Source organism: Companilactobacillus sp. FL22-3 (assembly GCF_054881455.1).
Map to the genome: position 1 here is coordinate 57,672 of NZ_JBTYYZ010000010.1, position 56,497 is coordinate 114,168.

Sequence of the window (56,497 nt, forward strand, 5' to 3'; positions counted from 1 at the left end):
CCTACAGTTCGTGGATCAGTTATGAACCCTAACGATCACCCACACGGTGGTGGTGAAGGTAAAGCTCCTATCGGTCATCCATCTCCTATGTCACCATGGGGTAAGAAGACTCTTGGTAAGAAAACTCGTTCAACTCATGCCAAATCTGAAAAGCTTATCGTTCGTCATAGAAAAGGTAAGTAGACTATTCATTAGAATAATATAAGGAGGACATAAGATGAGTCGCAGTTTAAAAAAAGGACCATTCGCAGATGCACACCTTCTAAAGAAGATCGATGCACAAGCAGATTCTGACAAAAAGTCAGTTATCAAGACATGGTCAAGACGTTCAACAATTTTTCCTAGTTTCGTAGGATATACAATCGCAGTTCATGATGGACGTAAGCATGTTCCAGTTTATATCCAAGAAGATATGGTTGGACACAAGTTAGGTGAATTCGTACCTACACGTACATTCCATGGTCACGCAACAGATGACAAGAAGACAAAGAAATAAGAAGGGAGACTTAAATGATGGCAGAACAAGAAATTACATCTGCAACAGCTAGAGTTACAAACGTGCGTATTGCACCTCGTAAGGCTCGCCTTGTTATTGATCTAATCAGAGGCAAGCAAGCTGCTGAGGCACTTGCAATTTTGCAATTCACACCTAGAGCAGGCTCTCCAATTATTGCTAAAGCTCTTAAGTCAGCAATTGCAAACGCAGAACACAACTTTGATTTAGATGCACAAAACCTCTTCGTTAGCGAAGCATTCGTAGACGAAGGACCAACTCTAAAACGTTTCCGTCCTAGAGCAAAGGGTTCAGCATCACCAATTAACAAGAGAACAAGTCACATTACAGTCGTTGTAAGTGAAAAAGAATAGTATAGGAGGTAACTTTTAGTGGGTCAAAAGATTAATCCAGTCGGATTCCGTGTCGGTGTTATCCGTGACTGGGATGCCAAATGGTATGCAAACAATAAAGACTTTTCAACATTTTTACATGAAGACCTTAAGATTCGTAAGTATATTGAAGACAAACTTTCAAATGCTTCTGTCTCAAGAATCGAAATCGAACGTACTGCTAAGAACGTTACTGTTTCAATTCACACTGCTAAACCAGGTATGGTTATCGGTAAAGGTGGTTCTGAAGTTGAAAAATTACGTAATGAACTAAATAACTTAACTAACAGAAACATTCACATCAACATCATCGAAATCAAGAAACCTGATTTAGATGCAAAACTTGTTGGTGAAAGCATCGCCCGTCAACTTGAAGCTCGTATTGCTTTCAGACGTGCACAACGTCAAGCAGTTCAACGCTCAAGACGTGCAGGTGCTAAGGGTATCAAGGTACAAATTTCTGGTCGTTTGAACGGTGCTGATATGGCTCGTCGTGAATGGCATACAGAAGGAACTGTTCCTTTGCACACATTACGTGCTGATATCGATTATGCTTGGGTTGAAGCAAAGACAACATACGGTAATTTAGGTGTTAAAACTTGGATCTATCGTGGTGAAGTTCTTCCTGCTAAACCACAACATAACGACGAAACAAAAAATGAAGGGAAAGGAGAATAATCTATGCTAGTACCAAAACGTGTAAAACACCGTCGTGAATTCCGTGGCAAGATGCGCGGAGAAGCTAAAGGTGGCAAAGAAGTTACATTTGGTGAATATGGTTTGAGAGCACTTGACTCAAGCTGGATCACAAATAGACAAATTGAAGCAGCCCGTGTTGCTATGACTCGTTACATGAAGCGTGGTGGTAAGGTTTGGATTAAAATCTTCCCTCATAAATCATACACTGCTAAGGGTGTAGGTGTTCGTATGGGTAATGGTAAAGGTGCTCCAGCTGGTTGGGTAGCTCCAGTTAAACGTCAAAAGATTTTGTTTGAAATCGGTGGTGTTTCTGAAGAAGTTGCTCGCGAAGCTTTGAGACTTGCATCACACAAACTACCTGTTAGAACTAAGTTTGTAAAACGTGAGGAAGTAGGTGGCGCTGATGAAGGCTAGTGAAATCAAAGAGCTAACTGCTGCTCAATTGCAAGACAAAGTTAAAGAATATAAAGAAGAACTATTCAACTTGCGTTTCCAACAAGCTACAGGCCAATTGGAAAACACAGCTCGTCTAAAGGCTGTAAGAAAGAACATTGCAAGATTAAGAACAGCTCAAAACCAAAAGAATAACGAAAAATAATAAACAGGAAGGGGACATCAAGTTGAGCGAAACACAAGAAACTCGTAACCGTCGTAAGGTATATCAAGGACGCGTTGTTTCAGACAAGATGGATCAAACAATCGTTGTAGTTGTTGAAACTACTAAACAACATCCAGTCTATGGAAAACGTGTAAGATATTCTAAGAAATATTACGTTCAAGATGATAACAACGAAGCAAAAGTTGGCGATATTGTACGTATCATGGAAACTCGACCTTTGTCAAAGACAAAGCGCTTCCGTTTATTAGAAATCGTCGAAAAAGCAGTCAAAATCTAGACCATAACTGATGAGAGGAGGGCCAAAACGTGATTCAACAAGAAAGTCGTCTAAAAGTTGCAGATAATTCTGGAGCTCGTGAAATTCTAACAATTAAAGTTCTTGGTGGTTCAAACCGTAAGACAGCTAATATCGGTGATATTATCGTAGCTACTGTCAAACAAGCAACACCAGGTGGCGTTGTTAAAAAGGGTGACGTCGTTAAAGCTGTTATCGTAAGAACTGTATCAGGTGCTCACCGTACAGATGGTTCTTACATCAGATTTGATGAAAACGCCGCAGTTATTATTAATGCTGATAAAACACCTAGAGGAACACGTATCTTCGGACCCGTTGCTCGTGAACTACGTGATAACGATTTTATGAAGATCGTATCCCTAGCACCAGAAGTGCTATAAAAAGAACAATTAAATTCAGGAGGTGCTGAATAGTGTTTGTAAAAACTGGAGACAATGTCAAAGTTATTGCCGGTGATGCTAAGGGCAAGACAGGCGTAGTTAAAAAAGCTATCCCTGCTGCTAACAAAGTTATCGTCGAAGGCGTTAACGTTGTAAAGAAACACTCTAAGCCAACCAACGCTCAACCCCAAGGTGGAATTGTTGACGTTGAAAGACCTATTAGCGCAACTAACGTTAAAGTTGTAAGTAAGACAACTGATAAAGAAGATAAATAAGAAAGGAGAAAACTAAATGGTTAACGCATTAAAAGAAAAGTACGTTAGCGAAATCACACCATCAATGATGAAGAAGTTCAACTATTCATCAGTCATGGAAACACCTAAAGTTGAAAAGATTGTTTTGAACATGGGTGTTGGTGATGCAATTGCTAACTCAAAGAATCTTGACGAAGCTGTTGAAGAACTAGGTTTGATTGCTGGTCAAAAACCTTTGATCACAAAAGCTAAGAAATCAATCGCTGGTTTCAGACTTCGTGAAGGTATGTCAATCGGTGCTAAGGTTACACTTCGTGGTGACCGTATGTATGACTTCCTTGACAAACTAATCAACATTGCTTTACCACGTGTTCGTGACTTCCGTGGTGTATCAACACGTTCATTCGATGGCCGTGGTAACTACACATTAGGTGTTAAAGAACAATTGGTTTTCCCAGAAATTGACTACGATAAGGTTAACAAAATCCGTGGATTGGACATCGTTATTGTTACAACAGCTAACACAGATGAAGAATCACGTGAATTGTTATCACAAATCGGTATGCCATTCACAAAATAAATTAGGAGGTAAATTCATTGGCTAAGAAATCTCAAATCGTACGTAATCATAGACCCGCAAAGTTCTCATCTCAAGCTTATACACGTTGCGAACGCTGTGGACGTCCACATTCTGTATATCGTAAATTCAAGCTTTGCCGACTTTGCCTTCGTCAATTGGCTCATGAAGGTCAAATCCCTGGTATGAAAAAAGCTAGCTGGTAAGATTTTAATAAAAAAAGGAGGCAAATCAAATGGTCATGACAGATCCTATTGCAGATTACTTAACACGTATTCGTAATGCAAACATGGTTAAACATGAATCTCTAGAAATTCCTGCTTCAAACATCAAGAAGAGCATGACAGAGATTCTTAAGAATGAAGGATTTATCAAGGATTACGAAGTTATCGAAGATAACAAACAAAACGTACTTCGTATTTTCTTAAAATATGGTAAAGATCAACAACGCGTCATTTCAGGCTTGAAACGTATTTCAAGACCAGGTCTACGTAGTTATGTTGATTCAGATAACGTGCCAAAGGTTCTTAATGGATTAGGTATCGCTATTCTTTCAACTTCAAAAGGTGTTATTACTGACAAAGAAGCCCGCGCTCAACACGTTGGTGGAGAAGTAATCGCTTATATTTGGTAATATACTTAAAAAGTAAGGAGGTGCACTAATTTGAGTCGTATCGGTTATAAAGTAATTGAAATTCCAGCCGGAGTTACAGTTACTCAAAAAGATGAAAACATCACTGTTAAAGGCCCTAAGGGTGAATTAACAAGAGAATTCAGTCCAAAGATCAAGTTAACAATCGAAGGTAATGAAGCTAAGTTCACACGTGAAAGTGAAAATGATAAAGCTCTTCACGGAACAATGCGTTCAAACCTTAACAACATGATCATTGGTGTTACAGAAGGTTACGAAAAGAAACTTGAACTACGAGGTGTTGGTTACCGTGCACAAGTTAAAGGTGACACATTGACACTTTCAGTTGGATATTCACATCCAGTTGTTATGGATGCACCAAAAGGTATCAAGATCGAATCTCCTTCAAATACAGAAATCAACGTTTTAGGTATTTCAAAGCAAAAGGTTGGTCAATTTGCTGCTGAAATCCGCGATGTACGTTCTCCAGAACCTTATAAAGGTAAAGGTATTCGTTATGTTGGCGAATATGTACGTCGTAAAGAAGGTAAAACTGGTAAATAGTAAATAAATCTATGAGGTGAAAATTGTGATTACAAAACCAGACAAGAACAAAGCACGTCAAAAACGTCAAAGACGTATCCGTGCCAAAATCTCTGGTACTGCTGAGCGCCCACGCTTAAACGTATTCCGTTCGAATAAAAACATTTACGCTCAAATTATTGATGACGTAAAGGGTGTAACGCTAGCAAGTGCCTCAACTCTTGATAAAGAAATTAAAGACGGTTCAAAAGTTGAACAAGCTGAAGCTGTTGGTGCATTGATTGCACAAAGAGCACAAGAAGCTAAAATTAGCAATGTTATCTTTGATCGTGGCGGTTACCTATATCACGGTCGTGTTCAAAGTCTTGCTGAAGCAGCTCGTGAAAATGGGCTAAAATTCTAGAAGGAGGAAACCAAATTTATGACATATATCGATCCATCTCAATTAGAATTAGAAGATCGCGTTGTCTCAATCAACCGTGTTACTAAGGTTGTTAAAGGTGGACGCCGTCTACGTTTTGCTGCTATCGTAATCGTTGGTGACAAGAATGGTCACGTAGGTTTCGGTACTGGTAAAGCTCAAGAAGTTCCAGAAGCTATTCGTAAAGCTGTTGAAGATGCTAAGAAGAACCTTATTAGTGTTCCTATGGTTGGTTCAACAATTCCTCATGAAGTTATCGGTACTTACGGTGCTGGTAGAATCATGTTGAAGCCTGCTGAAGAAGGTTCTGGTATTGCTGCTGGTGGTGCTGTTCGTGCCGTTATCGAATTATCAGGTGTTGGTGATGTTACAAGTAAGTCACTTGGAAGAAATACACCAATCAACGTAATTCGTGCAACAATCGATGGACTAAAACAACTTAAGACTGCCGAAAGCGTTTCTGAAATGCGCGGAATCTCAGCCCAAGAATTGCTTAACTAGAAGAAAGGTGTGTAATAATGGCTAAACTTAAAATTACTCTAATTAGAAGTGCAGCTCACCGCCTTCCTGCTCAACGTAAAACAGTCAAAGAACTAGGCCTCGGAAGAGTTTCAAGTTCTGTTGTTAAGCCGGATGATGCTGCAATTCGTGGTGCTGTACGTAAAATCGCTCACTTAGTAAGCGTTGAAGAAGTTAAAGATTAATAAATTTATAAGAGATTAGGAGGTGCAATAATGGAACTAAACGAACTTAAGCCAAGTGCAGGCTCAAGACATGCAAGAAAACGTCTAGGTCGTGGTACTTCAAGTGGTACAGGTAAAACTGCTGGTCGTGGTCAAAAAGGTCAATTGGCTAGATCAGGTGGTAAGACACGTATTGGTTTTGAAGGTGGACAAATGCCTTTGTTCCGTCGTATGCCAAAACGTGGATTCAATAACATTAACCGCAAGGAATATGCTATTGTAAACCTAAGTGATTTAAGTAAGTTTAATGATGGTGCTGAAGTTAATGCAGAAACATTAAAAGAAGCTGGTATCATTAAGAAACAATATAATGGTGTTAAGTTGCTTGCTAACGGTGAGGTTAGTGCTAAGTTAACTGTTAAAGTTGCTAAGAGTTCAGCCGCAGCTACTAAAGCAATTGAAGCCGCTGGTGGCACTGTCGAGGTGATCTAATGCTTGGAACTATCAGAGATGCTCTAAAGGTAAAAGAAATTCGTAAGAAGATCCTATTTACCTTGATGTTACTTGTAATATATCGTTTAGGATCACAAATTACCGTTCCCGGAGTTAACGCTGCGGCAATGGAAAAGGTTGGTTCCACTGGACTTGTTCCTCTGTTGGATACCGTTACCGGTGGTGGTCTTTCGAACTATTCCATTTTCTCAATGGGTGTTTCACCATTCATCACGGCTCAAATTGTTGTTCAACTTTTACAAATGGATATTGTTCCTAAGTTTGTTGAGTGGAGTAAACAAGGTGAAGTTGGCCGTAGAAAGTTAAATCAAGTAACGAGATATTTGACGATTGTTTTAGGTTTTGTTCAGTCGATCGGTATTACAGCCGGTTTTAACCAATTAAGTGGTTTGGGATTAGTCAAATCTCCAAATATGTGGGCTTTCGTTTCCATCGGTATCATTTTAACCGGTGGTACGATGCTTCTTACTTGGATCGGTGAGCAGATCACTGAAAATGGTCTCGGTAATGGAGTTTCCGTAATTATTTTTGCTGGTATCATTGCTCGTTTCCCTAATGGGATTCAACAAATTTACCGTGATTATATTACAAATTCCAGTTCAGCAGATCTTGCTAAGAATATTGGCTTCCTAGTTGCCCTTGTGGTAATCATTTTGATTGTTGTTCAGTTTGTAACTTACGTTCAACAAGCAAACAGACGAATTCCAATTCAATATACAAGACGTGCTGCTGGTAGTGGTAGTGAAAGTTTCCTACCATTAAAGGTTAACGTTGCTGGTGTTATTCCCGTTATCTTCGCTAGTTCATTTATTGTTACGCCTCAAACAATTTTGATGGCCTTTCAAGCAAATCACAGTGGAGATCAATGGTATCAAGTATTAACTGAAATATTCAGTATGCAGACTACAACAGGTTCGATTATTTATACATTGTTGATTGTATTATTTACATTCTTCTATGCATTTGTTCAAGTAAATCCTGAGAAGCTTGCAGAGAACCTACAAAAACAAGGGGCTTATATCCCTGGAGTTTGGCCTGGTAATGAAACAATCAAGTTTATGTCAGGCGTTTTGATGAGACTATCAACTGTCGGAGCTGCGTTCCTAGGTTTAGTTTCATTGCTTCCATTATTAGCTGCTAACTTGTTCAACTTACCTCAATCCATCGGATTAGGTGGTACGAGTTTGTTGATCATCGTTGGTGTTGCTTTGGAAATGGATCGTCAATTACGTGGTCTTTTGATGAAACGTGAATACGTTGGATTTATTAGATAATTGGAGATGTGACAATGAATATTGTATTGATGGGATTACCTGGTGCAGGTAAAGGTACTCAAGCAGAAAAGATTGTTGAAGATTTTAAAGTTGTTCATATTTCAACAGGTGACATGTTTAGAGCTGCTATGGCCAACAAGACAGAAGTTGGTTTGAAAGCAAAAGGGTTCATCGACAAAGGTGAACTTGTTCCAGATGATGTTACCGAAGCTATCGTTGAAGAACGTTTAGCTGAAGATGATGTCCAAAAAGATGGATATATGTTAGATGGATTTCCGAGAACTCTTGAACAGGCTAACGCTTTACAGACAATTGCAAAGAATGTAAACAAACCGATAGATGCTGTCATCTATATCGATGTAAAGCCTGAAACATTAGTTGATCGTTTATCTGGAAGATATATTTGTTCTAACTGTGGCGCAACTTATCATAAGATCTACAATCCTACTAAGGTTGAAGGAACATGTGATGTCTGTGGCGGACATGATTTTTATCAACGTGAAGATGATAAGCCTGAGACTGTTAAGAATAGATTGAAAGTTAACATTGAAATGAATACACCATTAATTGATTTTTACGACAAGTTGAACTTGTTGCACAAGATCAATGGTGAACAAGAAATAGATGAAGTTTATAACGAAGTCAAGAAAGTTTTACAAAACTTGTAAAACTTTTTGCTTTGAATGTTTACATGTACGGAAAATTATTGTATAATTCGCCAGTATATGCAGAATAATTTCATCCCGTATGGAGGTTAATATCTTTGGCAAAAGAAGATGTCATTGAAGTAGAAGGTACAATTTCAGAAACATTGCCTAATGCGATGTTTAAGGTAAAACTTGAAAATGGCGCTACAGTTCTAGCCCATGTATCAGGTAAAATCCGCATGCACTACATTAGAATTTTACCCGGTGACAAGGTTACCGTGGAATTATCCCCTTATGATTTAACCAAGGGAAGAATTACATATAGATATAGATAATAAGTTTTTTAATGGAATGGAGGTTCCACAATATGAAAGTAAGACCATCCGTTAAACCTATGTGCGAACACTGTAAAGTAATTAAGAGACGCGGCCGCGTCATGGTTATTTGCTCTGCAGATCCAAAGCACAAACAAAGACAAGGATAATAAAATAGGAGGTGCATTGATTAATGGCTCGTATAGCAGGTGTAGATTTACCTCGTGATAAGAGAATTGTTATTGCTTTAACATACATTTTTGGTATTGGCGAAACAACAGCTCAAAAAGTGCTTAAAGATGCAGGCGTATCAGAGGACGTTCGTACAAGAGACTTAACTCCTGATCAAGAAGATAAAATTCGTGCAGAAGTTGATAAAATTCGTGTCGAAGGTGACTTACGTCGTGAAGTAAGCATGAACATCAAGAGACTACAAGAAATTGGCTCATATCGTGGTATGAGACATCGTCGTGGTTTGCCAGTTCGTGGACAAAACACAAAGAATAATGCAAGAACTCGTAAGGGTAAGAAGATTACCATTGCTGGTAAGAAGAAGTAATAATAAGATAGGAGGTTAATCATGGCACAAAGTAAAGGTCGTAAGCGTCGTACTAAGAAGCATATTGAATCTGGTGTTGCACATATCCACTCCACATTCAACAATACACTTGTTATGATCACTGATGTTAACGGTAATGCCGTTTCATGGTCATCAGCTGGTGCACTAGGATTCAAGGGTAGTCGTAAATCAACACCATTTGCCGCACAAATGGCTGGAGAAGCAGCTGCTAAAGAATCAATGGAACATGGTATGAAAACAGTCGAAGTAGCTGTTAAGGGTCCAGGATCTGGTCGTGAGGCTGCAATCCGTTCACTACAAGCTACTGGTTTGGAAATTACTGCTATTCGTGATGTTACACCAGTTCCTCACAATGGTTCTCGTCCTCCAAAGCGTCGTCGTGTATAGAATGGTTGTATACCCATATGAACTAAGCTACACACATTTCGTTTTGAAAGGGGAACTAACCGAATGATCGAATTTGAAAAGCCATCTATTACTTCTGTTGAAGAAAGTAGTAGTTACGGTAAATATATTATCGAACCGCTTGAAAGAGGTTATGGTACAACTTTAGGTAATTCATTACGTAGAGTTTTATTAGCATCATTACCTGGTACTGCGGTATCTGATATTCAAATAGACGGTGTATTGCATGAATTTTCAGCTGTTGATGGCGTAATTGAAGACGTTACCCAAATCGTGCTTAACGTTAAGAAATTAAAGCTCAAGTCTTATGCTGAAGACAGTTTAAAAGCTGAAATCGACATTGTTGGTCCAGCTACTGTTACAGCTAACGATATCAAAGCTGATGATGACTTGGAAATCCTCGATCCAGAACAATTTATTTGTACTGTTGCTGAGGGTGGACACTTCCACATGCAAATGACAATTAAAAATGGTCGTGGATATACTCCTGCAGAACAAAATAAGACGGACGAAACACCTATTGGTGTTCTTCCAGTTGACTCGATTTTTACACCTGTAGAAAAAGTTAACTATCAAGTTGAAAACACTCGTGTGGGTAAGAGAAACGACTTCGACAAATTAACAATCGATATCTGGACAAATGGTTCAATTGGACCACGCGAAGCTATTAGTTTGTCAGCTAAGATCCTTACAGAACATCTAAACAGTTTTGTAAACCTTACTGAAGAAGCTAAGAGTGCTGACATGATGATCGAAAAAGAGGAAACTCAAAAAGAAAAGAAACTTGAAATGACTATTGAAGAACTTGACTTGTCAGTTCGTTCATATAATTGTTTGAAGCGTGCTGGTATTAATACTGTGCAAGAGCTTACTGAAAAATCCGAAGCTGATATGATGCGTGTTCGTAACTTAGGACGCAAGTCACTAGTTGAGGTTAAAGAAAAGCTTGCTGATCTTGGATTGTCATTGAAGCAAGAAGACTAATAATATCAAATTCAAACAGGAGGTATAGACATGGGCTACCGCAAATTAGGACGTACAAGTTCACAAAGAAAAGCAATGTTGCGCGATTTAACTACTGATTTAATCATTAATGAACACATTGTAACAACTGAAACTCGTGCTAAAGAGATCAGTCGTACAACAGAAAAGATGATAACCTTAGGTAAACGCGGAGATTTGCATGCTCGTCGCCAAGCTGCTGCTTATGTTAGAAACGAAGTTGCTAACATTACAGAAGATGATGACGCAGTTGTTGTTCAATCAGCTCTTCAAAAACTTTTCAGTGATATCGCACCTCGTTACAAAGAACGTAATGGTGGATACACACGTATTTTGAAGACAACTCCACGCCGTGGAGATGCTGCTCCAATGGTTATTATTGAATTAGTTTAATAATAATTGTTTATTAATTATTAAAAAATCAGTCATTCTGATGAATTAGTGAGTGTTAAGATGATGGTCATTTTTGACTAAGTCTATCTCTGAGATCTCCTTAATTGGAGACACTAATTTGTCGAATGATTTTTTTTTGCTCAAATTTGTTATGATAGACGTAAAACATTTCGAGGGAGATAACTTTTGGAAAATATTATTTCTATTAAAGACTTAAACTATACTTATCCAGAAGCTAAGCATCAGGCAATTCGTGATCTCACGCTTGATATTCATAAGAATGAATGGCTATCGATCGTAGGAAAGAATGGTAGTGGCAAATCAACGTTGACCAAATTGATCGATGGATTGATAGAAGCTGACTCAGGTACGATTGCAATCGATGGACAAGTGATTGATGATCAAAATATTTGGGAGGCAAGAACCAAAATTGGGATTATTTTCCAAAACCCTGATCACCAATTTGTTGGTGCTACGGTGGAAGATGATGTAGCATTTGGCCTAGAGAATCAAGGTATGCCTCGTGAGCAGATGGTAAAAGAAGTTGACCAGGCTCTAAAATTAGTCAAGATGGCTGATTTTAAGAAGCGTGATCCCCAATCGTTATCCGGAGGACAAAAACAGCGGGTAGCGATTGCGGGAGTCTTGGCAACTAGACCCCAGATCATAATCATGGACGAATCGACTAGTATGCTGGACCCAGACGGTCGTAAGACGGTCTTGAATTTAGTTCAACAATTACGCAGTCAACAAGACTTGACGATTATTTCAATTACCCACGATATTGAAGAGACAGAACTGTCCCAAAGAATCGTTGTTTTGAATGACGGTCAGATTGTTCGAGATGGGACTCCGGATACGATCTATGAATTAGGCTCGGATTTACAAAAATATGGGCTTGAGGAGCCATTTACAAGTCAATTAATGTCAACACTAGGGGATAAAGTTAACTTGCCTCAAAACTACTTAAATGAAGAGGAGCTAAAGGAAACCTTATGGAAATTGTCTTCGAACATGTAACACATTCATATAATCCAGACAGTCCCACCGCTAGTTTAGGTCTTGACGATGTCTCACTAACAATTCAAGATAAAAAATTTACGGCTATCGTTGGTCAAACAGGTAGTGGGAAGTCAACTCTAGTTCGACATATCAATGCCCTTTTGAAACCAACTTCTGGTACGATAAAAGTCGGAGATCGTTTGATTACGCCTACGACCAATAACAAGAATCTGAAACCACTGCGCAAACAAGTAGGTATGGTCTTTCAATTTCCCGAAAATCAGTTGTTTGAAGAAACTGTGGAAAAAGATATCATGTTTGGACCCATGAACTTTGGGGCTACGGAAGCAGAAGCTAAAGCAAGCGCTCATGCAATGATCCAAAAAGTTGGTTTGGATGAATCCTTGTTGAAACAGTCGCCCTTTGATCTATCTGGTGGACAGATGCGGCGTGTGGCAATCGCGGGGGTGTTGGCTAGTGATCCCGAGACAATCATCTTAGATGAACCGACAGCTGGCCTGGACCCAGTGGGACGGCAAGAAATCATGGACTTATTCAAGGGGTTGCAAGCTCAGGGGAAAACGATCATTTTGATCACGCACAATATGGACGATGTGGCTAATTACGCCGATGAAATGGCAGTTATCCACCGTGGAAAACTTGTGGCTCAAGGTAAACCACCAAAAGTTTTCAACAACCAGGCTTTAATTAAAGATGGACTCTTGACCTTACCAAAGAGTGCTGTCTTTGCTAAAGACTTAATGGAGAGAAACTTTCAATTCACTGAATTACCGATTACAATTGACGAACTAGGAACTAAGATCAAACAACAGATAAATGGTGATTAATTAATGAATAAAATAATATTGGGAAGATATTTACCGGGAGATTCGATTATCTATCGCTTGGACCCTCGTGGTAAATTTCTGGCAACTTTTTTCTTTGTGGGGATTGTATTTCTAGCAAATAATGTGGCTTCTTATGGCTTTATGTTAATTTTCGTATTGTTTGCTGTCTATTTATCAAAAATCAGCTTTAGCTTCTTTTTAAAAGGACTGAGACCAGTCTTTTGGCTGATTCTGTTTACCGTTGCTTTGCAGTTACTATTTACGCCTAGCAGCCATCCAATTTGGCACTGGGGGATCTTTACACTGTCAAAAGAAGGGGCAGTAATTGCTGGCTATATCTTTATTCGCTTTATTTTAATTATTTTTATTTCGACCTTATTAACATTGACCACGACACCGATCGAAATTTCCGATTCAATCGAGAGCATTCTTAAACCGCTGAAAAAAATCAACTTTCCAGTGACTCAAGTAGCTTTAATGCTGTCGATTGCATTGCGATTCGTGCCGCTATTGGTTGATGAAACAACTAAGATCATGGACGCTCAACGGGCTCGTGGAGTTGACTTTGGCGAAGGTGGATTGATCAAGCGGATCAAGTCCTTTGTGCCAATTCTGATTCCTCTGTTCGTCAGCAGTTTTTCAATTGCCTATGATTTAGCGATTGCGATGGAATCACGAGGCTATAAGGATGGAGAAGGCCGTAGTAAATATCGGGTTCTCAATTGGGGACGACAAGACAATCTGATGGTGCTTTCGATGGCAGCTTTAACAGTGATTTTACTTTTATTACGGAGTTATTAATTTATGACAAGATACAAACTAACCATCGCCTATGATGGGACTAAGTTTCATGGCTTTCAACGACAAAATGAGCTGCGGACAGTTCAGGGTGTTTTAGAAAAAGCCTTGACGAAGATGACAAAAGGGCAGCAGATCGACGTTTTCGGTTCTGGTCGGACTGATGCCGGAGTGCATGCTTTAGGACAAGTGATTCACTTTGATTATCCAGGGAAGATCCCGGCAGAGAGTATGTTAAAGGCAATCAATTCGTTAATGCCATTAGATGTCGTCGTAAAAGATGCTCAGATTGTCGATGAGAATTTTCATGCCCGCTTTGGGGTGAAACGAAAGACTTATCAATATCGTGTCGCTTTAGGACATTATACGGATCCCTTCAAACGTTTTTACACAGGTCATTATCCTTACAAGCTGTCTGTGGATAAAATCCAGTTAGCGTTACAAGATCTAATTGGGGAACATGATTTTACCAGTTTTGCGGCTTCAGGCGGTGTGATAGAAAATAAAGTTAGGACTATCTATTCTGCAACATGCGTGTATAATGAGAACAATGACGAATTAGTTTTCGAATTTACAGGCAATGGCTTCCTATATAATATGGTTAGAATTTTAGTTGCTACTCTGTTGGAGATTGGTAATGGGCGTCGGGATGTACATGATTTCTTGCGATTATTTGAAGTTAAAGATCGCCAAGAAGCACGTGGTACAGCACCAGCTAGCGGGCTATATTTAAAAGAAGTTTTTTATGAATAATCTGTGGATAAATATTGACTTAGGGTTAAAATCACAGTATTATTGTAACTGGTATTGTTTGCCCCACGATAAGCCCCGGAAACTTATTGAGTTGTCAAACAGACGTAGAAACTGGAGGAAATTAAAGTGCGTACAACACCATTAGCAAAAGCAAGTGAAGTTGAACGTAAATGGTATGTAATTGACGGTGAAGATGTTGTCTTAGGTAGACTTTCATCAGTTGTTGCTTCTATTCTTAGAGGTAAGAACAAACCAACTTACACACCTAACGTTGATACAGGTGACAATGTGATTGTCATCAATGCAGATAAAGTTAGATTAACAGGTAAGAAAGCTAAGAATAAGATTTATTATTCTCACTCAGATCACCCAGGTGGGTTGAAGAGTATCAGCGCCGGCGAAAAGCAAGCTACAAAGCCAGAACGCTTTGTTGAAGATTCAATTCGCGGTATGTTGCCTAAGAACACTCTTGGTCGTCAAGAAATTAAGAAGTTGCATGTATATGCAGGTTCAGAACATAACCACCAAGCCCAAAATCCAGAAATGTTGGATATCAACAAACTAATTTAAGGAGGAAAAGAATTTGGCACAAGTATCATACGCCGGAACAGGTCGTCGCAAGGACTCAGTTGCTCGTGTACGCCTAGTACCCGGAAACGGAAAGATTACTATCAACAAACGTGATGTCAAAGATTACATTCCTTTTGACAATTTGATTGCTGATATGAAACAACCTCTAGATATTACTGAAACAGCAGAAAGCTATGACGTTATTGCTAACGTTAATGGTGGAGGCTTCTCAGGACAAGCTGGAGCAATTAGACATGGTATCGCAAGAGCACTTCTTGATGTAGATCCTGATTTCAGACCTTCACTCAAGTCAGCTGGCTTCTTGACACGTGACCCTCGTATGAAGGAACGTAAGAAACCAGGTCTTAAGAAAGCCCGTAAGGCTTCACAATTCTCAAAACGTTAATATTTATATTTTCTGTTTTGGATCAAAAACATCTCTCAGTGTGAGGGATGTTTTTTTGTTAGCATTAGATTATGAAAAGAGGGAAAATTTATGCTTAATGTAGAAAACTTATCCACAAGTTATCAAGTACGTAAATTGACAGTTCAAGATGCCAATAAAGCTTTTGCATTAGTTCAAAGCAATCCAACTTATTTTTCTTATTGTCCACCACAGGCAACGCGTCACAGTATTTTGGAAGATATGAAAGTCGTACCAGCTAACAAAACCTTGGATGACAAGTATTACGTCGGTTTCTTTAAGGATAATGATCTAATAGCTATCCTTGATTTGGTTACTTCATATCCTGATGATAAGAGTGCTTGGATGGGATTTTTCATGGTCGACGCCAAATATCAAGGTAAGGGTATTGGAAGTTCCATTATGAGTGATGTATTAAGTGCTGTGGAAAATTCTGGGATAAGTCGAATAGAATTAGCCTATGCCAAAGGAAATGTTCAGAGCGAACAATTCTTGCTCAAGAATGGCTTCGTTAAAGACGGACGGGAAATTCCAGTTCCCGGTTATACAGTTGTTGTGATGGAGCAGAATTTAGCGGGCATGGTTTAACTATTTCATAGAGAGTTCCGAAAATTTTAATTCGAATGGAACATATTTTAAAGGAAATTATTAATATTATGTATCGACAACTGAATGATAAGGTTGCCGGTATTTTTTTGCCCAAATCAAAAAACGCCTAATCACCAGAGGTGACCAGACGTGAAAGTTTATTTTGCCATTATGTCGACGTAAATAGTTACGGCAACCATCAATAGAGTCATTACACCAATGAAGCCGATCACAATCAAGTGTCGCTTCTTGTTCATTAAGAGAATTGCCACAAACTCTCGGATCAAAGCATTTGGCAAAAAGTAAAATCTAGTGGGTGCACCGACGCCGTTAGCTGCTAAGTCGGCCATTTTGGCGAAGAGACCGGCCCGGAAGATATGATAATTATTACTGAAAAATTTGATATTGGCCTCATCATTGCCATAATCTTTGGTGATAATTGATTTAGAAAACTGCATATTCTGCAAAGTGTTACGCGACTTATCTTCGAGAATAACTAAATCTTTATCCCAGCCATGTTCAATAGCATAATCAGCCATGGCTCTGGCCTCGGAGAGTTTTTCATCAGGTCCTTGTCCGCCAGAGAAGACAATTTTAGGGGCAGGCCGGCCTTTTTTGATCTGTTTGTTAGCAAATTTAATCGCCGCATCGATACGGCTGCCGAGTAATCGTGAAACTTTGTCACCGTTGATCAAACCGGCCCCGAGAACGATTAAGTAATTGGCTTTGTACCCCCGAGGAACGAATTGATATAGGAAGACATTGGCTAAAAAGTTGTAAGAACAGACTAACAAGTACATACCGACGAAGGGCAAGCAGGAAATCAAAGTGTTGAACCAATCAGGTAAGAATTTAGAATGTTCAGCCATAAAGACATTGGCAAACCATAAAACAATCAAAAAGATTGCCAGAAGCAAGGTCAACATGTTTGATAGATTATGGCTTTCACGTTTCCAAACGACAATGGCGTTCCACAGTAACAAAGCCCACATGAATACCAATGTTAAAGCAATCACACCAAGTATTAGTAAAAATAACGTGCCCATAATGACGATGAACGGTAAATTACCCGTACTGAAAATCAAGATTGCTAACTCAGTCAAGAAAGCAATAAAGAAAATTGTGAAGGTGATACCGTTGAGCAACCTTCGTGGTTCCCGCAACCACAAAAATAGGAAAATTCCGAATAAGACGATAGTGGCTAATCCCCAATAAGCTGAGATCTTTTGTAGAGAGTCCATATACGGAGTAAGTTCGTTCATAAAATCACCTCTATAAGACAAATTATTACTTTCTCCGAAATAATCATATTAAGTTTATCATAGTCAGTTATCTCTATTGAATAATTACTTTTTTGAATTAATCTCGACAAATGATTAAATGGGTGAAATATGTTACGGTGATTTCAGGAGAAAATATAGGGGTGAAAAAGATGAATGAGATTAAATTAATTTTGAGTGACATTGATGGGACGATTTTAAATGACGAAAATGTGGTTGATAGCGATTTAAAAGCAACTGTAAATAAATTACGTAATAAGAATGTACCTTTCATTTTGGCCTCAGCTCGTTCACCTAAAGGGATGCTGCCAATCGCCAAAGAACTTGCAGTAATGGATAATCCGATTGCTTGTTATAACGGCGCTTTGGTAATCAAGAATCTTGATAAAAAGTCTTATACGACAATCTTGAGCCACGAATTAAATCCTGATGAAGTTAAGAAAATCATTACTAGCGTTCATCAAAAATATCCACAAGTTTCGATCAACTTGTATTCAGGGTCAGATTGGTATGTTGAAAAAATCGACAAATGGGTTGAAATTGAGTCAGACATTACGCAGTTAGAACCGATTGTAACTGATGTGGAAAAATTGATTTCGACGGCACCAATCCATAAGATTTTATTAATTAGCGAACCAGAAGAGATTGCTGAAGCTTTAAATAACTTCCAGGCTGAAAGCTTGGTTGACAGTTCGTTTTATCTATCAAAACCAAATTATCTTGAAATTACTAACAGTCATGTTTCCAAAGAGAAAGCTCTGCGTGAGTTAGCGAAAATGTACGATTTATCTCTTGATAAGACGATGACGCTTGGTGATAATTTCAATGATCTTCCCATGCTTGAGTTGGCCGGATTAGGTGTTGCTATGCAAAATGCACCTAGTGCCGTCAAGAAAAGTGCTAAGGTAGTGACAGAGAGCAACAACCAAAATGGTGTATCAAAAGCTATCCACAAATATGTGTTGAACGAAAAGAGGTAATATTTATGGAAAAAATTTCTATTGTTAAAGGCGATATTGCCTATTTACCATTTCATGTCGATGCAATCGTCAATGCAGCTAATAGTGCCCTAGTTCCGGGTGGTGGAGTCGATGGAGCTTTGAATAGAAAGGCTGGTCCAAAACTTGGTCAAGCAATGCTTGAAATAGGTGGTACGCCTACGGGCAGTGCTGTCTATACCAAGGCTTTCGAGCTTAATGCAGACTATGTTATTCATGCTGTCGGACCGCGTTATAACGATGGCGAACATGGGGAAAAGGACTTGCTGATCAAGGCATACGATTCCGCAATGAAGTTAGCTCAAAAATTGGCGGTCAATTCGATTGCCTTTCCATTTTTGAGTGCTGGAATTTACAATTATCCATTAGGGGATGCCATTGCTATTGCAATCGAAACGGTTAAAAATTTTGATTTCGACGGCTTAGTTTATTTCATTGCCTATGATGATACGATTGAAAGTTTAGCTAAGAAATATTTGTATATGTAGAATTTGGTCATCCAAAACTGATCATTGTGACACTAAAAAGCCTCTGATATGAATCAGAGGCTTTTTATATACCATTAAAGTTTTCTAGCTCAATTGATTTTTATAGTCGTTCAAATATGTCTGCATGTCTCTAGGTGCGTGGTCTAAAACTTGAGAGCATTCGTCAGTCACTTCTTTAGCATTGCCCATTTGGGTAATCAGATAAAGCATGACCATTACATTGACATAATCTTTCTTGAGCCCACGTTTAATCATCGTGTGACGGAATCTTAATAAACTAGGTTTGCTGTAAGTAACCGTATGACCAAAAGTTTTAGTCATTAAATCAGCGATTTCAAAGTAAGTCAGTGCTTGTGGTCCGGTGATATTAACTTTTTTATTAAGATACTTATCATCTAAAAGGGTTACTCCAGCGACTTCGCCGATATCTCGTGTATCGATAAAACTAGTTTTAGCATGGCCAGCAGGGATGAAGAGGTCGTGATTCTTTTGAATATCGAAACGGTGGGTCGTATTGAGGTTTTGCATAAAGAAGCTGGGGCGAATGAAGGTATGAGGAATATTTAACTCTTCGATCATCTTTTCAATCTTATGATGTGGTGTCATTGGGTTGTGTTCGACTCCCATTAATGAAACAAAGACTAAACGTTGAACTTTTTTAGCTTGAACAAACTTTAAGAAGGGTAACATTTCCACTTTCGGATTAGCTAATTGGGGTGGACGAATAAAGAAAATCTTTTCTACGTCAGCCATTGCTGGTTTGAAGGATTCAGAGTCCAGAAAATCGAAATATCTTAGTTCCACTTCTGGATACTTGGCAAGAGTCCGGCGGTCTTTTTCCAAATCATGGGCACCAGCTACGATTGAAACATTGTCTTGTTTTGAGAGGTAATCCACTAGTGGTAAACCAATATTACCAGTGGCTCCGATTACTAAAATTTTTGTCATGATTTAATTTCTCCATTTAATTTAATTAAGAGCTCTTGAAGCTTTTTTTGTTCATCAGGGGTGAGGACAGTTAAGTATTGGTTCAAAAGTTGATCGCTAGTTTGTTCACCAGCTGTTAAAGCTGTTTCACCAATAGCAGTCAGCCCTAAAAGTTGCGATCGTTGGTCGTTAGGGTTGGGTTCTTTGTAGATCAGCTTTTTTTTGACCAAGCGTTGAATGATTCCGGACATTGTTGGTTTATCCATATCTAAAATCTGACACAAAGCATTCGCTGTTGGACCAGTCTGATGAATCGTTATCCAGAGATTTATCTGTTGAATCACTGACCATTGTTGAATGGTGATATCTTGCGATTGCAGCTTTTGATTCAATTCATAGCGCAATTGCTTGGTGATTTTAATTAATAAATAACCAATGTTGTTCACGGGCACACCTTCTTTTTATTTATAGTTAGTATACTAACTACTTTCTAATAGATTGTCAATTCTTTATATAAAAAAAATCATATAACTTCGATTAAAGGTTGAAGTTATATGATTTCTGAAATTAATTGACAATTTGTTCTTTTACATATTCTGCGTATAAAGCATGTGTTGACAGAAGTTCTTTATGCGTACCATGACCACTGATCTGGCCTTGCTCAACGAAATAAATTTGGTCAGCATCGACAATTGTTGACAAACGGTGGGCAATCACTAAAGTAGTACGACCAACCATCAATTGGTTCAAAGCTCGTTGAACTTTTTCCTCGGATTCAGAGTCAAGACTAGCGGTTGCTTCATCTAACATTAGAATCTTAGGGTCGCGGAGGAAGGCTCGAGCAATTGCGATTCGTTGTTTTTGACCACCAGATAATTTAACCCCTCGTTCGCCAATTTGAGTATCGAGTTGATCAGGAAACTTCTTGACGAACTCTTCGGCATAGGCTAATTTTAGACCTTGCCAGAGATCTTCATCGGTTAAATGCTTGTTCAAACCGTATTGCAGATTATCACGAATACTGCCAGCAAAAACAGCACTATCTTGAGAAACATAACCGATCTGAGCTCGCCAATTAGCTAGGTCAATTTGGTTGATATTCTGTTTGTCAATCATAATAGAACCTGAATTAGGCTGATAGAATCGCTCAAGCAGGGCAAAAATAGTAGATTTTCCACCACCAGATGGTCCCGCAAAAGCAATTACAGTATTAGGTTTGGCTTCAAAAGAAATATCTTTTAGGATTGGTTCATCTGCTTGATAACTAAAGTTTACATGTGAAGCAGTTATGGTCTTACCTTCAACCGTAATCTTTTGTAAATCAGAACTAGGTTCTGGTTTAGCTTGGAGAATTTCTTGAATCCTTTCCGTTGAACCCATAGCCTTTTGAACTTGAGAGAAAAACGTTGCAAAGCTGGCTACTGGAGTGATGATGTTGAATAAATATAGTAGGAAAGCAACAAGTGAACCACTGGAAAGAGTACCTTGTTGAATTCTGACAGCACCATAACCTAAGATACCGACGAAGATTCCCAACATGGCAGTTGTCATGATTGGTTGTAAAACAGCTTCCACACGGGCGTCTTTAATACCGACTTGGAAAATCCGGTTGATTAAATTGCCACCAGTTGTTTTTTCAAAAGTTTCCCCGTTACTGGATTTGATCAGACGAATCTCGGATAACTTTTCGCTCGCATCTGCATTGAAATCAGCAGTGGCAGCTTGTAATTTACGACCCAGACGTGACATTATGCGGCCAATTGGTAGCAAAATCAAAACGAAAACAGGGATGATTGCAAACATCAACGAGGCCATTTTCCAATCCATAAAGAAGAGAATGATCATTGAACCAACTAATTGAATCGCTCCAGTAACAAAGTTAGGAAATTGTGAAGTGATTAGATCTTTAATAACACTCGTATCGTTAACTAACCGTGAACTGGTTTCACCAGATTTGTGATCATCAAAATATCCAACTGGTAATTTTAGGAGATGTTCCCAGAGCTTTTCCCGAAGCGTTTTAACTGATCCTTCACCAACATATCGTAAGATATAACCACCAATCGTTCCAAAGCCTAGCTGGATCAAAAAGGCTAAGACTAAGATAATTAACATATGGCTGTTGATTTTCGATAGGTCACTCGAGTCAACTAAACTTTTAGTCAATTGGGGGACTATCAAACTGGCACCACTTGTTATTAGACTCAAGAGCATTCCAATAAGGAAAAGTCCCTTTTTAGGATTCACGCTGTTGATTAAATGCATGAAATCCCGAAATTTAAATTGAGTTCTAGACCTGGAAATATCTGGTCTAATTGTTGCTTCATTACGCATCGATTTATCCTCATTTAGTAAAATTAAAATTCATCATGTCGCCAAAAATCGCGTCTAAAGTTGGGATGACGACGGTTATCAAAGCCATGCCCTGATTCGTGATCGAGAAAATCTCGATGTGGTCGGCAAGGATTTTCAAATGGCATCTGGTGCATTCGTTCACGCATTTCATGACGCATTTGTTCAAACTCATCAGGGGTCAAGTCACCATGCATTTGCATCATTTTGTCACGCATATTGAGCATCGCTTTAAATTTATCGGTCGGGTCAACGAATTTCGAAGAATTCTGCTTGAAATCGTCGTCCCAGCCGTCGGAAATTTTTTGGAGATAGTCACTGAACTGAACTTTTTCCTGATCATTTAAGCCGTTAAAGAAATCTTCGCTGTAATCATCGTTCTTGAAAGCAGCGTATTCGTCAGCTTTTTTTTGCCCAGCGGCGGTTAAATGAACATGTTTAGTTCGCTTGTCATTTTCGTCTTCCGTCCGAGTGATATCGCCGTTATTTTCCAATTTTTTCAGAAGTTCAGCGACTGAACTTGGACGTAAGTCTAAAACTTCGGCTAAGTAGTTTTGAGTTAGACCATCTTCTAACTTCAAAATGGCGAGAACTCGTTGTTGACCAGTAAGTTTTTGTTTCTTTTGACTCATAAAGAAGTTGCCAGCTTCACTGACAAAATGTAATTGTTTCATTAAATCATCTGTGATTTTACTCATAATTAATATTCCTCATTTCTATGATTGTTAATATATTTCGGTACCGAACTTAATTGCAAAGAGAATTATAGTTCGGTACCGAAACATTTGTCAACCAGTTTATTTATATTTTTAATCAAGAGTTACTGTAAGCCTTTACAAATCCCTGCTATAATGGTTTTGTGAAGAAAATCATCAAAGGGGATGAATAATAATTATGGCGGAGAAAAAGAAAAAACGAGGTTTTCCCTCGGCTTATACGGTTATCGTTATCGTTTTAATTTTAGTTCAAGCTTTAACTTTCTTTATCCCATCTGGGAAATATAGTACTTTGGAATATAATTCTGATAGTAATAAATTTGTGATCACCGAGTCTTCTGGCAAAACTTATAAGAAGCCAGCTACTCAAAAAACTTTGGATGATTATAAGATCAAAATCAAAGTAAGTAAATTTAAGGACGGAACTATTTATCGTCCCGCAGCTATTCCGAATACCTATCACCAAATTAAAAAGCCTAAGCGTGGGGTTTTAGGAACTATCAATCAATTTTTAACTTCACAAGTACAAGGTATTGTTGATAGTGTTGATATTATTGTCTTTATTCTGATATTAGGTGGTGTCATTGGAGTTGTGAATGCCACTGGTGCGATGGATTCAGGAATGAAACGGTTATCCGAGAAGTTGAAAGGTAAACAGAAATGGTTGATCGTCATTGTTACTTCACTGATTGCCTTAGGTGGGACCACCTTTGGGTTAGCTGAAGAGACGATTGCCTTTTATCCGATTCTGATACCAATCTTCTTACTGGCCGGGTATGATACTTTGACGGCAGTAGCGGCGGTATACTTGGGAACAGCGATTGGTTCAATGAGTTCAACCATTAATCCGTTCTCAACCGTTATTGCCTCAAATGCGGCCGGTATCAACTTTACCGACGGGTTACCTTTACGTGCTTTAATGTGGCTTTGTGCTGTCGGTTTGTCGATTTTCTATACGATTCATTATGCAGAAAAGGTTCGTAAAGATCCAAACCAATCTTTAGTCGCTGATCAAGCAGAAGAAGATAAGGAACGTTTCTTAGGTGACATGGATCTAACTTCTAAGAGCGAATTCACAATCCGGCAAAAACTATCATTGTTAGTCTTTGCGGCTGGTTTCGTAGTCATGATCTACGGCGTGCAACAATTAGGCTGGTACTTTACAGAAATTGCGGTGGTCTTCTTAGCTGTAGCTTATATCTTGATTTTTACGGCTGGATTGAAGGAAGCTAAGTTCGTCGACAGTTTCGTTTCGGGAGCTGGAGATTTACTGGGCGTTGCCTTGACAGTTGGTTTAGCTAGATCTGTTGGTATCGTGATGGAAAATAGTTTCGTCAGCGATACGATCATGCATTTCTTCAGTAATCAAATCAGCGGTATGAACAATATTCTCTTCATTTGGGTCTTGTTCTTTGTTTATATTATTTTAGGATTCTTTATTCAATCATCATCCGGTTTGGCTGTTCTTTCCATGCCAATCATGGCACCATTAGCTGATGTCGTGGGTATCAACCGGGCAATGATCATTGATGCTTATAACTGGGGACAAGGTTTGATTGGATTAATTGCACCTACGGGATTGATCCTAGTTTCCTTGGCAATGGTTAAAGTTGGTTTTGATAAATGGATCAAGTTTGTTATGAAATTACTAATCATGATCGTTATTTTAATCATGGCTTTCTTAGCCATTGGTGTGCTTGTATAAATAAATCGTTGCTGCAATGGCAACGATTTTTATTTTGTCTCAGCTTTTGAGTCAGCTATAATTGAAACAACTACTTAGTCTTGGAGGAAGAAAATGTCTGATTATAGAATTGAAGAAGATACCTTAGGAGCTGTTAAAATCCCTAAAACTGCTCTCTGGGGTGCTCAAACAGAACGAAGCCGGAATAACTTTTCCACAGGTTCTAAGATGCCATTAGAAATCATCAAAGCCTTATTACAAATCAAAAAGGCAGCGGCTATTGCCAATAAGGATGCTCAAGCAATAGTTTCTCAAAAGGCTGATTTAATCGTTAAGGCGATTGACCATTTACTGAGTTTAGATGATGAACAGTTACGTCAAGATTTTCCATTAGTTGTCTATCAGACAGGTTCAGGTACGCAGACTAATATGAACGTCAATGAAGTCGTTAGTCATGTAGCTCAATTGATCGACTCCAAAATTGAAATTTTACCCAATGACGATGTGAATCACGGACAAAGTTCGAATGATATTTTTCCTACAGCCATGAATATCACAGCAGCAATGGCAGTTGAAGAGTTGGAAAAATCGCTGCAACATTTGATCGATGTTTTAAAACAAAAGCAGGCCCAATATTGGCAAGTGGTCAAAATCGGCCGGACACATTTACAAGACGCAACACCATTAACTTTTGGTCAAGAAATCAGTGGCTGGGTCAGTGCTTTGGAACACGATTTAAATTATTTGCAAGATTTGAATAAGACCTTGAGCGAGTTAGCAATTGGTGGGACAGCAGTAGGAACAGGCTTGAACGCTGCTCCCGGTTTTGCCGAAAAAATCGCTCAATCGATGAGTCAAATTTATCAACATGACTTTACTGCTCAGACAAACAAGTTCTTCGGTTTAGCAGCTCATTCAGGTTTAAACGTGGTTCACGGAGCTATCAAAACGCTTGCCAGTGACTTGTTGAAAATTGCTAATGACGTGCGCTTTTTGGCTAGTGGTCCACGCTCTGGTTACGGAGAGATAAATATTCCTGCTAACGAACCAGGATCATCGATTATGCCCGGTAAGGTAAATCCCACACAAGCTGAAGCAATTACGATGGCAGCTGTTCGGGTGATGGGAAACGATGTAACGATCGATATTGCTGCCAGTCAAGGTAACTTTGAAATGAACGTCTATAAACCAGTAATCATCTACACCTTTTTGGAATCGACGCAATTGCTGACTGGGACGATCAAAGGTTTCACCGATAAAATGATCAGTGGTTTAACAGTAAATCAAGAACGAATGACTGAATTAGTTGACCAATCATTGATGACAGTTACAGCCTTGTCGCCGCATATTGGTTACCATGAAAGTGCCGAAATTGCGCAATCAGCTCTACGTGAAGGAACAACTTTGAAAGTAGCTGCCTTAAAGTCAGGCTTAGTTACTGAAGAACAGTTTGATAAATGGGTCGTACCGCTCGATATGACAAACATTGAGGAGAAGTAGCATGGCAGAAAAATTTGTTTTTAAACCAACCGATTTAACTGAACTAAGAGATCATTACGATGTGATTATTATTGGCTCCGGCGGTGCGGGATTAACGAGTGCCATTCAAGCTCATGAATTAGGGTTAACACCAGTCATTTTAGAGAAGATGGATAAGATTGGTGGCAATACTACCAGAGCTTCCTCAGGAATGAATGCGGCGGAAACTTCGGTTCAATTGGAACATAAAATCGTTGATAGTTTTGAAGACTTTTATAATGAGACATACCTTGGTGGTGGCAAACTCAATAATCCAGAATTATTAAGATTTTTTACCGAACATGGAGCCATTGCTATTGATTGGTTAGCTCAACACGGTATTGAGTTAGATGACTTAACCATTACTGGCGGTATGAAAACGATGCGGACACATCGTCCAAGTTCGATGGCTCCAATTGGTGGATATTTGGTGACTGAGCTGTTGAAATGGGTTCAAAAGGATCAAATCCCACTCTTCGATCAGATCAAGGTGACTGATTTATTGATGGAAGACGGTCGAATTAGTGGTGTTCAAGCTGAAACAGATCGAAAACTTGAGATCAAAGCTGAGGCAGTAATTTTAGCCACTGGTGGTTTTGGAGCTGGTAAAGATCTATTAGCCCAATATCGTTCTGACTTGTTGAATTTACGAACTACAAATCAACCAGGCGCTACTGGTGATGGGCTGAAATTGGCTCAAAGAATTGGTGCAAAGTTGGTGGACATGGACCAAGTTCAAGTTCATCCGACAGTTCAACAAGACACGCCACATGCTTATTTAATTGGTGAAGCTGTCCGTGGTGAAGGGGCCATTTTGGTGGACGATAGTGGTCAAAGATTCGTCAATGAACTCGATACTAGAAAAAAGGTTACCAAAGCAATTGATGATTTAGGTGGCATGGGAGCCTATTTGATTTTTGATCAAGCTATTCGTGAGCGGGTCAAAGCGATTGATTTCTATGATCATGTTGGTTTAGTTAAAACAGCCCCAAGTGTTGAAAAATTAGCTACTGAATTAAACGTTGACAGTTTGAAGTTACAACAGACCATCAATACGTGGAATCAAGCTGTTAAAGAGCAAGCAGATCGCGTTTTTAAGCGGACTACGGGGATGGAAAGAGACATTTCCCAAGCTCCGTTTTATGCGATTCACATTGCTCCAGCTGTTCATTACACGATGGGTGGAGTAGCAATCAATCATCAGACTCAAGTTCTTAATGAAAATAATCAGGCTATCAAAGGATTATTTGCGGCTGGCGAAGTTGCTGGTGGTCTTCACGGCAATAATCGTATCGGCAGAAATTCAATCGCTGAGACAGTTGTTTTTGGTCGTCAGGCTGGACAACAAGTTTTTAAGTATTTACAAAATTAGATATAACTAAAAGGCCCTCCGATTCTAGAGATGAATCGAAGGGCCTTTTGAATGTCAATATTCATGTTGTTAGAACAATTTTACTAAGTCATCCGGTACTTGTAAGAGATAGTCAGCTTTAGCAAACTCAGGATTATCTTTGGCTCCCCAACCAGCTAAGGCAAATTCAACATTCGCATTTTTGGCACATTGAAAGTCATAGATCGAGTCACCAATGTAGAGCGTTTCAGCAGGATCGATTTTTAAAGTCTCAATTGCTTTGAAAATTGGGTCGGGATTGGGTTTATGTAATTTCGTCTTAGAAGCTGTAATGAAGGTGGCAAAGTATTTCTTCAAGTCGAAGTTATTTAAGACTATCTGCATTTCTTGATCAGTTCTGGAAGTGACGATTCCTAGCTGAATCCCGTAGTCAGTCAGTTTTTGTAACATTTCGCTGATACCGTCAAAAAGTTGAGAGTAATGAAACATGGCATGATCATTTTTCTCCCACAGTTCGAGCAGTTCTTGACCTTGTTCAGAGTTTTGGGCATATCTTTCTACAGCCTTGGTACCAGGAATTCCTAAAACATAAAATAAATCTTCAGCAGCCGGTTCAATGTTCAAAGTGTCCTTCAAAGTCTTCTGCTAAGATTTGATAATGGTCTTTTCGGTATCAACTAAAGTGCCGTCAACATCGAATAAAATTGTTTGACTCATAAGTTTTCCTCCTCAAAGATAGATCATTTGGGTTTTAGATTTTAACAAACGGTTTTCTAATTTTTGTGGCAATTTATCATTAGTAATGATGTAGTCGATTTGATCCAAATTTAGTACTTTGAAATTATGTTTGACGTTAACCTTGCTACTGTCTAGCAAGAGAACCAACTTCTTTGCTCGCTGTCTGAGCTTATTTTTGTAATCAATATCATCTTCATAAGCATAGTAGATACCATCTTGATCGATACCGACACTACTTAAAAAGGCAAAATCAAACGTATAATTCTCTAGATCAAGACAAGGGCGGGTTCCAACTACGCAGCGTTTTTCAGCATCTAGGTTGCCACCCAGAATACGTGTCTTGCCAGGAGTATGGCGAATTAATTGATCGGCAATATCTAGTGAATTGGTGACGGAAAATAGATTAGGATTTGTTAAAAATTGCGGCATGAATTCAACGGTAGTTGAAACATCCAGATAAATTTGAGTCGCTTGGTTCGCAAAATTAGCCGCCCGTTTAGCTAGCTCACGTTTAGCATTGATATAATCGTCGCTGCGCTCAAGGTAGCTATCGAGTTTTTTAAAAGTGTTGGGCAAACTGATACCGCCATAATTTCGTTCAACTAGATTATTATTAGTCAACTTGACAATGTCTCGTCGGGCCGTATCACGTGAGGCTCCAGTCAGGTCGATGATCTCTTTTAGAGTCAAAGTCTGGCTTTTTTGGAGTTGTTTTAAAATTAAGTCGAGCCGTTCTTTTTGCATAATTTCACCACTTTTTTAAGCTAATATAAGTCTTGTACTAATAATAGCTTAAAATAGCTTATAATTCAATGACGATTTTTTTAGATTTGTTAGATAAAAAAATATGACTGTTCACTTTTTGAACAGTCATATCAGTCAAATATAGGGAGTTATATCATAAAAGAAAGTATCTTTCTAAGCTTCTTGATCTGAGGGAACCATTTTATCACTGTAACCGAAGAGATAAGTCAGTACAAAGGCTACTAAAAAGGCAACCAAGTGGGAGATGATATAAGCAGTAAAGTTACTGTCGATACCACCTTTAGGATTGATGAATGAAGGGAAGCCAATCAAGCTGCCAGTAAATCCGTAAATAACTAAGTGCATGGCACCACCGACAGCGCCACCGATAGCATTACCGATCATCACCATGTAGAAAACACGCTTGTACTTCAAAAGGATTCCGTAAAGTGAAGGTTCTGAGATTCCGCATAGAGCTGAGACTCCAGCAGAGTAACCAAGAGCTTCAAACTTCTTTTTTCTAGTCTTGATTGCAACAGCAAAGACACCACCGGCAATTCCGACTGCAGTAATTGAAGTCAATGCACAGATAACACTTTGTCCGTTTACCGCTAAATCGTTGATAACAATTGGAATCAAAGGCCAATGTAGTCCAAAGACTACTAAGATTGGATAGAAGGCTCCATAGATTGCTCCACCGATAATACCGTTAAATGATAGTAATGCTGAGATACCATCAGCTAATCCTTTACTTAAAACAGTAATGATTGGAGCAACAACTAGGAGTAAGGCGAAGGATAGGATAATAATTTCAATAATAGGAACGAAAATGCCTTGAATCATTTCAGGGATAACTTTCTTGACGTATCTTTCAACGTATTTACCTAACCATGCGGCGACAATGATTGGAAAGACTGAACCGGAGTAGTTCATGATCTTAACAGCAAAGCCACTCCAAATGCCAATTTCAGGTACTTTACTTGCAGCCACACCAATTATATTGGGATGAATTAGAAAGGCACCTACGACTGCCAGGGCGATGGGATCTGAACCCAATTTTTTGGCAGCGGTGAAACCAAGGATGACTGGTAAGAAGTAGAAAATCGTATCCGCCATGGTATTGATTAAAACGAAAATACCCGCTTTCTCACTCAAGACACCAGCACTGACTAGTCCGGCCAGGATACCTTTGGTGATACCGGAACCAGCTAAAACACCGATGATGGGCATCATTGAAGCTGTCAGTACACCAATGAATTCGTCGTATCCATGCTTGAATTTTGCTCCAAGAGTTGCGGGAGCTTCTGAAACAGTTTCAGCCACTGTTTCTGTTTCACCAGCGTCTTCAGTTGCTAAACGAGGCAGCTGGCTTAAAATTGCGTTGAAAACGTCAGTGACTTTATTACCAATAACAATTTGGTATTGACCTTGAGCTTTCATAACTTTGATGGCAATATCCATTTTTTCAATTTCAGAAGTATTAGCTTTACTCTCATCTTTCAAAGTAAAGCGGAGTCGGGTCATACAGTGGATCAAAGTGTTGATATTACTATCGCCACCAACATTAGCAATGATTGTTTTTGCATCTTGTGAATAGTCCATGTTAATCCCTCCTTAAGATAATCTTTCTTCGGGAAGATAGTTGATTGGTAGCCATTTCAGAACATCTTCAAGCTTTTGGTCCCAGTAATACCAATCGTGTTTTCCGTCAGTAAAGTTAGCGTCAATTTTAATCTTCAAATTTTCAAATTCATCGATCAAGTGGAGATTGTCTTGATAAAGGAAATCTTGTTTGCCACACCATGCGAAAAATTTTGGCATCGTTTCATGGCGTTCTAGTTTTTGAGAAGCTAAGTATATGAGATTGTCAGGGGAATTAGCGAAATCATCTCGACGGCTGATAACGTTATTCCAATAATTGCTCGGACGAAAACTTTCCAGAATCTTGTTGTTGCCACTAGGGTCAAAAGCTCCTGAAAGTGAGGCAACATAACCAAAGTTATTGGTCGATAAGGCGATTTTATAAGCACCGTAGCCACCCATTGATGCTCCCATTAAAAAGTTCTTTTCCGGCTTAACTGAGAGTTGTGGGAAAAACTCGTGAATTAGTTTAGGGATTTCTATTGCAACTTCATTGTAGTAGTCCATACCGTAAGCCGTGTTTGCATACCAGCTTAAATCGGCATTGGGGAGGACAACTGCTAAAGGGGTACTTTTTAATAAGCGTTCCAGACGAGTTTTTCTTAACCAAGAGGTGTTGTCATCACTCATGCCATGGAGTAAATATAGTACTGGAATATCTTTCAATAGTTCTTCGTCCCAGTCTGGATTGTCAGCAGTTCGTTGTGGCAGAAGTAAGTCCATTTGACAATCTTTTAATAAAGCATTAGAAAAATAATTGATTTTGAAATGTGCCATTTTTTGCTCCTCCTAAAAATCAGGGAATGTTTGAAATATGATAGATTTAATTGACACCCATATTGTATCCGCTTACAATAAAATGAGTAAGATGATTTTTGACCAGTTAACTTCCAATTTTTGTCCTAAAGGAGGATGAATATTATGCTAACTCCCATGGAAATATTAAATTTTGATTATGTTAATCCAATCAAATGTATTTATCACCGGCCTGTCGGAAAGAAGTATGTTGTTCCTCATTGGCACGAAGCAATTGAAATTAGTTACATTGAACAAGGAAACCCGGGAACGATGTTTATTGAAGATAAAAATTATCAGTTGGAACAAGGGGATGTTTATGTAATCAATTCTCGATTGATCCATGGGTTCGATACGGTAATTACGCCACAGCAACGAATCGTGACATTATTAGTTAATTATGATTGGCTACGCCACTGCATGCCCAAGACTTTGAAAAATAAGAGTTTCGGTTTGATCAAGAAACCAGAAAAAGCTAGTCAGATGCCAGCTTTTAGGGAATTGATCACTTTGATCGAAAGTATTAAGGAATTTTCTAGCGACAATCAATCGGAAGATGATCGGTTGCACCAACTTTCGATGGCAGTTGAACTGATCAGTATTTTGGTTAAAGATTTTACAACTGAAAAGATTGAGAATCGTGAGATACCAAATGTGATCTCTGAGATAATTGCTGAATTCCATCAGAAGTATCAAAATGAAATTCAGCTGTCACAAATGGCCCAGGAGTACAACTACAGCTATGCCTATTTTTCCAAGATGTTTAAAAGATATTTGGGGATGTCACCTAAGAAATATCTGACTTTGCTGCGCATTCAAAAGGCCACCGATTCGATCACTCAGACTGACGAAAGATTTTCACAAATTGCGGTCAAAACGGGTTTTCCAGACGAAAAGAGCTTTTATGCGGCTTTTAAGGAACGTTACCATCAGACGCCATTAGAATATCGCAAGAAAACTCAAGCAATTTCTTAGTAGATATAGATTTCTAATACAAAATAATCATATTTCAGTAGTCTAACTTTTGTGTTGCACTTCATTACGGTTAGTTATTTATTATGGTTCTATACTTTCTGGTATTGATGAATAATCAATGCCAGTTTTTTTGTCTCTAGAAAATGAAAAAAGAACAACACCGCTATGGATACGTCTATTTCAACGTTACGTCGTAATTTAAATTACGTGAGAAATGGTTGCACAACATCTTATTCCAATGGTCCCCTTAAAAGAACCATCGGAAAGATAAAAAAGGCACCCTGCGAGAGGATGCCTTTCATACAAAAACTATTCATCAATACGATTTGACAAAGAGTAAAAACCATTTCAGTTTTTCAATATTATTATTTGTTGTGATTTTGATTGGTATATGTCGTGGATTCTTCTAGAAACTCTTCATCGTCAGGATCAGCTCCGACACGTTTGTCAGCATCTAATCCAGCAATTTGATTCATTTCTTCAGGTGTTAGGTCGAAATGATAATCGAAGAGATCAATGTTTTCTTTGATCCGATTTTCGTGTGTGGACTTAGGGATGATAATTTCACCACGTTGAATATGCCACTTCAAAATGACTTGTGCAGGTGACTTTTGATATTTATCAGCAATTGTTTTGATTACAGGATCATCGACTACTTTGTTGATACCGCCACCTAGTGGACTCCAAGATTCGTGAGCAATATTTTTTTCAGCTAAATACTCGTGAAGATCTTTTTCTTGTAAGTAAGGGTGGGTCTCAATTTGATCAACCATTGGGGCAATCGTAGCAGTTTTCATCAATTGTTCAATGTGATGAGCTTTAAAGTTTGAAACGCCAATGGCCCGAATTTTACCGGCTTTGTAAAGATCTTCCATTGCCCGCCAATTTTCTTCAAATCCAGCAGCAGGCCAGTGGATCAAATATAGGTCCAAATAGTCTAAACCTAATTTTTCCAAGGAACTATTGAATTGTTTAATTGTTTCATCATAGCCACGAACGTTGTTCCAAACTTTGGTAGTAATGAATAAATATTTACGATCAATTCCAGAAGCTTTGATAGCCTGTCCAACGGCTGATTCATTGTCGTAGAAACTGGCAGTGTCGATATGACGATACCCAGCTTCAATAGCCCATTTGACGCTGTCGAGTACTTCTTGATCATTCATTCTAAAGACGCCTAAACCGACTTGAGGAATCATTACGCCGTTTGCTAATTCGATGTATGGAATATTTGTTGCCATAAATTTTACCTCCTACTTAAATTCAATTTTATTATAGCCTAGTTAAATGTATAAAAAATGTATAAATACTGTAAAAGTTAAAATTTCATTTTTTACAGAAAATTTATTGTTCCTTTACATTGCTTTGTTAATCTAAGGTTGTTCAAAAAATTATATAGAAAGTTGGGAATTATTTATGAAAAAAGGGCGATTATTAACCGCTTTTCTAGGGGTGTTTTTGCTACTTATGGGAGTATTAGCTGGTTGCTCATCTAAGAGTTCAGCTTCTGAAAAGAACGGCAGTGCAGATAATAAAGAAATTACTATGGTCTTTTATCCAAATGAATCAGCCAAGAACTTCACGGCTTCACGTAAAGCTTTACAAGAAGAGCTTCACAAAGCAACTGGTAAGAAGATCAATATTCAAACTACAACTGATTATAATGTGGCCATTGAAGCCATTGCATCAGGTAAAGCACAACTTGCTTTCATGGGTGCTGATGGATATATTCAAGCTCATGCCCAAAACAGCAAGGTTGAACCACTATTATTACAATCAGGTCCTACCGGTACAACTAAAGGTGCTAGTTATCGTTCATATCTAATGGTTCCAAAAGAAAAAGCCGATCAATACAAGAAAGACGGCAAGTACAACATTGACAAGATCAAGGGTGAAAAAGCTTCATTCGTTTCAACAAGTTCAACTTCAGGATTTGCGGTTCCAACTGATGAAATTCAAAAGCATTTCAATTTGAAAAACAAGGACGAATTATCTGAGGGTGGTAAGTTCTTCACAAAAGTTCTTTACGGAAGTACTCACCCAGGTTCAGCTATTAACTTATTGAAGGGTGACGTTGATGTCGCAGCATTTGATGATATTGATTTGACACCATTCCTTAAAGTTACTGAGGGTAGCTATGACAAACCAGGTTCAGTCTTTACTGTTAAGGACGACGCTGACGCACCATTTGCAGAATTCAAGGGTAAGCAATTAGTTGATATTTCAGTATTACCTGTTCAAAACGGACCTTTTGTTGTTAATACCAAAGCACTAAGTGCCAAGGACAAAGATGCAATTACAAAACGTTTCACAACTGAAGAATTTACTAAGAACAAGGCTCTATTCTCTGATGGTAAAGGTAAGACACCTACATTATGGCAAAAGAAGAGTGACAAGATGATTCTTCTAAAAGTTGATGATGCATGGTACAAACCAACACATGAACTTGTCGGTAAATAAGAGGTAACTATGTTAGAAGTTAAGAATTTACAAAAAAGCTATGAAAAAGATAAACCAGCATTAACTGATATTTCTTTTGATATTAAACCAGGGACGTTTGTGGCAATTATTGGTCCCTCAGGTGCTGGTAAAACAACTATTTTACGAAGTCTTAATCAATTGATCAAAGATGATGATGGTCAAATTCTTCTGGACGGTAATGATTTGCGATTAGCCAATAAATCGCAATTAAGAAAATATCGTCGTCAAATTGGAATGATTTTTCAAAATTACAATTTAGTTGAACGTTTGACAGTTATTGAGAATGTTCTACACGGACGTCTAGGTTATAAATCAACCTTAGCTGGTGTCTTTGGTAGATATACCCAAGAAGAAAAACAAGAAGCTATGTCTTTACTTAAAAAGGTTGGCTTGGAAAGTTTTGCTTTAAAGAGATGTTCCGAATTGAGTGGTGGTCAAAAGCAACGAGTGGGGATTGCCCGTTCTTTGATTCAACATCCCAAAGTCATTCTCTGTGACGAACCTATTGCCTCATTAGATCCTGCTTCAGCACAAAATGTTATGCAACTGTTAAAGGACTTGACTGATGAATACCAATTGATTTGTATTGCTAACCTTCATCAAATCAACATGGCTAAGCAATTTGCAGATCAAATTATCGGTATTCGTAAGGGACATTTGGTTTTCGATGAAGACGCTGATTTATTATCAGAAGATATTTTGAAGACACTGTATGATCAAGATATTACGAAGGAGCTTGAATAAAAATGCAATCTCCGACAAAATTTTTAGCACACAAAGGTTGGTATCAGACAGGAATTATCGCTCTTATTGGCGGTATTTATATCTTTGGTAGTTGGGTATTAGATTTCAATAATGTGAATGGACTTTTGGCTATCCCAAAGGCTTTCGCATGGTTAGGAGTCAATTTCAGACCAACACCAGAATCCATGCAGTATCTTCCTAGAATTTGGCAAAAGCTGATTCAGACCGTGTTGCTAGCAATATCATCAACTGTTGTTGCAGCGTTTATTTCAATTTTTATAGCTTTGTTGGGTTCTAAAGTTACTGGTATTAATGGCTTTGTTCAAACGATAGTTAGAGGAATTGCCTCTTTCTTTAGAAACATTCCGTTAGTTGCATGGTCAATGATCCTACTATTTTCTTTCAAGCAAAGTGATTTTACAGGTTTCTTGGCATTGCTATTAATGTCAATTGGTTACTTGATTCGTGCTTTCATGGAAATCATTGAAGACGAAGCAAGTGAAACCATGTTGGCACTAAAGGCAACTGGTGCAAGTTACTTTCAAGTGATTTTTCAAGCTGTTTTACCACAGATATTACCTAGTATTTTAAGTTGGATTCTCTATATGATTGAGAATAACGTTCGAGATGCTACTTTAGTTGGTATCTTGACCGGTACAGGGATTGGATTTATTTTCGATGTTTATTATAAGAGTTTTCGCTTCGCAGCTGCGGGAATGACCGTCTTAGCCATTATTGTTGTTGTAATTTTACTTGAGACAATTTCAAATCAGATTAGGAGGGTGATCTTGTGATTAATAGTGAAGAACGCGTCATTAGTAAACCAAAGACACCAAGATCTCCACAAATCAAATTACATGAGCAAAGTTTATCAAGAACAATAATATTGGTGGTTTTTCTCAGCTTAGTCTTGATTACTGGGTATACGCTGACACACCTAGATACTGCTGGTGTAAAAGTAGATGTCGCTTTTCGAGAGTTGGCTACTACGTTGAATCAAATGTTTTTACAACCTAATGCAGGAACTGACGGAATAGTTCTCTTAGTTCAAGCATTGGCTAGTAGTGTAATGTTGTCTATTTTAACGACAATTATTGGAGCAGTTTTTGGTTTCTTATTCGCCGTTATGGCCTCTAAGAATTTAACCAATGCGTATTTAGGTGCTGGTATCAGAGTGGTAATGGCCATCATCCGAGCAATTCCAACGATTATCTGGGCGCTGATTTTCTCAATTGTTTGTGGATTGGGAACCACCGCCGCAGTTCTTGGATTAAGTTTTCACAGTATTGCCTACTTAACAAAGGCATATTCAGAGAGTATTGAGGGAATCGATCAGTCTACGATCGAGTCATTGAAAGTTACAGGTGCAAAATTTTGGGTAATTGTTTTCCAAGCAATTTGGCCAACAATTGTCGCTTCATTTGTTTCGTGGACTTTCATTAGATTGGAAATTAACTTTGCCAACGCTATCGCTGTTGGAGCAGCCGCAGGTGCTGGTGGAATTGGTTATCAATTATTTGTTGCCAGTGGTATGAGTTTTGATTTCCATGAGACTGGATTCATCGTTTATCTGGTCATCTTAGTGGCATTTATTTTGGAGTTTATCGCGGTCAAAATAAGACAATTTTATTTGAACCGTTAAGTTAGGGAGAGAATTTATGATTGAAGCAGTAATATTTGATTGGGCAGGTACGACTGTCGATTATGGCAGTTTGGCTCCAGTTATTGCGTTTAAAAAAGCTTTCAAAAAAGCTGGAATTGAATTAAGCGATGATGAAATCAGAGAAGATATGGGCATGGCCAAGTGGGATCATATCGGTAAGATCTTGCAGCTGGAAGATGTTCAAGATCAATGGAAGGAAATGTACTCCCGTACACCTAATACTGAGGATCGAAAGAAGATCTATGCTGATTTTCAAGAATCATTATTGCGCTATTTGAAAGATTACACGGAGTTGAAAACTGGAGTGTTGAAGACTTTTAATTACCTGAAAAATTATGGAATTAAAGTGGCCACAACTACCGGCTATACTGCGGAAATGATGGAGATCGTTCAGGATAAGGCAGCAGAATTAGGCTATGCACCAGATTTGGTAGTTACAGCTGAAGATGTTGATGGCGTTGGACGACCATCTCCAGCCATGATTCAATTCATTATGGACAAATTCAATATCGATGATCCTAGTAAAATAATCAAAGTTGGCGATACTTTGGTTGATATAGAAGAAGGACAAAATGCTGGCGTGAAAACGGTTGGGATAGTTGAAGGCAGTAGTTTGATGGGATTATCACAGGTTGAATTTAGTGAATTGAGTAATGACGAACAAATGGTTAAACGAAATGAAGCAAAACGTAAGTTTGAAGCGGTTAACGCTGACTTTGTGATTGACAGTATATTTGATTTAGTTCAAATTATTGAATATTTAAATGAATCGATGGATAAAAAATGGTAGAAAATTATTTACTTTTAACCCCCGGACCTTTGACGACAAGTTCAACAGTAAAACAGGCAATGAATTTTGATTATTGCACTTGGGATGAAGATTATAAAAAAATCACCCAGTCGTTTCGACATTCATTGTTGGAATTAGGCCAAGTTACGGCTGATGAATATACTGCTGTTCCCATTCAAGGTAGTGGAACTTATGGCGTAGAATCTGTCATTAGCTCAACTTTTACTTTGGATGATAAATTATTGATTGCCATCAACGGTGCCTACGGCAAAAGAATTAGTTAAATGGCAGATATTTATGGGATAGATCATGTTGATCTGGTAGTTGACGAAAGAGAACCAATTACTTTAGAAAAAGTAACGGAGTATCTTGATGAATATCCTGATATTACACATTTCGCAATGATTCATTGTGAAACTACCACAGGAATTTTAAATCCAATTGAAGAAATTATACCTTTCGTCCATGAACGTGGCATAGTGACGATTGTAGATGCTATGAGTAGTTTCGGTGGAATTCCAATTAATTTAAAAGCTGAAAAAATTGATTATTTGATCAGTAGTTCCAATAAATGTATTCAAGGTGTCCCAGGATTTTCGTTTGTTATTGCTAATAAACAATTATTAGAATCAACAAAAGGGTTGGCTCAGACCTTATCTCTTGATTTATATAGTCAATATGCGGAAATGGAACGTCATGATGGAAAGTGGCGCTTTACTTCACCAACGCATGTTGTACATGCCTTTGCACAAGCTCTCAAAGAACTATCTGAAGAGGGTGGTGTAATTGCACGTAACAAACGTTATTCCGACAACCAGAAGCATTTAGCCGAAGGGATGGAATCTCTAGGATTTAAAGTTCTAATTGATGAGAAGTATCAGTCACCAATTATTACATCCTTTATTTATCCGAGTGATGATTTTGATTTCAATCAGTTCTATCAAGAGTTGAAGCAAGATGGCTTTGTTATTTATCCAGGTAAAATCTCGCAAGTTCCAACTTTCCGTATTGGTAATATTGGTGAAGTTTATCCTGACGATATAACTAGATTATTGTCAGCAATTCAAACTATTATCACCAAATAAAAAAACAATCAGTTAAAGTCCAAATGCTGCTTAAAGTCTGATGACTTAAGTAGTTTGAACTTGCTGATTGTTTTTTTAATCTTCGGCGTTGTTTAATTTAAGCAGATTAGCTATTGAATCATAGTAACGTAGGTAAAGTAATTCTGAGCATTCCCACCAAGCACCTGCTAAAAGAGCACTGCCGAGAACATCGCTTAGATAATGTCCCCGTAAATATACTCTGGAAATGGCAACAATGATTAACCAAATTACCAACAAGATTTTAATGACTTGTTGAGTCGATGCATTTCGAATCATCGGTAGGATGAAAATAATTAAAGCTAAGATGACTAAGCTTGTTCCAAAAACATGGCCACTGGGGAAACTGTATCCCGAAGCTGGCAGCAATTTTGCTGTAGGACGAGGTCTTTTAACTGTGATTTTGACAAGGTAGGAAATGATATTACCACTAATCAATATAAATCCAATCCAAAGTCCGGCATCTTTTTTTCCGCTCCGATATAGGAAAATGGCGATAACTATTAAGTAAATTGCATCCATCGCAGGACTAGCCAAGGTGGTGATCATTGAGAACAGTTTCGTGTTGAAAGGAGAAACTAGACCTCCCAGAAGGTTTTGGGCTCCACCATCGATACTAGTGACAATTGAACTGTTCGTCAGAACTAATAGTTCTAAGAGAAAGAAAGCCACGATGTAGGCTGTGGCTAACCATTTGCGGTGATTTTTTGTTTTAAAAATCAAAATAAGAACTCCTTTGAAGCAGAATGTTAAGAAAACGATCCCTCAACATCTTCTTAAGGTTTGATTGTAATATTATTTTCATAATAATTACAGCAATTTACATATCATTTTAAAACAATTTTAATTGTACAAATAAATGCACTCTAAAATGATTTTAATGATATAATTTGTCTTACTAAAAAGGAGGCTTATGATGCTCACATTAATGGCAGCCAGTTCCAGCAGCTCAGCACCAATTTTACTTGCTGTTGGTGCGGCAATTCTCGTTATCATTTGGTTATTTATCAAAACGGGGATGGCACTACTTCATCATCCAATTATTGGAATTATCTTGATTCTCTTAGGAGTTTTAGGACTTTGGAATTATCTGATAATTGGGATTGGGGTAATTGTTGGGGGAATAGTTTTCTTGATTGCAGCACAATTCTTTAATAACTGATAATGTTCGAAGGTAGTTCAAAATAGCAACGTCTTTCGAGAATAAGTAGCAAGTAGCCTCTGATTTCAATATGAGATCAGGGGTTATTTATTTGTTCTGAATTCAAAAAATTGTTTTTCTACAGAAAGTAACTATCATAAAGGTCAAATTAATGGAGGTAAAAGTATGATGGCAATTATGATTGGCTTAATTATTGGCATTGGGTTGCCGATTCAAACTAGTATCAATACCAGATTAAGGCTTGCAGTCAAATCGCCATTTGTTGCCTCTTTAATCTCATTTCTTTTTGGTATGGTTTTCTTGGCTTTGCTGATTCTTATTCAAAAAAAGACTTTGTTCTTGTCTAGCCAAATGTTAATTCAGCAACCAATATGGATCTGGTTTGGAGGAATTTTAGGAGTTATATATTTGACCACTAATATTTTATTATTTCCTCATTTAGGAAGTATACAAACCGTCATTATGCCAATATTAGGTCAAATTTTGATGGGATTATTGATAGATAATTTTGGGTTTTTTGATTCTAAAGTGCAGCATCTAATGCCAATGAGGCTAGTAGGAGCGGGATTAGTTGTAATCGGTGTAGTAGGAGCCGTTTCTATTAATCAATTGTTGGCAAAACGCCAGAATAAAATTGCGTCATCCGTGAATAAGACACCGAACTTATGGCCTTATCGCTTAGTGGGAGTAATTGCTGGCATGGTCAGTGCTAGTCAGACTGCTATCAATGGTCATTTAGGTTTGATTTTAAACTCACCAATTAAAGCGGCCTTTATTTCTTTTGCTGTAGGTACCTTACTTTTAATAATTTTAGTGTTAATTTTGAGACCACAAGTAAGTTTAAATCAAGCTGGCGGTCGTAATCCTTGGTGGATGTGGTTTGGCGGTTTTATTGGAGCAGTATTTGTCTTGGGAAATGCTTATTTAGTGCCAATTTTAGGTACTGGTTTGGCCGTAGTGATTGTCCTAGTGGGGCTAATAATAGGCAGTTTGTTGATCGATCAATTTGGTTTGTTGGCCGCTCAAAAAAATACTGTAACTTTTGCTCAATTTTTAAGCCTTTTAGTCATGATTTTTGGAGTTGTCATAATTCGAGTGCTCTAGAATAAAAATCAATTAGTTGTATTTAAAGTTGGAATACTTCATGATAACGATTGCATAGAACATATTTATTTATGAATCCCTGAAAGGTAAAGTGAGTAAAATGACAAAAATGATAGCTGGACAAGCTTTAGTAAAAGTTTTGGAAGACTGGGGCGTTGACCACATTTATGGTGTTCCTGGTGGTTCAATCAATCATACCGTTGAAGGTTTATATTTAGAAAAAGATAAAATGAAATATATTCAAGTTCGTCATGAAGAAGTGGGCGCCTTGGCCGCTAGTGCTGATGCCAAATATACCGGAAAAATTGGTGTAGCTTTTGGTTCGGCTGGACCTGGAGCAACTCATTTGTTCAACGGATTATATGATGCCAAGATGGATCATGTTCCGGTTTTAGCTTTAGTGGGACAAGTGGGACAGGCAATTATGAACTTGAATTCATTCCAAGAGATGGATGAGATTCCCATGTTTGCGGATGTAGCCGTTTATAATCGTACTGTAACTAACGCTGAACAAATTCCCTATGTAATTAATCAGGCAATTCGTGAAGCATATCGTCAAAAAGGTCCTGCGGTGGTAATTTTACCTGAAAATTTAACTACTCAAGAGATTGATTATATTCCTACTAAAACTCCGAAAGTAGTTGAAAAAGCTTACACACAAACAATTAATCCAGAAGATATCAAGAATACTTTACAAATGCTCAAAGAAGCTAAACATCCTTTAGTTTACGCTGGTCGAGGTCTGTTAGGCGCCAAAGATCTACTAGCCAAATTCTCGGAACAGTTTAATCTACCAGTGCTGAATACCGTTCCCGCTACCGGGGTAATTAGCACTGATCATCCAAACTTTGTCGGAACATCAGGTCGTTTGGGCAGTAAACCTGGATTTGAGGCTGTTCATCATGCCGATCTGATTCTTCTCATTGGATCAGAGTTTCCTTTTGCTAGATCGTGGCCAAAGAATATCAAAGTTATCAACGTGAACGATAATCCATTTGATATTGGCAAAACAGTCGATGCTGACTATGCGGTGATTGCCGATGCCAAAACTTATTTGCAAAGTATGATCGATACCAAAGAAACTTTACCAGCAGGATTATGGTTAAAAGCGAACCAAGAAAATAAGGCTAACTGGAATCGCTGGCTTGATGAGCGTGCCAAGGATGACAGTCAAGGACTTAATGCCGAGACGGTCGTTAAGAAAATAGCTGAAATGGCTGGTCCTAATGATACTTATGGTGTTGATACGGGGAATGTCAGTGAATTCAGCGTTCGGGGACTGCCAATGAATCAGAATCAAAAATTTGCTATCTCTGGATTATTTGCCACAATGGGCTTTGGTTTGCCGGCAGGACTGGCAGGAGCATTGAGTTTCCCTGATGCACAAGCGTGGACTTTATCAGGTGATGGAGGCTTTTCAATGGTCGCACCAGACATCATTACTGAAGTTAGATATAATTTGCCGGTAATCAATGTAATACTTTCCAATGAAAGATTGGGATACATTTATTATGAACAAATAGCTACAAAACAACATCTGTACGGAGTTGACCTGACAGGTGCTGATTGGGCCAAAGTGACAGAAGGTCTTGGAGGAATTGGCTTTACAGTCAAGTCGATCAAAGATGTTGATGATGTGTTTGCCAAGATTAAAGACTTACAAGCTGCTGGCAATAAGAAACCAATTGTTGTGGACGCTCAGATTAGACAGATCGATCCGATTGCCACGAGTCTGGTTCAGCTAGATGCAAAGCTTTATGGTCAAGAGGCGGTCGACGCATATGCCAAGAGATATGAAATTGATCCTAAGACGCAACCAGCTTTAGGTGAATTATTACGAGCTCAAGGCGATAATGATTAATCGGCTTCATAATCAGTTTGAAATAGCTTAAAATGAAAGCGAGTCCTCGTTGACCCGCTTTTTTTAATATAATTTGAGGGATACTTATGTTGATTGAAAAAATTGAAGATTTGGCAAAAATGGTTGATCAAAAAGCAAGTAACTTTTTGGTTGCTGGGGCAGCGTTTGAATTTTGTGATGAAATCAGACGGTCTGAAATAATGGCTAGTGGCAATGAATGGTCGATCGTAACTACCCAAGGTTGGATGGCACTAGTTACGACTTTTAATCACAAGATTCACCGTGCTTTTATGAGTGCTGAAAAGATTAGCCGTGAAGATTTAAAAAAGCTGATCATTCGTGAATACATTATTAAGAAGACTAGTAATGCTGAGCAATATCAACTCGTTTTGAGAGCAAAAAAATAACGAACTCCGTTGATGGAGATCGTTATTTTTTTTAACCAAAGTTTCCAGAAACGTAATCTTCAGTTGGTTGGCGGTTAGGATTAGTGAAAATATTGACAGTTGAATTATATTCAATCACGTGTCCCAAGTGAAGAAAGGCAGTGTAATCACTAATTCGGGATGCTTGTTGAAGATTATGAGTAACGATGATGATAGTGTAATCTTTTTTCAAAGTCTGTAAGGTCTCTTCAATTTTAGAAGTTGAAATTGGATCAAGCGCACTAGCGGGTTCATCGAGTAACAAGATGTCTGGTTTCATGGCAATTGATCTAGCGATACAGAGTCTTTGCTGCTGACCACCGGAAAGGTCTAAAGCACTCGTATCAAGGTCATCTTTTACTTCATCCCACAAAGCAGCACCCTTTAAACTTGTTTCAACTCGTTCATCTAGTTCATGCTTATTTTTGACACCAGCATTTTTCAAAGCAATGGTAATATTTTCACGGATAGATTTGGCGAAAGGATTTGGCCGTTGAAAAACCATGCCGATATGTTGGCGAACTTCATAAACGTTGATTTTAGGACTGTTAATATCGAGGTCACGATACATGATTTCACCATCAACACGGGCGATACGGTCATTCATCCGATTTAAACAACGAAGTAAAGTCGACTTTCCACAACCGAAAGCACCAATCAAGGAAGTGATTTTATAACGGGCAAAATTTAAACTAGCGTCAAAAAGTGCATGATTGTCGCCATAATAGACCTGAAGGTTTTTAGCAGAGAGTGCTGTTTCTTCATTAATATCAGTAATGTATGAGTCGTTTAAGTTATATTCTTTCACAATTTAAGACCTCATTTCGAAGCAGTAATTTTACTGTAGAGTTTATTACCTAAGAAACGTGCTCCTAGGTTAAAAATCAAGATGACAATAATCAACACTGCTGAAGAGGCACTGGAGATAAGTGCTGAATCAGGGGTCACACTTTCAGTGTTAACTTTCCAAATATGAACTGCCAAAGTTTCAGCGGGACGCATTGGGTTTAAGAAACTGGTGGCAGAAAAGATGTTCCAGTTTGTATAGTCAACGGTTGGTGCACTTTGTCCAGCAGTGTAAATCAAGGCAGCGGCTTCACCAAAAATTCTACCAGCACTAAGGATCAACCCGGTTAAGATACCAGGTAAAGCTGCAGGCAAGACAATTTTAGTAGTTGTTCTCCATTGTGATAGGCCTAAAGACATCCCTGCTTCTCTTTGTAGGTCAGGCACATTGCGAAGTGATTCTTCAATATTACGTGTCAGTAATGGTAGATTGAAAAAGGTTAGAGCAATTGCTCCAGATAAGATGGAGAAACCTAGATTTAATTTGATAACGAAAACTAAGTAGCCAAATAGTCCAACCACAACTGATGGTAATGAACTTAAAACCTCGACACTGGTCCGGATCAAATTTGTAAACCAATTATCAGAAGCATATTCTGATAGATAAATACCGGCACCTAAACCGATTGGCAAGGAGACGATGACAGTCAGAACTAGGAGATATAGTGAATTGAATAATTGATCTCTGATACCTCCGCCGGCACTAAATGATTGTGCAGCGCTGGTTAGAAAATGCCAAGAAATATCAGGGACCCCATTGAAGAGAATATAACCCAAGAGGGCAATCAAAAGTAAAATGACGGCTGCAACGATTAGATGGATGATACCAGTTGCAATTTTGTCTATTTTTTTTGCATTCATTTAGAATTGACCTCTCTTTCCGATAAATTTAACGAGGAGATTTAAGAACAGTGACATCAATAATAAGATCAGAGCTAGTGACCAGAGAGCATTGTTTGGTAAAGTTCCCATAACCGTATTACCAATATCGGTAGTTAATTTACTGGTCAAAGTTGAAGCAGGTGAAATTAAGTTCTTAGGCATAAGAGCCGCATTACCGATGACCATTTGAACAGCGAGGGCTTCACCAAACGCTCTGGCCATTCCAAAGATAATGGCTGTTAAAATACCTGGGATAGCTGATCGTAAAATAACTTTGTAAATAGTTTGCCAACGAGTGGCACCTAGTGCCAATGAGGCTTGACGGTAGTAAAGAGGGACTGATTTTAAACTATCAACCGTCAATGAAGTGATAGTTGGTAAAATCATGACGAATAGCACTAAAGTACCAGCTAAGATACCAAAGCCAGTTCCGCCAAAGATTCCCCGGATGAAGGGAACGATTACGGAAAGACCGATGAATCCGTAAACAACTGATGGGATTCCAACTAATAATTCGATCACAGGCTGTAAAATTTTGGTTCCTCGTTTGCTTGAAAACTCAGCCATGAAAATGGCAACTCCTAAAGCAAAAGGTGTGGCTAAAAGAGCAGCTAACAAAGTGACGCTGAATGAAGTAACGATCATTGGTAGCGCACCTACGTCAGGATTACCTTTTGCATCTGTTGCTCCCGGATTCCAATTAGATTTGGTTAAGAAATCGAAAACACGTACATGGTTTTGAGTAAAAGTTGCTAAACCTTTAGAAGCGATGAAATAGAGGATACAAGCGACTAATAGAATAATTAAACCAATGCAAAGATAACAAATTCCTTTTCCAAAGTAGTCTTGAAAAGTGGCTTTGGATTTCGTCTGTAACTTTTTTTGAATGTGATCCATGGGGAATCACTCCTTTATTATAAAAAAAGAACCTTAACCAAGATCAGGCAAGGTCGAAGTTCTTTTCGCAATTATTTATTTTGAACTAACTGTTCCTTTTGAATCTTTTTGAACTTTCATATTGTGGATGCTGATGTAGCCCATGTCTTTAACTAATGAATCTTGAACATCTTTTGAGTTCATATAGTCAAGGAATTTTGAAGTTGCAGCATCAGGCTTACCATTTGTATACATATGTTCATATGACCAAATCTTCCATTTGTTTGATTCAACGTTATCGTCAGTTGGTTTTACTTTGTCGATAGAAATTGCTTGAATCTTATCAGTAATGTATGAGAATGCTAGATAACTTACGGCACCAGGAGTACTTTGAACAATCTTTTGAACTGTACCATTTGAATCTTGTTCTTGTGACTTAACTGCTTGATCACCTTTTAATACAGCAGCTTCAAAAGTTGCACGTGTACCACTACCTTTGGCACGGTTGATAACTGTGATTGTTTCATCCTTACCACCAACTTCTTTCCAGTTAGTGATTTTACCTGTAAAGATTTGTTTTACTTGGTCCATTGTTAGGTTCTTAACGTTGGCGTCTTTATTAACTACAGGAGCCATACCAACAACGGCAACCTTATGATCAACTAATTTCTTTGAATCAATACCTTGCTTTTCTTCAGCAAAAATATCGGAATTACCAATTGTTACTGACTTGTCTTGAACTTGGCTCAAACCTGTACCAGAGCCACCACCTTGAATTGTGATATTGACCTTACTGTTGTTCTTTTGGAAATTAGAAGCAGCTTTTTCAACTAAAGGTTGTAAAGCAGTTGAACCAACGGCAGTGATTTTACCAGAAACTGCACTACTTGTGTCCTTTGATGATGAAGAGCTACTCTTGCTATTATTACCACAGCCGGTTAAGACCAGCATTAAGGCGGCTACACCTAAAATTAATGAAATAATAGTTTTCTTTTTCATATTTAAGACCCCTATTCAAATTGTTGTTGATAAATTTTTTTATCTATTCTATCGAACACTTTAATAATAAGTGGAGTGTGTATAAAAAATGTTTATTTAATGTAAAGTTATTGTAAAGTGTGAATAAAATATACATACAATATGTAAACTTGCAAATGTAAGAAAGCAGGGGAACATGTATTATAAAAACATTTGTATCACGGTATATTGAAAGACAATAGTTAATTTGGGCAATGTAAATGACCAACTATATTTACATTGTTATAATCAAATTGTGATGTGGCTGTGGTTAGTGTTTATTTCAAGAATCTGTAAATTAAAGACAGCTTGAATTTTAATATTGTATAAGTTCAGCCCTGCAATATTAAATGCCAGGAAGGAAGTAGGGAACATGCAACCACTTGTATTGCTTAGCAATAAACTATCACTCTTTATTGAGATCAATGATTACTTCAATAACCAAGGCTGGTTTATTCGTAATATTACCGATCCAAGAGAAGTTGAAAAATTAGTTGAAAAAGAAAATATCGCTGGCTTATTATGGGATTTTTCGATTGCTGATTTAAAACAATCCTTGAAAATTTTGAAGTCAGTCCGCAGTAAAATTTCTGGTCCGATCATTGTTTTAGCACCTGCCAAAGAAAAGAAGCGCCGCTCATTGTTTTATAACATCAATATCGACAGTTTCATCACAAAGCCATTTGAATATCCCGAAATAGTTGCGAAAGTCAAACAGTTATTCTGGGTTTATGATAAATTTTCAATCAATCAGGATTCATCGACGGCAACTCAGCGAGAACTCAAGCGAGATACCGTTAAGTTCAACGATATCGTGATTGATTTCAAGCACTATCGAGTGACACATAATGGTTATGATCTGGGTCTAACGCCCAAAGAATTTAGTTTATTCTGGTATTTAGTTCAACATCGGGGCAAGGTCATGAGTCGTGATCAATTATTAGAAGGCGTCTGGGGATATGATTCGGCAGGGTCTAGTCGTACGGTCGATATTCATATTAGTCATCTGCGGGATAAGTTAGCTGAACGTTCAAAATTTCAAGATTGTATTAAAACAGTTCGGGGGTTTGGATATGTATTAGATAATGATTATCCTTTGGTGTCTGGAGGCTGAATCCATTAGTTTTAGATGTGTTCTTAAACTAAGTTATTTAATATCATGAAAACACAAGAGGCGGTACCAACTGAAAATCTTCAGTTAGTACCGCCTCTTTTTTTATTATCGAGCCATTTTTAGACGAATCAATTTATCGATCTCAGTAATAATCAATACAATTGCTCCGGCAGCAATAGCCATAGCCCATTCAGTTAAACCGATTGCTCCAGTGGAGAAGATCTCTTGCATAAATGGTACATAAGTTAAAATCAACTGCAAGATCAGCATCAAACCAACGAAGACAAAGACTTTCGAATTGGAGAATAGTTCTTTGGATAAAGCTAGTTTAGGAGTTCTGATATTGAATAGGTAGAAGATCTTACCAATGATCAAAGTGTTAACCATTGTCGTACTAGAAATGATTTCGCTGACGCCTTGATTATTTAAATAAATATCAATTATTAAACTGACGGCAGCGATCAAAAGCGCTACGTAAGTCATCTGGAAAACGTCATGACGATTCATCAATTTACTACCAGTTTTACGTGGCTTTCGTTTCATGATTCCAGCTTCAGCCGGTTCAAAAATTAAGGCAAATTGAATTGTGATGGCTGAAACCATATTGATCCACAATAATTGGGTCGGTTGGAGAGGAATTTCTTGTTTGGTCAATATCGCATAAGCAACGATCAGACCTTCAGAGAAAGAAATTGGTAGAAGATAGAGAATACTTTTCTTAATATTGTCAAAGATTCTTCGACCTTCTTTAATGGCAGAAGACATTGTAGCAAAGTTGTCATCTGTCAAAATCATATCTGCAGAGTCTTTGGCCACGTCGGTACCTTTGATACCCATGGCCACACCGATGTCAGCTCGTTTTAAGGCGGGAGCATCATTGACGCCATCACCTGTCATAGCAGTGACCTTGTTATTCTTTTGCAAAGCTTCGATGATTTCTAACTTGTTGCTAGGTGTTGTCCGAGCAAAGACTTGGTTGTTGTCAGCAGCTTGGATACGTTCTTCATCTGAAAGAGCATCCCATTGTGGACCAGTGATTGCATGGATCTCATCAGCAAGTCCTAATTTTTCACCAATTGATTTTGCAGTTATGGCATTATCACCAGTGATCATTTTTACTTGCACCCCAGCGCCACGCATAACTTTCAGTGATTCAATCACTTCTTCACGTGGTGGGTCGATGATAGCAGCGATACCTAAGAAGTTTAATCCATCGAGGATCATTTCGTGAGTAACTTCATTGGCATCTTTAGGAGCTGGTTCATAACCTACGGCAATAACTCGTTTACCTTCGGCTGAGAACTGTTGAACTTTATCTAACCAGTAATCGTAGTTAAATGAACTATCTTGTTTTTGAGCCATCTCTAACAACTTATCCGGTGAACCTTTTACAAAGAGGAATCGCTGTTGGTTTTTATCTTGAACTATTTTCCCGATGTAACGATAATCCGAATCGAATGGCAAAATATCGATTTCTTGGTAAGGATTCTCTTGTTCGTAAGGGAAGACTTTGTGATATAGGGTCAAGAAGGCACCATCAGTTGGTTCACCGTTGATGAGCCATTGATCATTTTCATGCAGTAAAGTTGTATCATTGGCTTGGTAGCCAGCTTCTAAGAATAGTTTCAAACGGTCATTGATTGTTGCGGGCTGGTTATTTTGAATGATTTTACCATTAGGCTGATAACCTGTTCCTGTAACTTGATAAATTTGGTCGTCAACAAGAATATCGGTAACTGTCATTTCATTTTTCGTTAAGGTACCAGTCTTATCGGTTGCCACCACGTCCACTGATCCAAGCGTTTCGACAGCTGGAAGTGTTTTGACGATAGTATTTTGACGCTTAGCCATGTCACTGACACCTTTAGCTAAAATAACTGAGGTTGTCGCTGGCATTCCTTCGGGAATCGCACCAACCATCATGGCCACGACTGCCAAGGATAATACAGGTAGAGAATATGTATCAAAGATCAATCCAATGATAAAAATTACCACTGAGGCCGCTACGATAAAGTACGAAACATTCGTTCCTAAACGGTCGATGATTTGCATCAACGGTGTTTTTCGTTGTTTAACGGCACTAACATCACTAGAGATCTTACCAATTTCAGTATCTTTAGCAGTAGCGATGACGATTCCACTACCACTACCATTAGTTACGGCAGTTGAGGCAAAGGCCATATTTCTTTGTTCTGCTAACGGTACTTCTTGGGACAGAGCTTCAGAAATTTTGACAACGGAGTCCGATTCACCTGTTAAAGCCGATTCTTGAATACGTAAGTTGTCGGAATCAATGATTCTTAAATCAGCTGGGACATTGTCGCCGGCTTCCAAAAAGACTGTATCGCCAACAACTAATTCTTCAGCGGGAACATCTTTTCTTTGTCCGTCACGATAAACGGTTGCCTCAATCGACAGCATTTGTTTAATTTTGTCCAGAGCGTCAGATGCGTTAGATTCTTGATAATAGCCAATAATCGCGTTGATGATAACTACCAAGAAAATAATGATCGAGTCGGAATAGTGGTGCATTAACAAGGTAATGATCGTTGCCGCAATTAAGACATAGATCACCATATTGTTGAATTGACGGAAGAAAATCTTCCACTTTGGCGTTTTTTGAGCTTCTAATTTATTTGGACCATTTTCTTCCAAGCGTTTTTGAGCTTCAGAAGTTGTTAATCCATCTTTAAATTCGTTTGTGTTATATCTTTCTTTTAAATTGTTAAATCCTAATTGATAGGGTTTTGGTTTCAATTGACATCTCCTCGTTTGTTTTTTAGGTTAAAAAAAAGCGCATTGCTAAAAAGTAATGTGCCAAACTCAGCTTCGAAGTCGATGCAAGAAATATATAAGATTCGTTTTCAGTTACTTTTCACTCCCTCAAGTATGTGTAGCTATAAAGATAACAGCTCTTATACATTATGTCAATATTAAAGAAACAATTAGATTTTTATAATGATACTTTTACTTCGGAATATACCAATCAGAAAATGGGATAGGCCAATAACTTTTTGAAAACGTTTAACTATCTTACATGACACATGAATTCATTAAAAACTATTGTTATCTACGAAGTATACCAGTATGATTGGATTCGTTAGAAAAAAGTTCTAATTAAGGGAGGAAAATAGGAAAATGAAAACCTATCTTCAAAGAATGGGCCGATCGCTTCAATTGCCAGTCGCAGTTTTACCAGCGGCAGCGCTATTAGAAGGTATTGGCCACTGGCTACCACAAAACTGGTCAATTGCACAGTTCTTACAAGTTGGTGGTACCGCCATTCTTAGTCAGTTGGCTTTGTTATTCGCGGTTGGTTTATCAATTGGAATGGCGAAAGTCAAAGATGGTGCAGCAGCGATGGCGGGGGTCGTTGCTTATATCGTGCCAATTTATGTTTTAGCACCGCAACAAGTAGCCCTCTTGAAGGGAATTAAAGTTAGTCAAGTTGATTCAGCTTTTAATGCTATCGCTGGAAATGTTTTTATTGGTATTATTGCTGGTTTGATTGCGGCAGCTTTATTTGATCGCTTTCATGAGACAAAGTTGCCAATGGCCTTGTCCTTTTTCAGTGGCAAACGCCTGGTACCTATCTTGGCTACTTTGGTAATGTTGATTATTTCAGTAATTTTATTATTCGTCTGGCCTGTATTATATGGAGCATTGATCTCCTTTGGTAAATTTATTGTCAACCTTGGCTGGATCGGTGCCGGATTATTTGGTTTCTTCAACCGTTTGTTGATTCCAACAGGATTGCATCAAGCGTTGAACCAAGTATTCGAGTTTAATATTGCGGGTATCAATGATATTGGTAATTTCTGGGCCAACAAAGGAACCAGAGGTGTAACCGGAATGTATCTAGCTGGATATTTCCCGGTAATGATGTTTGGTTTGCCTGCTGGTGCCTTAGCCATCTATAAAAATGCCTTGCCAGAACATAAGAAAACTACGGCTGGTTTGATGTTGGCTGGAGCCTTCGCTTCATTCTTTACTGGTGTTACCGAACCCTTAGAATTTTCATTTATGTTTGTTGCTTGGCCATTGTACGTAATTCATGCGGTCTTTACTGGTTTATCAATGGCTTTTGCTGCTTTTATGCACTGGACGGCTGGGTTTACTTTCAGTGCCGGATTAGTCGATTATATTTTAAGTTTCCATATGCCGATTGCAAATAAACCTTACATGTTGTTAGTGCAAGGTTTAGTCATGGCAGTTATTTATTACTTTGGTTTTGACTTTGCAATTCGGAAATTCAATCTGATGACTCCCGGTCGTGAGCCAGTGACCGAAGATAATTCTGTAGTAGCAGAAGTTTCAACTTCTTCAGCTGATGATAAATACATGATCATGGCTAAGAAGATTTATGCCGGTATCGGTGGTCATGATAATATTAGTGTTATCGACAATTGTACGACTCGTTTGCGTTTACAATTAAAGGATACGACTAAAGCCAACAAGGCTCAGATTATGAGTGCAGGTGTTGCCGGAGTAAATGTTTTAGATAAAGTTAATATTCAAATTGTCGTTGGAACGGAAGTTCAATTCGTAGCGGATGCTTTGAGTAAACTTTTTGCTGAAAATGCTCAAGTTGACCAAGCAAAGACAACTGAGTCCAAAGCAAAACCTCAAGCCGCTCCTGAATCTGACGTCAAGTCGGGAGAAACAGAAATCTTTTACAGTGTTGCCAACGGTCAAGTTGAAGACATTGAACAAGTAAGCGATCCAACTTTTGCACAAAAGATGTTGGGTGATGGCTATGCAGTGATTCCAACAGATGGTAAAATCACTGCTCCTGTTGACGGAACTATCACAACCATTTTTCCAACTAAACATACCTTAGGTATTAAGACGGCCGCTGGTTTGGAAGTCTTAGTTCATATGGGAATTGATACAGTTCAATTAAAAGGTGAACCTTTTGAAATCAAAGTTCAAGAAGGTCAAGTGGTTAAACATGGTGACCAATTAGCCCAGGTTGATTTAGATAAAATTAAGCAAGCTAAAAAAGCCACTGACATGATGGTGATCGTCACCAACATGCCAGCAGTTGCTTATATGAAATTTACTTTCAATGACCAAAATCGTGATGATAATGTTGCGGTACTAAAAGTCACTACAAAATAGTTGTTACACCCTTCATGATCCATTAAAAAAATAAATTTTTGATTAATTCCAAGTAGAATTCAACTTTTCTACTTGGATTTTTTTGTCTGAAATGTTAGAAGAATTTGGCAACAAAAAAGCAACCCAGCTTTTAATAGGCCAGGATGCTCAAGTGACTAATAAATTAAGTTGTTAATTTCTGTTCACTAACCTAAGAATTCAAAGACATCTTTACGATTGTACAGATGCAAGATTTTTTCCAGTAAGAATTGCAAAACAATTGCGACAATGACTGGTACGATAATCCAACTGATCAATAAGAGAATTACATTGAGACCGGCTTCTAATGAAGCTAATGGACCCACGAGTCCGACTAAACCAAAACCAGCCGAGGCAGGAGTTCCCGAAATATTGAATAGAGCGACTGGAATGGCAGAAATTGCGGCAGTGATGAGACAAGGAACTAAAATGATTGGTTTTCTAAAGAGATTAGGCATCATCATTTTCATAGCACCTAAAGCAATTGCAATTGTGACACCTGGTTTATTAACTCGCCAAGAATTTACTACTAAAACGATGGTTGTGGCAGCTACACCCATAGCAGCTGCACCAGCAGAAATACCGTTTAACTGAATTGCCATACCGATAGCAACGGTTGAAATCGGTGAAATGATCAAGGTAGCAAAAGCACAACTGATCAAGATACACATGAAGATTGGTTGCAAGTTAGTGAAAGAATTTATCCCATCACCAATGGCCTTGGTAATATCAGTTACGAATGGATAGAGATAAAAGCCAATTAATCCAGCCCCGACACCGACAACGATAGGTGTTAAAACGATTGCGACCGAACCAAATTTCTCGCCGATCAAAAGGATCATCCCTACGGCAATGGAGGCTGTCAACATCGTATTGATAATATCGCCTGTACCGGCACCAATATATGCTTGAGCTTTCTCGTTAAATTTAATAACACCAGAACCAACGAAGGAAGCTCCACCAACTACCATCATCGGCATTGGTTTGAAACCAAATTGCAGCGCAATCAACGCTCCAATCAAAAGTGGTGTTCCTAGTTGAAAAATGAGTGCCATTTGTCCAATGGCTACGGCAAAAGGATTATTGCCAAAAATTTTTAGGATAGCAGCTAAAACAGCGTTTGGAATCAATCCAATGATAATACCAGTAGCGGTTCCAGATAGAACTTTGTTGAGAAATACTTTTGCTGTTAGTTTGTTATTCATAATAAATCCCCTTGTTAGTTAACTATTTAGCGCCTAGAATATCTTCTTTACAGTGAATCAATTGTGTTAATAAGTCACAATATGGAGTAGGCAATTGGTATTTTTTACCTTTTTTAGAAACAGCACCGTTAATATAATCAATTTCCGTCAAACGGTGGTTGTTGATCAAGTCTTGATACATTGATGGGTAATGTTTACCGATCGTCTCTGGATCAAAACAAGATTCAACATGTTCAACAACTTCTTTGGTATCTAAGTTGACCCCTTCAGCTTGGGCGACGGCCGCAAATTCATTGACGACTGTTACTACGATATCGTGAGCTGGTTTTGTTGCTCCAAATTCAGCCATGTTGACATCGAGTAGGGTGCAAAGACAATTCATCGTGCCATTGACGCAAGCCTTACGATAGATTGAATAATGAATATTATCGGAATATTTGGCATTCAAACCAGACTCTGAAAGGACCTCAGCCAATTTCTGAGCGGCAGTTTCTTGACCCTGACCAAGATTTTGCAATTCAACTGAACCATTGCCGAATAATTTTACTTGTCCTGGACCAACCAAGCCAGCTGTCCACATAGTGTTTCCGATAAAGATATTTTTCATAGGGATGTACTTTTCGATCGTATCTTCATGTCCAATACCGTTCAATAGACAAAGAATCTTCGTATCTTCTGAAATTAGTGGCTTGATATCTTGCAACATTTTATCCAGCTGCATGGACTTAGTGAATAAAATAATTAAATCAGCTTTTTTGGTTGCTTGAATGTCAGCTTGAAGCATAACGGGAATATTGACCGTGATGTCCTCACCGTTGAAGTTGGCTTTTAGACCATGTTCTTTAATGGCGTTGACGTGATCAGGCCAACCGTCGACAAGTGTTACATCATTGCCGCCTTTGTGGAGCATGATTCCAAAACGGCTACCCATAGCACCCGCACCCGCGATAATTACTTTCATAGTTTTTTCTCCTTAGATTTAATGTAAGTTCATTATACTTGATTCAATGTGAAAAAAGCTACAAACATTTATGTCACTATTGACTAAAACGTTTTCAAATGTTAGATTATGTTTGAAATAAACATAAGCAAACATGGGGGAACAGCATGAGTTCATTAACAGAATTTCAAAAATTAAATCCAGAATACAAGATCCTCTCAATTGATGATCCAGATTTCAAAAAGTACGGTAAAGTTTATACAAATTACGATATTAAAGAAGTAACTGACTTTATGGATAAGAATGTTAAAATTTCTAGTCCAGCAAACTTCTACACACCATCGAACAAAGGATTAGAAGCAATTCCAGTTATTCAAGAAATGGGCCGGGATATTTACGCTAACTTGCCAATTGAAGCTGGTGAATGCACTGGTCAATCAACAAACTTCTCCGCCATCGAATATCACCAAGGTAGCGAAACTAATATTATGTTGACTGATGTGATCATGGTCTTGGGTCAACGTTCAACACTTGATACAAAAGGTGAATACAGTCCTAGTGAAGATGGACAAACATTCTTTGTTCCCGCTGGTACAGTAGTTGAATTTTACAGTTCAACTTTGCACTATGCACCAATCAAAGTTCATGATTCAGGCTTTTCAATCATCGTTATGTTGATCAAAGGCTCAAATGAAGAACTTCCAGCTGACTTCAAGAGTGATAACAAACGGATCGTTAAACAAAACAAATTTCAATTAGTAGATCCTAGTCGTAAAGACAAGATTGCTATTGGGGTTCAAGTTGGTTTGACTGGTAAATTGATCGAAATGACACCATTAG

68 protein-coding genes and 1 pseudogene (2 of these 69 only partly in view) are annotated in these 56,497 nt (G+C 38.3%); 51 read left to right on the forward strand and 18 right to left on the reverse strand.

Translation table 11 applies throughout. The features are described 5' to 3' along the window. From rplB to ACYT32_RS10040, 32 genes are all read left to right on the forward strand, one after another. On the forward strand, positions 1 to 183 hold the final stretch of the coding sequence (rplB, locus tag ACYT32_RS09885; protein WP_395265952.1) for a 50S ribosomal protein L2. The gene continues 651 nt to the left of window position 1, outside the view; the window shows 183 of its 834 coding nt (coding positions 652-834); its start codon lies beyond the left edge, outside the window; the stop codon is at positions 181 to 183. A 34-nt stretch (positions 184 to 217) separates the two neighbouring features. Further along, positions 218 to 496 (forward strand): 30S ribosomal protein S19, encoded by a 279-nt coding sequence (gene rpsS / locus ACYT32_RS09890; RefSeq protein ID WP_395265953.1) that lies wholly within the window; start codon positions 218 to 220, stop codon positions 494 to 496. Positions 497 to 513: 17 nt separating this feature from the next. After that, positions 514 to 867, forward strand: coding sequence for a 50S ribosomal protein L22 (rplV, locus tag ACYT32_RS09895; RefSeq protein ID WP_120144181.1), 354 nt, complete (start codon positions 514 to 516; stop codon positions 865 to 867). Between the two features lie 18 nt (positions 868 to 885). Next, entirely contained in the window at positions 886 to 1,563 is a 678-nt protein-coding gene (gene rpsC / locus ACYT32_RS09900) for a 30S ribosomal protein S3 (protein WP_395265954.1), read from the forward strand. Between the two features lie 3 nt (positions 1,564 to 1,566). Beyond that, positions 1,567 to 1,998, forward strand: a complete 432-nt coding sequence (gene rplP / locus ACYT32_RS09905; RefSeq protein WP_395265955.1) for a 50S ribosomal protein L16 — start codon at positions 1,567 to 1,569, stop codon at positions 1,996 to 1,998. Next, positions 1,988 to 2,182, forward strand: coding sequence for a 50S ribosomal protein L29 (gene rpmC / locus ACYT32_RS09910; RefSeq protein ID WP_010018524.1), 195 nt, complete (start codon positions 1,988 to 1,990; stop codon positions 2,180 to 2,182). Before rplP ends, rpmC begins: the two co-directional genes overlap by 11 nt. Before the next feature lie 22 nt (positions 2,183 to 2,204). Next, complete coding sequence (gene rpsQ, locus ACYT32_RS09915; RefSeq protein ID WP_041501339.1) at positions 2,205 to 2,480, forward strand: 30S ribosomal protein S17; 276 nt, start codon at positions 2,205 to 2,207, stop codon at positions 2,478 to 2,480. Positions 2,481 to 2,509: 29 nt separating this feature from the next. After that, positions 2,510 to 2,878, forward strand: coding sequence for a 50S ribosomal protein L14 (gene rplN / locus ACYT32_RS09920; RefSeq protein WP_025084417.1), 369 nt, complete (start codon positions 2,510 to 2,512; stop codon positions 2,876 to 2,878). Positions 2,879 to 2,910: 32 nt separating this feature from the next. Continuing rightward, entirely contained in the window at positions 2,911 to 3,153 is a 243-nt protein-coding gene (rplX, locus tag ACYT32_RS09925) for a 50S ribosomal protein L24 (protein ID WP_395265956.1), read from the forward strand. 16 nt (positions 3,154 to 3,169) lie between these two features. Further along, positions 3,170 to 3,712, forward strand: a complete 543-nt coding sequence (gene rplE, locus ACYT32_RS09930; protein WP_395265957.1) for a 50S ribosomal protein L5 — start codon at positions 3,170 to 3,172, stop codon at positions 3,710 to 3,712. A 17-nt stretch (positions 3,713 to 3,729) separates the two neighbouring features. Next, entirely contained in the window at positions 3,730 to 3,915 is a 186-nt protein-coding gene (locus tag ACYT32_RS09935; RefSeq protein WP_010018530.1) for a type Z 30S ribosomal protein S14, read from the forward strand. 29 nt (positions 3,916 to 3,944) lie between these two features. After that, on the forward strand, positions 3,945 to 4,343 hold the full coding sequence (gene rpsH / locus ACYT32_RS09940) for a 30S ribosomal protein S8 (RefSeq protein ID WP_102196865.1): 399 nt from the start codon (positions 3,945 to 3,947) through the stop codon (positions 4,341 to 4,343). Positions 4,344 to 4,373: 30 nt separating this feature from the next. Continuing rightward, positions 4,374 to 4,904 (forward strand): 50S ribosomal protein L6, encoded by a 531-nt coding sequence (rplF, locus tag ACYT32_RS09945; RefSeq protein WP_395265958.1) that lies wholly within the window; start codon positions 4,374 to 4,376, stop codon positions 4,902 to 4,904. 16 nt (positions 4,905 to 4,920) lie between these two features. Continuing rightward, positions 4,921 to 5,286 (forward strand): 50S ribosomal protein L18, encoded by a 366-nt coding sequence (gene rplR / locus ACYT32_RS09950; protein WP_395265959.1) that lies wholly within the window; start codon positions 4,921 to 4,923, stop codon positions 5,284 to 5,286. 18 nt (positions 5,287 to 5,304) lie between these two features. Continuing rightward, positions 5,305 to 5,805: a 30S ribosomal protein S5 gene (rpsE, locus tag ACYT32_RS09955; protein WP_395265960.1), complete on the forward strand. Its 501-nt coding sequence runs from the start codon at positions 5,305 to 5,307 to the stop codon at positions 5,803 to 5,805. Between the two features lie 17 nt (positions 5,806 to 5,822). Then, positions 5,823 to 6,008, forward strand: a complete 186-nt coding sequence (gene rpmD, locus ACYT32_RS09960; RefSeq protein ID WP_041501346.1) for a 50S ribosomal protein L30 — start codon at positions 5,823 to 5,825, stop codon at positions 6,006 to 6,008. 30 nt (positions 6,009 to 6,038) lie between these two features. Further along, a complete protein-coding gene (rplO, locus tag ACYT32_RS09965) occupies positions 6,039 to 6,479 on the forward strand; it encodes a 50S ribosomal protein L15 (protein WP_395265961.1) in 441 nt (146 codons plus the stop codon). Beyond that, positions 6,479 to 7,774, forward strand: a complete 1,296-nt coding sequence (secY, locus tag ACYT32_RS09970; protein ID WP_395265963.1) for a preprotein translocase subunit SecY — start codon at positions 6,479 to 6,481, stop codon at positions 7,772 to 7,774. The genes rplO and secY overlap by 1 nt, the downstream gene beginning before the upstream one ends. A gap of 14 nt (positions 7,775 to 7,788) precedes the next feature. Continuing rightward, positions 7,789 to 8,442: an adenylate kinase gene (locus tag ACYT32_RS09975; RefSeq protein ID WP_057891235.1), complete on the forward strand. Its 654-nt coding sequence runs from the start codon at positions 7,789 to 7,791 to the stop codon at positions 8,440 to 8,442. A gap of 95 nt (positions 8,443 to 8,537) precedes the next feature. After that, a complete protein-coding gene (gene infA, locus ACYT32_RS09980) occupies positions 8,538 to 8,756 on the forward strand; it encodes a translation initiation factor IF-1 (protein WP_010018544.1) in 219 nt (72 codons plus the stop codon). Between the two features lie 32 nt (positions 8,757 to 8,788). Then, entirely contained in the window at positions 8,789 to 8,905 is a 117-nt protein-coding gene (gene rpmJ, locus ACYT32_RS09985) for a 50S ribosomal protein L36 (protein WP_010018546.1), read from the forward strand. A gap of 23 nt (positions 8,906 to 8,928) precedes the next feature. Beyond that, positions 8,929 to 9,294 carry a 30S ribosomal protein S13 gene (rpsM, locus tag ACYT32_RS09990; protein ID WP_395265964.1) on the forward strand — a complete coding sequence of 122 codons (366 nt, stop codon included), beginning with the start codon at positions 8,929 to 8,931 and terminating at the stop codon, positions 9,292 to 9,294. Positions 9,295 to 9,315: 21 nt separating this feature from the next. Continuing rightward, positions 9,316 to 9,702 carry a 30S ribosomal protein S11 gene (rpsK, locus tag ACYT32_RS09995; RefSeq protein ID WP_025023834.1) on the forward strand — a complete coding sequence of 129 codons (387 nt, stop codon included), beginning with the start codon at positions 9,316 to 9,318 and terminating at the stop codon, positions 9,700 to 9,702. A gap of 63 nt (positions 9,703 to 9,765) precedes the next feature. Further along, the gene (locus ACYT32_RS10000; protein ID WP_119325798.1) at positions 9,766 to 10,704 is read left to right on the forward strand and encodes a DNA-directed RNA polymerase subunit alpha; all 939 of its coding nucleotides are present in this window, start codon (positions 9,766 to 9,768) and stop codon (positions 10,702 to 10,704) included. Between the two features lie 30 nt (positions 10,705 to 10,734). After that, positions 10,735 to 11,115 (forward strand): 50S ribosomal protein L17, encoded by a 381-nt coding sequence (gene rplQ, locus ACYT32_RS10005; RefSeq protein ID WP_057891232.1) that lies wholly within the window; start codon positions 10,735 to 10,737, stop codon positions 11,113 to 11,115. Positions 11,116 to 11,301: 186 nt separating this feature from the next. After that, positions 11,302 to 12,135, forward strand: a complete 834-nt coding sequence (locus tag ACYT32_RS10010) for an energy-coupling factor ABC transporter ATP-binding protein (RefSeq protein WP_395265965.1) — start codon at positions 11,302 to 11,304, stop codon at positions 12,133 to 12,135. After that, complete coding sequence (locus ACYT32_RS10015) at positions 12,111 to 12,965, forward strand: energy-coupling factor transporter ATPase (RefSeq protein WP_395265966.1); 855 nt, start codon at positions 12,111 to 12,113, stop codon at positions 12,963 to 12,965. Before ACYT32_RS10010 ends, ACYT32_RS10015 begins: the two co-directional genes overlap by 25 nt. A gap of 3 nt (positions 12,966 to 12,968) precedes the next feature. After that, positions 12,969 to 13,766 carry an energy-coupling factor transporter transmembrane component T family protein gene (locus ACYT32_RS10020; RefSeq protein WP_395265967.1) on the forward strand — a complete coding sequence of 266 codons (798 nt, stop codon included), beginning with the start codon at positions 12,969 to 12,971 and terminating at the stop codon, positions 13,764 to 13,766. Between the two features lie 3 nt (positions 13,767 to 13,769). Further along, a complete protein-coding gene (truA, locus tag ACYT32_RS10025; protein WP_395265968.1) occupies positions 13,770 to 14,516 on the forward strand; it encodes a tRNA pseudouridine(38-40) synthase TruA in 747 nt (248 codons plus the stop codon). A gap of 126 nt (positions 14,517 to 14,642) precedes the next feature. Next, a complete protein-coding gene (gene rplM, locus ACYT32_RS10030) occupies positions 14,643 to 15,086 on the forward strand; it encodes a 50S ribosomal protein L13 (RefSeq protein ID WP_395265969.1) in 444 nt (147 codons plus the stop codon). A 13-nt stretch (positions 15,087 to 15,099) separates the two neighbouring features. Then, positions 15,100 to 15,492, forward strand: coding sequence for a 30S ribosomal protein S9 (rpsI, locus tag ACYT32_RS10035; protein WP_395265970.1), 393 nt, complete (start codon positions 15,100 to 15,102; stop codon positions 15,490 to 15,492). Between the two features lie 90 nt (positions 15,493 to 15,582). Continuing rightward, the gene (locus ACYT32_RS10040) at positions 15,583 to 16,098 is read left to right on the forward strand and encodes a GNAT family N-acetyltransferase (RefSeq protein WP_395265971.1); all 516 of its coding nucleotides are present in this window, start codon (positions 15,583 to 15,585) and stop codon (positions 16,096 to 16,098) included. 158 nt (positions 16,099 to 16,256) lie between these two features. Here ACYT32_RS10040 and ACYT32_RS10045 read toward each other — a convergent pair whose 3' ends face one another. Next, on the reverse strand, positions 16,257 to 17,360 hold the full coding sequence (locus ACYT32_RS10045) for a YdcF family protein (RefSeq protein WP_395265972.1): 1,104 nt from the start codon (positions 17,358 to 17,360) through the stop codon (positions 16,257 to 16,259). 170 nt (positions 17,361 to 17,530) lie between these two features. Here ACYT32_RS10045 and ACYT32_RS10050 point away from each other — a divergent pair, with 170 nt between their 5' ends. Together ACYT32_RS10050 and ACYT32_RS10055 are read left to right on the forward strand one after the other, a co-directional pair. Continuing rightward, on the forward strand, positions 17,531 to 18,358 hold the full coding sequence (locus tag ACYT32_RS10050; RefSeq protein WP_395265973.1) for a Cof-type HAD-IIB family hydrolase: 828 nt from the start codon (positions 17,531 to 17,533) through the stop codon (positions 18,356 to 18,358). Positions 18,359 to 18,363: 5 nt separating this feature from the next. After that, positions 18,364 to 18,864: a macro domain-containing protein gene (locus ACYT32_RS10055; protein WP_395265974.1), complete on the forward strand. Its 501-nt coding sequence runs from the start codon at positions 18,364 to 18,366 to the stop codon at positions 18,862 to 18,864. A gap of 84 nt (positions 18,865 to 18,948) precedes the next feature. On the opposite strand, the gene ACYT32_RS10060 is transcribed toward ACYT32_RS10055, so the two are convergent. The 4 genes from ACYT32_RS10060 to ACYT32_RS10075 all read right to left on the reverse strand — a co-directional run bounded on the left by ACYT32_RS10060 (position 18,949) and on the right by ACYT32_RS10075 (position 22,841). After that, complete coding sequence (locus ACYT32_RS10060) at positions 18,949 to 19,812, reverse strand: SDR family oxidoreductase (protein ID WP_395265975.1); 864 nt, start codon at positions 19,810 to 19,812, stop codon at positions 18,949 to 18,951. Continuing rightward, positions 19,809 to 20,237 (reverse strand): MarR family winged helix-turn-helix transcriptional regulator, encoded by a 429-nt coding sequence (locus tag ACYT32_RS10065; RefSeq protein ID WP_395265976.1) that lies wholly within the window; start codon positions 20,235 to 20,237, stop codon positions 19,809 to 19,811. The genes ACYT32_RS10060 and ACYT32_RS10065 overlap by 4 nt, the downstream gene beginning before the upstream one ends. A gap of 121 nt (positions 20,238 to 20,358) precedes the next feature. Further along, positions 20,359 to 22,125, reverse strand: coding sequence for an ABC transporter ATP-binding protein (locus ACYT32_RS10070; protein WP_395265977.1), 1,767 nt, complete (start codon positions 22,123 to 22,125; stop codon positions 20,359 to 20,361). 23 nt (positions 22,126 to 22,148) lie between these two features. Continuing rightward, entirely contained in the window at positions 22,149 to 22,841 is a 693-nt protein-coding gene (locus ACYT32_RS10075; RefSeq protein ID WP_395265978.1) for a MarR family winged helix-turn-helix transcriptional regulator, read from the reverse strand. 196 nt (positions 22,842 to 23,037) lie between these two features. On the opposite strand from ACYT32_RS10075, the gene ACYT32_RS10080 reads away from it, so the two are divergent. The 3 genes from ACYT32_RS10080 to ACYT32_RS10090 all read left to right on the forward strand — a co-directional run bounded on the left by ACYT32_RS10080 (position 23,038) and on the right by ACYT32_RS10090 (position 27,433). Further along, positions 23,038 to 24,564: a YfcC family protein gene (locus ACYT32_RS10080; RefSeq protein ID WP_395265979.1), complete on the forward strand. Its 1,527-nt coding sequence runs from the start codon at positions 23,038 to 23,040 to the stop codon at positions 24,562 to 24,564. Positions 24,565 to 24,657: 93 nt separating this feature from the next. After that, positions 24,658 to 26,043, forward strand: coding sequence for a class II fumarate hydratase (locus ACYT32_RS10085; RefSeq protein WP_395265980.1), 1,386 nt, complete (start codon positions 24,658 to 24,660; stop codon positions 26,041 to 26,043). Between the two features lies 1 nt (position 26,044). Continuing rightward, positions 26,045 to 27,433, forward strand: a complete 1,389-nt coding sequence (locus ACYT32_RS10090; RefSeq protein WP_395265981.1) for a flavocytochrome c — start codon at positions 26,045 to 26,047, stop codon at positions 27,431 to 27,433. Between the two features lie 69 nt (positions 27,434 to 27,502). On the opposite strand, the gene ACYT32_RS10095 is transcribed toward ACYT32_RS10090, so the two are convergent. From ACYT32_RS10095 to ACYT32_RS10110, 4 genes are all read right to left on the reverse strand, one after another. After that, a complete protein-coding gene (locus tag ACYT32_RS10095; RefSeq protein WP_395265983.1) occupies positions 27,503 to 28,036 on the reverse strand; it encodes an HAD family hydrolase in 534 nt (177 codons plus the stop codon). A 105-nt stretch (positions 28,037 to 28,141) separates the two neighbouring features. Then, entirely contained in the window at positions 28,142 to 28,897 is a 756-nt protein-coding gene (locus ACYT32_RS10100) for a DeoR/GlpR family DNA-binding transcription regulator (protein WP_395266022.1), read from the reverse strand. Positions 28,898 to 29,068: 171 nt separating this feature from the next. Next, positions 29,069 to 30,496, reverse strand: a complete 1,428-nt coding sequence (locus ACYT32_RS10105) for a PTS transporter subunit EIIC (RefSeq protein WP_395265984.1) — start codon at positions 30,494 to 30,496, stop codon at positions 29,069 to 29,071. A 12-nt stretch (positions 30,497 to 30,508) separates the two neighbouring features. After that, positions 30,509 to 31,312: an alpha/beta hydrolase gene (locus tag ACYT32_RS10110; RefSeq protein WP_395265985.1), complete on the reverse strand. Its 804-nt coding sequence runs from the start codon at positions 31,310 to 31,312 to the stop codon at positions 30,509 to 30,511. Between the two features lie 144 nt (positions 31,313 to 31,456). Here ACYT32_RS10110 and ACYT32_RS10115 point away from each other — a divergent pair, with 144 nt between their 5' ends. Continuing rightward, positions 31,457 to 32,305, forward strand: a complete 849-nt coding sequence (locus ACYT32_RS10115; RefSeq protein ID WP_395265986.1) for an AraC family transcriptional regulator — start codon at positions 31,457 to 31,459, stop codon at positions 32,303 to 32,305. Positions 32,306 to 32,670: 365 nt separating this feature from the next. On the opposite strand, the gene ACYT32_RS10120 is transcribed toward ACYT32_RS10115, so the two are convergent. Next, complete coding sequence (locus tag ACYT32_RS10120) at positions 32,671 to 33,546, reverse strand: aldo/keto reductase (protein ID WP_395265987.1); 876 nt, start codon at positions 33,544 to 33,546, stop codon at positions 32,671 to 32,673. A 175-nt stretch (positions 33,547 to 33,721) separates the two neighbouring features. Between ACYT32_RS10120 and ACYT32_RS10125 the strand changes: the two genes are divergently transcribed. The 6 genes and pseudogenes from ACYT32_RS10125 to phnW all read left to right on the forward strand — a co-directional run bounded on the left by ACYT32_RS10125 (position 33,722) and on the right by phnW (position 39,068). After that, on the forward strand, positions 33,722 to 34,765 hold the full coding sequence (locus ACYT32_RS10125) for a phosphate/phosphite/phosphonate ABC transporter substrate-binding protein (RefSeq protein WP_395265988.1): 1,044 nt from the start codon (positions 33,722 to 33,724) through the stop codon (positions 34,763 to 34,765). Positions 34,766 to 34,774: 9 nt separating this feature from the next. Beyond that, positions 34,775 to 35,530, forward strand: a complete 756-nt coding sequence (gene phnC, locus ACYT32_RS10130; RefSeq protein WP_395265989.1) for a phosphonate ABC transporter ATP-binding protein — start codon at positions 34,775 to 34,777, stop codon at positions 35,528 to 35,530. 2 nt (positions 35,531 to 35,532) lie between these two features. Then, on the forward strand, positions 35,533 to 36,324 hold the full coding sequence (locus ACYT32_RS10135) for a phosphate/phosphonate ABC transporter permease (RefSeq protein ID WP_395265990.1): 792 nt from the start codon (positions 35,533 to 35,535) through the stop codon (positions 36,322 to 36,324). Then, a complete protein-coding gene (locus ACYT32_RS10140) occupies positions 36,321 to 37,172 on the forward strand; it encodes a PhnE/PtxC family ABC transporter permease (RefSeq protein ID WP_395265991.1) in 852 nt (283 codons plus the stop codon). Before ACYT32_RS10135 ends, ACYT32_RS10140 begins: the two co-directional genes overlap by 4 nt. A 16-nt stretch (positions 37,173 to 37,188) precedes the next feature. After that, positions 37,189 to 37,983, forward strand: coding sequence for a phosphonoacetaldehyde hydrolase (gene phnX / locus ACYT32_RS10145; RefSeq protein ID WP_395265992.1), 795 nt, complete (start codon positions 37,189 to 37,191; stop codon positions 37,981 to 37,983). Then, positions 37,977 to 39,068: pseudogene (gene phnW, locus ACYT32_RS10150) on the forward strand (2-aminoethylphosphonate--pyruvate transaminase). The gene phnX and the pseudogene phnW overlap by 7 nt, the downstream one beginning before the upstream one ends. A 75-nt stretch (positions 39,069 to 39,143) precedes the next feature. Here the strand turns inward: phnW and ACYT32_RS10155 are convergent. After that, a complete protein-coding gene (locus ACYT32_RS10155; protein WP_395265993.1) occupies positions 39,144 to 39,809 on the reverse strand; it encodes a phosphatase PAP2 family protein in 666 nt (221 codons plus the stop codon). A 193-nt stretch (positions 39,810 to 40,002) separates the two neighbouring features. On the opposite strand from ACYT32_RS10155, the gene ACYT32_RS10160 reads away from it, so the two are divergent. The 4 genes from ACYT32_RS10160 to ACYT32_RS10175 all read left to right on the forward strand — a co-directional run bounded on the left by ACYT32_RS10160 (position 40,003) and on the right by ACYT32_RS10175 (position 43,620). Continuing rightward, complete coding sequence (locus ACYT32_RS10160) at positions 40,003 to 40,248, forward strand: hypothetical protein (protein WP_461793442.1); 246 nt, start codon at positions 40,003 to 40,005, stop codon at positions 40,246 to 40,248. A 165-nt stretch (positions 40,249 to 40,413) separates the two neighbouring features. Next, the gene (locus ACYT32_RS10165; protein WP_395265995.1) at positions 40,414 to 41,352 is read left to right on the forward strand and encodes a DMT family transporter; all 939 of its coding nucleotides are present in this window, start codon (positions 40,414 to 40,416) and stop codon (positions 41,350 to 41,352) included. 100 nt (positions 41,353 to 41,452) lie between these two features. Further along, the gene (locus ACYT32_RS10170) at positions 41,453 to 43,213 is read left to right on the forward strand and encodes a thiamine pyrophosphate-binding protein (protein WP_395265996.1); all 1,761 of its coding nucleotides are present in this window, start codon (positions 41,453 to 41,455) and stop codon (positions 43,211 to 43,213) included. 86 nt (positions 43,214 to 43,299) lie between these two features. Then, complete coding sequence (locus tag ACYT32_RS10175; protein WP_395265997.1) at positions 43,300 to 43,620, forward strand: hypothetical protein; 321 nt, start codon at positions 43,300 to 43,302, stop codon at positions 43,618 to 43,620. 31 nt (positions 43,621 to 43,651) lie between these two features. Here ACYT32_RS10175 and pstB read toward each other — a convergent pair whose 3' ends face one another. The 4 genes from pstB to ACYT32_RS10195 all read right to left on the reverse strand — a co-directional run bounded on the left by pstB (position 43,652) and on the right by ACYT32_RS10195 (position 47,241). Continuing rightward, entirely contained in the window at positions 43,652 to 44,446 is a 795-nt protein-coding gene (gene pstB / locus ACYT32_RS10180; protein ID WP_395265998.1) for a phosphate ABC transporter ATP-binding protein PstB, read from the reverse strand. An 11-nt stretch (positions 44,447 to 44,457) separates the two neighbouring features. Next, positions 44,458 to 45,345: a phosphate ABC transporter permease PstA gene (pstA, locus tag ACYT32_RS10185; RefSeq protein WP_395265999.1), complete on the reverse strand. Its 888-nt coding sequence runs from the start codon at positions 45,343 to 45,345 to the stop codon at positions 44,458 to 44,460. Next, complete coding sequence (pstC, locus tag ACYT32_RS10190) at positions 45,346 to 46,263, reverse strand: phosphate ABC transporter permease subunit PstC (RefSeq protein WP_395266000.1); 918 nt, start codon at positions 46,261 to 46,263, stop codon at positions 45,346 to 45,348. Between the two features lie 75 nt (positions 46,264 to 46,338). Next, complete coding sequence (locus ACYT32_RS10195) at positions 46,339 to 47,241, reverse strand: phosphate ABC transporter substrate-binding protein PstS family protein (protein ID WP_395266001.1); 903 nt, start codon at positions 47,239 to 47,241, stop codon at positions 46,339 to 46,341. A gap of 391 nt (positions 47,242 to 47,632) precedes the next feature. On the opposite strand from ACYT32_RS10195, the gene ACYT32_RS10200 reads away from it, so the two are divergent. After that, a complete protein-coding gene (locus ACYT32_RS10200) occupies positions 47,633 to 48,373 on the forward strand; it encodes a winged helix-turn-helix domain-containing protein (protein WP_395266002.1) in 741 nt (246 codons plus the stop codon). Positions 48,374 to 48,478: 105 nt separating this feature from the next. On the opposite strand, the gene ACYT32_RS10205 is transcribed toward ACYT32_RS10200, so the two are convergent. After that, a complete protein-coding gene (locus tag ACYT32_RS10205; RefSeq protein WP_395266003.1) occupies positions 48,479 to 51,130 on the reverse strand; it encodes an HAD-IC family P-type ATPase in 2,652 nt (883 codons plus the stop codon). Between the two features lie 381 nt (positions 51,131 to 51,511). On the opposite strand from ACYT32_RS10205, the gene nagE reads away from it, so the two are divergent. Next, positions 51,512 to 53,494, forward strand: a complete 1,983-nt coding sequence (gene nagE / locus ACYT32_RS10210; RefSeq protein WP_395266004.1) for an N-acetylglucosamine-specific PTS transporter subunit IIBC — start codon at positions 51,512 to 51,514, stop codon at positions 53,492 to 53,494. A 185-nt stretch (positions 53,495 to 53,679) separates the two neighbouring features. Here nagE and ACYT32_RS10215 read toward each other — a convergent pair whose 3' ends face one another. Together ACYT32_RS10215 and ACYT32_RS10220 are read right to left on the reverse strand one after the other, a co-directional pair. Continuing rightward, the gene (locus ACYT32_RS10215; RefSeq protein ID WP_395266005.1) at positions 53,680 to 54,717 is read right to left on the reverse strand and encodes a PTS sugar transporter subunit IIC; all 1,038 of its coding nucleotides are present in this window, start codon (positions 54,715 to 54,717) and stop codon (positions 53,680 to 53,682) included. 22 nt (positions 54,718 to 54,739) lie between these two features. Continuing rightward, positions 54,740 to 55,678 carry a 2-dehydropantoate 2-reductase gene (locus tag ACYT32_RS10220; protein WP_395266006.1) on the reverse strand — a complete coding sequence of 313 codons (939 nt, stop codon included), beginning with the start codon at positions 55,676 to 55,678 and terminating at the stop codon, positions 54,740 to 54,742. Between the two features lie 146 nt (positions 55,679 to 55,824). Between ACYT32_RS10220 and ACYT32_RS10225 the strand changes: the two genes are divergently transcribed. Then, on the forward strand, positions 55,825 to 56,497 hold the 5' portion of the coding sequence (locus ACYT32_RS10225) for a DUF4867 family protein (protein WP_395266007.1). 8 nt of this gene lie beyond the right edge of the window; only the first 673 of its 681 coding nucleotides appear in the window; its start codon is at positions 55,825 to 55,827; its stop codon lies beyond the right edge, outside the window.

What these genes read in the sequence shown, in the direction of transcription:
- rpsS (WP_395265953.1), top strand. Translation starts at nt 218, where the DNA reads ATGAGTCGCAGTTTAAAAAAAGGACCATTCGCAGATGCACACCTTCTA.
- rplV (WP_120144181.1), top strand. Translation starts at nt 514, where the DNA reads ATGGCAGAACAAGAAATTACATCTGCAACAGCTAGAGTTACAAACGTG.
- rplP (WP_395265955.1), top strand. Translation starts at nt 1,567, where the DNA reads ATGCTAGTACCAAAACGTGTAAAACACCGTCGTGAATTCCGTGGCAAG.
- rpmC (WP_010018524.1), top strand. Translation starts at nt 1,988, where the DNA reads ATGAAGGCTAGTGAAATCAAAGAGCTAACTGCTGCTCAATTGCAAGAC.
- rplE (WP_395265957.1), top strand. Translation starts at nt 3,170, where the DNA reads ATGGTTAACGCATTAAAAGAAAAGTACGTTAGCGAAATCACACCATCA.
- rpsH (WP_102196865.1), top strand. Translation starts at nt 3,945, where the DNA reads ATGGTCATGACAGATCCTATTGCAGATTACTTAACACGTATTCGTAAT.
- rpsE (WP_395265960.1), top strand. Translation starts at nt 5,305, where the DNA reads ATGACATATATCGATCCATCTCAATTAGAATTAGAAGATCGCGTTGTC.
- rpmD (WP_041501346.1), top strand. Translation starts at nt 5,823, where the DNA reads ATGGCTAAACTTAAAATTACTCTAATTAGAAGTGCAGCTCACCGCCTT.
- rplO (WP_395265961.1), top strand. Translation starts at nt 6,039, where the DNA reads ATGGAACTAAACGAACTTAAGCCAAGTGCAGGCTCAAGACATGCAAGA.
- secY (WP_395265963.1), top strand. Translation starts at nt 6,479, where the DNA reads ATGCTTGGAACTATCAGAGATGCTCTAAAGGTAAAAGAAATTCGTAAG.
- ACYT32_RS09975 (WP_057891235.1), top strand. Translation starts at nt 7,789, where the DNA reads ATGAATATTGTATTGATGGGATTACCTGGTGCAGGTAAAGGTACTCAA.
- rpmJ (WP_010018546.1), top strand. Translation starts at nt 8,789, where the DNA reads ATGAAAGTAAGACCATCCGTTAAACCTATGTGCGAACACTGTAAAGTA.
- rpsM (WP_395265964.1), top strand. Translation starts at nt 8,929, where the DNA reads ATGGCTCGTATAGCAGGTGTAGATTTACCTCGTGATAAGAGAATTGTT.
- rpsK (WP_025023834.1), top strand. Translation starts at nt 9,316, where the DNA reads ATGGCACAAAGTAAAGGTCGTAAGCGTCGTACTAAGAAGCATATTGAA.
- ACYT32_RS10000 (WP_119325798.1), top strand. Translation starts at nt 9,766, where the DNA reads ATGATCGAATTTGAAAAGCCATCTATTACTTCTGTTGAAGAAAGTAGT.
- rplQ (WP_057891232.1), top strand. Translation starts at nt 10,735, where the DNA reads ATGGGCTACCGCAAATTAGGACGTACAAGTTCACAAAGAAAAGCAATG.
- ACYT32_RS10015 (WP_395265966.1), top strand. Translation starts at nt 12,111, where the DNA reads ATGGAAATTGTCTTCGAACATGTAACACATTCATATAATCCAGACAGT.
- ACYT32_RS10020 (WP_395265967.1), top strand. Translation starts at nt 12,969, where the DNA reads ATGAATAAAATAATATTGGGAAGATATTTACCGGGAGATTCGATTATC.
- truA (WP_395265968.1), top strand. Translation starts at nt 13,770, where the DNA reads ATGACAAGATACAAACTAACCATCGCCTATGATGGGACTAAGTTTCAT.
- ACYT32_RS10040 (WP_395265971.1), top strand. Translation starts at nt 15,583, where the DNA reads ATGCTTAATGTAGAAAACTTATCCACAAGTTATCAAGTACGTAAATTG.
- ACYT32_RS10045 (WP_395265972.1), bottom strand. Translation starts at nt 17,360, where the DNA reads ATGAACGAACTTACTCCGTATATGGACTCTCTACAAAAGATCTCAGCT.
- ACYT32_RS10050 (WP_395265973.1), top strand. Translation starts at nt 17,531, where the DNA reads ATGAATGAGATTAAATTAATTTTGAGTGACATTGATGGGACGATTTTA.
- ACYT32_RS10055 (WP_395265974.1), top strand. Translation starts at nt 18,364, where the DNA reads ATGGAAAAAATTTCTATTGTTAAAGGCGATATTGCCTATTTACCATTT.
- ACYT32_RS10060 (WP_395265975.1), bottom strand. Translation starts at nt 19,812, where the DNA reads ATGACAAAAATTTTAGTAATCGGAGCCACTGGTAATATTGGTTTACCA.
- ACYT32_RS10070 (WP_395265977.1), bottom strand. Translation starts at nt 22,125, where the DNA reads ATGCGTAATGAAGCAACAATTAGACCAGATATTTCCAGGTCTAGAACT.
- ACYT32_RS10075 (WP_395265978.1), bottom strand. Translation starts at nt 22,841, where the DNA reads ATGAGTAAAATCACAGATGATTTAATGAAACAATTACATTTTGTCAGT.
- ACYT32_RS10080 (WP_395265979.1), top strand. Translation starts at nt 23,038, where the DNA reads ATGGCGGAGAAAAAGAAAAAACGAGGTTTTCCCTCGGCTTATACGGTT.
- ACYT32_RS10085 (WP_395265980.1), top strand. Translation starts at nt 24,658, where the DNA reads ATGTCTGATTATAGAATTGAAGAAGATACCTTAGGAGCTGTTAAAATC.
- ACYT32_RS10090 (WP_395265981.1), top strand. Translation starts at nt 26,045, where the DNA reads ATGGCAGAAAAATTTGTTTTTAAACCAACCGATTTAACTGAACTAAGA.
- ACYT32_RS10105 (WP_395265984.1), bottom strand. Translation starts at nt 30,496, where the DNA reads ATGGACTATTCACAAGATGCAAAAACAATCATTGCTAATGTTGGTGGC.
- ACYT32_RS10110 (WP_395265985.1), bottom strand. Translation starts at nt 31,312, where the DNA reads ATGGCACATTTCAAAATCAATTATTTTTCTAATGCTTTATTAAAAGAT.
- ACYT32_RS10115 (WP_395265986.1), top strand. Translation starts at nt 31,457, where the DNA reads ATGCTAACTCCCATGGAAATATTAAATTTTGATTATGTTAATCCAATC.
- ACYT32_RS10120 (WP_395265987.1), bottom strand. Translation starts at nt 33,546, where the DNA reads ATGGCAACAAATATTCCATACATCGAATTAGCAAACGGCGTAATGATT.
- ACYT32_RS10125 (WP_395265988.1), top strand. Translation starts at nt 33,722, where the DNA reads ATGAAAAAAGGGCGATTATTAACCGCTTTTCTAGGGGTGTTTTTGCTA.
- phnC (WP_395265989.1), top strand. Translation starts at nt 34,775, where the DNA reads ATGTTAGAAGTTAAGAATTTACAAAAAAGCTATGAAAAAGATAAACCA.
- ACYT32_RS10135 (WP_395265990.1), top strand. Translation starts at nt 35,533, where the DNA reads ATGCAATCTCCGACAAAATTTTTAGCACACAAAGGTTGGTATCAGACA.
- phnX (WP_395265992.1), top strand. Translation starts at nt 37,189, where the DNA reads ATGATTGAAGCAGTAATATTTGATTGGGCAGGTACGACTGTCGATTAT.
- ACYT32_RS10160 (WP_461793442.1), top strand. Translation starts at nt 40,003, where the DNA reads ATGCTCACATTAATGGCAGCCAGTTCCAGCAGCTCAGCACCAATTTTA.
- ACYT32_RS10165 (WP_395265995.1), top strand. Translation starts at nt 40,414, where the DNA reads ATGATGGCAATTATGATTGGCTTAATTATTGGCATTGGGTTGCCGATT.
- ACYT32_RS10170 (WP_395265996.1), top strand. Translation starts at nt 41,453, where the DNA reads ATGACAAAAATGATAGCTGGACAAGCTTTAGTAAAAGTTTTGGAAGAC.
- ACYT32_RS10175 (WP_395265997.1), top strand. Translation starts at nt 43,300, where the DNA reads ATGTTGATTGAAAAAATTGAAGATTTGGCAAAAATGGTTGATCAAAAA.
- pstA (WP_395265999.1), bottom strand. Translation starts at nt 45,345, where the DNA reads ATGAATGCAAAAAAAATAGACAAAATTGCAACTGGTATCATCCATCTA.
- pstC (WP_395266000.1), bottom strand. Translation starts at nt 46,263, where the DNA reads ATGGATCACATTCAAAAAAAGTTACAGACGAAATCCAAAGCCACTTTT.
- ACYT32_RS10195 (WP_395266001.1), bottom strand. Translation starts at nt 47,241, where the DNA reads ATGAAAAAGAAAACTATTATTTCATTAATTTTAGGTGTAGCCGCCTTA.
- ACYT32_RS10200 (WP_395266002.1), top strand. Translation starts at nt 47,633, where the DNA reads ATGCAACCACTTGTATTGCTTAGCAATAAACTATCACTCTTTATTGAG.
- nagE (WP_395266004.1), top strand. Translation starts at nt 51,512, where the DNA reads ATGAAAACCTATCTTCAAAGAATGGGCCGATCGCTTCAATTGCCAGTC.
- ACYT32_RS10215 (WP_395266005.1), bottom strand. Translation starts at nt 54,717, where the DNA reads ATGAATAACAAACTAACAGCAAAAGTATTTCTCAACAAAGTTCTATCT.
- ACYT32_RS10220 (WP_395266006.1), bottom strand. Translation starts at nt 55,678, where the DNA reads ATGAAAGTAATTATCGCGGGTGCGGGTGCTATGGGTAGCCGTTTTGGA.